The organism is Streptococcus oralis (genome assembly GCF_001578705.1).
Classification (GTDB): Bacteria; Bacillota; Bacilli; order Lactobacillales; family Streptococcaceae; genus Streptococcus; species Streptococcus oralis_J.
The window spans coordinates 725,908-781,154 of sequence record NZ_KQ969037.1 but is presented as its reverse complement, the minus strand read 5'-3'; the positions used below and the strand labels follow the sequence as shown (position 1 = coordinate 781,154).

63 protein-coding genes and 2 pseudogenes (1 of these 65 running past the window's edge) are annotated in these 55,247 nt (G+C 41.9%); 56 read left to right on the top strand and 9 right to left on the bottom strand.

Features of this window, described 5'->3' with window-relative positions; genetic code table 11:
- Both SORDD05_RS03945 and SORDD05_RS03940 read left to right on the top strand, forming a co-directional pair.
- Positions 1-467, top strand: partial view of an ABC transporter substrate-binding protein gene (locus SORDD05_RS03945; RefSeq protein ID WP_061417172.1) — the final stretch only. It extends 544 nt beyond the left edge of the window; 467 of the gene's 1,011 nt are visible here — the last part of the coding sequence; the start codon falls outside the window, past its left edge; the stop codon is at positions 465-467.
- Positions 448-1,141: pseudogene (locus SORDD05_RS03940) on the top strand (alpha/beta hydrolase-fold protein). The gene SORDD05_RS03945 and the pseudogene SORDD05_RS03940 overlap by 20 nt, the downstream one beginning before the upstream one ends.
- A gap of 521 nt (positions 1,142-1,662) precedes the next feature.
- Here SORDD05_RS03940 and SORDD05_RS03935 read toward each other — a convergent pair.
- Together SORDD05_RS03935 and SORDD05_RS03930 are read right to left on the bottom strand one after the other, a co-directional pair.
- Entirely contained in the window at positions 1,663-3,027 is a 1,365-nt protein-coding gene (locus SORDD05_RS03935; protein ID WP_061417171.1) for a VWA domain-containing protein, read from the bottom strand.
- Between the two features lie 224 nt (positions 3,028-3,251).
- Positions 3,252-4,001, bottom strand: coding sequence for a lysophospholipid acyltransferase family protein (locus tag SORDD05_RS03930; protein WP_061417170.1), 750 nt, complete (start codon positions 3,999-4,001; stop codon positions 3,252-3,254).
- Positions 4,002-4,130: 129 nt separating this feature from the next.
- Between SORDD05_RS03930 and SORDD05_RS03925 the strand changes: the two genes are divergently transcribed.
- From SORDD05_RS03925 to SORDD05_RS03900, 6 genes are all read left to right on the top strand, one after another.
- Entirely contained in the window at positions 4,131-6,467 is a 2,337-nt protein-coding gene (locus SORDD05_RS03925) for a cation-translocating P-type ATPase (RefSeq protein WP_061417821.1), read from the top strand.
- A 102-nt stretch (positions 6,468-6,569) separates the two neighbouring features.
- Positions 6,570-7,247: a tRNA (adenine(22)-N(1))-methyltransferase gene (locus SORDD05_RS03920; protein ID WP_061417169.1), complete on the top strand. Its 678-nt coding sequence runs from the start codon at positions 6,570-6,572 to the stop codon at positions 7,245-7,247.
- Positions 7,234-8,031 carry a Nif3-like dinuclear metal center hexameric protein gene (locus tag SORDD05_RS03915; protein ID WP_061417168.1) on the top strand — a complete coding sequence of 266 codons (798 nt, stop codon included), beginning with the start codon at positions 7,234-7,236 and terminating at the stop codon, positions 8,029-8,031. Before SORDD05_RS03920 ends, SORDD05_RS03915 begins: the two co-directional genes overlap by 14 nt.
- Before the next feature lie 16 nt (positions 8,032-8,047).
- Positions 8,048-9,151 (top strand): NAD(P)/FAD-dependent oxidoreductase, encoded by a 1,104-nt coding sequence (locus SORDD05_RS03910; protein WP_061417167.1) that lies wholly within the window; start codon positions 8,048-8,050, stop codon positions 9,149-9,151.
- 208 nt (positions 9,152-9,359) lie between these two features.
- On the top strand, positions 9,360-10,379 hold the full coding sequence (galE, locus tag SORDD05_RS03905; RefSeq protein WP_061417166.1) for a UDP-glucose 4-epimerase GalE: 1,020 nt from the start codon (positions 9,360-9,362) through the stop codon (positions 10,377-10,379).
- Entirely contained in the window at positions 10,363-11,346 is a 984-nt protein-coding gene (locus SORDD05_RS03900; protein ID WP_081102451.1) for a glycosyltransferase family 2 protein, read from the top strand. The genes galE and SORDD05_RS03900 overlap by 17 nt, the downstream gene beginning before the upstream one ends.
- A gap of 82 nt (positions 11,347-11,428) precedes the next feature.
- Here the strand turns inward: SORDD05_RS03900 and SORDD05_RS09795 are convergent, their stop codons facing one another.
- Positions 11,429-11,632 carry a ferredoxin gene (locus tag SORDD05_RS09795; RefSeq protein ID WP_002874767.1) on the bottom strand — a complete coding sequence of 68 codons (204 nt, stop codon included), beginning with the start codon at positions 11,630-11,632 and terminating at the stop codon, positions 11,429-11,431.
- A gap of 45 nt (positions 11,633-11,677) precedes the next feature.
- Between SORDD05_RS09795 and SORDD05_RS03895 the strand changes: the two genes are divergently transcribed.
- The 13 genes from SORDD05_RS03895 to SORDD05_RS03830 all read left to right on the top strand — a co-directional run bounded on the left by SORDD05_RS03895 (position 11,678) and on the right by SORDD05_RS03830 (position 20,128).
- Positions 11,678-12,172: an SAG1386/EF1546 family surface-associated protein gene (locus SORDD05_RS03895; RefSeq protein WP_061417164.1), complete on the top strand. Its 495-nt coding sequence runs from the start codon at positions 11,678-11,680 to the stop codon at positions 12,170-12,172.
- Positions 12,173-12,181: 9 nt separating this feature from the next.
- Positions 12,182-12,856, top strand: a complete 675-nt coding sequence (gene cmk / locus SORDD05_RS03890; protein WP_000849393.1) for a (d)CMP kinase — start codon at positions 12,182-12,184, stop codon at positions 12,854-12,856.
- Positions 12,857-12,974: 118 nt separating this feature from the next.
- Complete coding sequence (locus SORDD05_RS03885) at positions 12,975-13,481, top strand: dihydrofolate reductase (RefSeq protein ID WP_061417163.1); 507 nt, start codon at positions 12,975-12,977, stop codon at positions 13,479-13,481.
- A gap of 201 nt (positions 13,482-13,682) precedes the next feature.
- The gene (clpX, locus tag SORDD05_RS03875; protein WP_004240351.1) at positions 13,683-14,915 is read left to right on the top strand and encodes an ATP-dependent Clp protease ATP-binding subunit ClpX; all 1,233 of its coding nucleotides are present in this window, start codon (positions 13,683-13,685) and stop codon (positions 14,913-14,915) included.
- Positions 14,916-14,923: 8 nt separating this feature from the next.
- A complete protein-coding gene (yihA, locus tag SORDD05_RS03870) occupies positions 14,924-15,511 on the top strand; it encodes a ribosome biogenesis GTP-binding protein YihA/YsxC (protein WP_000405203.1) in 588 nt (195 codons plus the stop codon).
- 9 nt (positions 15,512-15,520) lie between these two features.
- The gene (locus SORDD05_RS03865) at positions 15,521-15,901 is read left to right on the top strand and encodes a RidA family protein (RefSeq protein WP_001140420.1); all 381 of its coding nucleotides are present in this window, start codon (positions 15,521-15,523) and stop codon (positions 15,899-15,901) included.
- A 51-nt stretch (positions 15,902-15,952) separates the two neighbouring features.
- The gene (rapZ, locus tag SORDD05_RS03860; RefSeq protein WP_061417162.1) at positions 15,953-16,843 is read left to right on the top strand and encodes an RNase adapter RapZ; all 891 of its coding nucleotides are present in this window, start codon (positions 15,953-15,955) and stop codon (positions 16,841-16,843) included.
- Positions 16,840-17,817: a YvcK family protein gene (locus SORDD05_RS03855; RefSeq protein ID WP_061417161.1), complete on the top strand. Its 978-nt coding sequence runs from the start codon at positions 16,840-16,842 to the stop codon at positions 17,815-17,817. Before rapZ ends, SORDD05_RS03855 begins: the two co-directional genes overlap by 4 nt.
- Positions 17,814-18,725, top strand: a complete 912-nt coding sequence (whiA, locus tag SORDD05_RS03850) for a DNA-binding protein WhiA (RefSeq protein WP_061417160.1) — start codon at positions 17,814-17,816, stop codon at positions 18,723-18,725. Before SORDD05_RS03855 ends, whiA begins: the two co-directional genes overlap by 4 nt.
- Positions 18,726-18,853: 128 nt before the next feature.
- On the top strand, positions 18,854-19,249 hold the full coding sequence (locus SORDD05_RS03845; RefSeq protein WP_185774561.1) for a DUF1310 family protein: 396 nt from the start codon (positions 18,854-18,856) through the stop codon (positions 19,247-19,249).
- Positions 19,246-19,464, top strand: a complete 219-nt coding sequence (locus tag SORDD05_RS03840) for a hypothetical protein (protein ID WP_061417159.1) — start codon at positions 19,246-19,248, stop codon at positions 19,462-19,464. The genes SORDD05_RS03845 and SORDD05_RS03840 overlap by 4 nt, the downstream gene beginning before the upstream one ends.
- 47 nt (positions 19,465-19,511) lie before the next feature.
- Positions 19,512-19,907, top strand: a complete 396-nt coding sequence (locus SORDD05_RS03835; protein ID WP_061417158.1) for a DUF1310 family protein — start codon at positions 19,512-19,514, stop codon at positions 19,905-19,907.
- Positions 19,904-20,128, top strand: a complete 225-nt coding sequence (locus tag SORDD05_RS03830) for a hypothetical protein (RefSeq protein WP_061417157.1) — start codon at positions 19,904-19,906, stop codon at positions 20,126-20,128. Before SORDD05_RS03835 ends, SORDD05_RS03830 begins: the two co-directional genes overlap by 4 nt.
- 133 nt (positions 20,129-20,261) lie before the next feature.
- On the opposite strand, the pseudogene SORDD05_RS03825 reads toward SORDD05_RS03830, so the two are convergent.
- Positions 20,262-21,490, bottom strand: a pseudogene (locus SORDD05_RS03825) (IS110 family transposase).
- A 377-nt stretch (positions 21,491-21,867) separates the two neighbouring features.
- Between SORDD05_RS03825 and SORDD05_RS03820 the strand changes: the two are divergent.
- The 6 genes from SORDD05_RS03820 to SORDD05_RS03795 are packed head-to-tail and all read left to right on the top strand — an operon-like array spanning position 21,868 to position 24,823.
- Complete coding sequence (locus SORDD05_RS03820; protein ID WP_419579797.1) at positions 21,868-22,182, top strand: DUF1310 family protein; 315 nt, start codon at positions 21,868-21,870, stop codon at positions 22,180-22,182.
- 2 nt (positions 22,183-22,184) lie between these two features.
- Positions 22,185-22,418 (top strand): hypothetical protein, encoded by a 234-nt coding sequence (locus tag SORDD05_RS03815; RefSeq protein ID WP_061417155.1) that lies wholly within the window; start codon positions 22,185-22,187, stop codon positions 22,416-22,418.
- A 47-nt stretch (positions 22,419-22,465) separates the two neighbouring features.
- Complete coding sequence (locus SORDD05_RS03810) at positions 22,466-22,870, top strand: DUF1310 family protein (protein ID WP_061417154.1); 405 nt, start codon at positions 22,466-22,468, stop codon at positions 22,868-22,870.
- Between the two features lie 5 nt (positions 22,871-22,875).
- On the top strand, positions 22,876-24,129 hold the full coding sequence (locus tag SORDD05_RS03805; RefSeq protein WP_061417153.1) for an Mbeg1-like protein: 1,254 nt from the start codon (positions 22,876-22,878) through the stop codon (positions 24,127-24,129).
- Positions 24,126-24,515: a hypothetical protein gene (locus SORDD05_RS03800; RefSeq protein ID WP_155718821.1), complete on the top strand. Its 390-nt coding sequence runs from the start codon at positions 24,126-24,128 to the stop codon at positions 24,513-24,515. Before SORDD05_RS03805 ends, SORDD05_RS03800 begins: the two co-directional genes overlap by 4 nt.
- Positions 24,516-24,520: 5 nt before the next feature.
- Positions 24,521-24,823 (top strand): hypothetical protein, encoded by a 303-nt coding sequence (locus SORDD05_RS03795; RefSeq protein ID WP_061417151.1) that lies wholly within the window; start codon positions 24,521-24,523, stop codon positions 24,821-24,823.
- A 46-nt stretch (positions 24,824-24,869) separates the two neighbouring features.
- Here SORDD05_RS03795 and SORDD05_RS03790 read toward each other — a convergent pair whose 3' ends face one another.
- A complete protein-coding gene (locus SORDD05_RS03790) occupies positions 24,870-25,838 on the bottom strand; it encodes an NAD(P)/FAD-dependent oxidoreductase (protein ID WP_061417150.1) in 969 nt (322 codons plus the stop codon).
- Between the two features lie 136 nt (positions 25,839-25,974).
- On the opposite strand from SORDD05_RS03790, the gene cdaA reads away from it, so the two are divergent.
- From cdaA to SORDD05_RS03750, 8 genes are all read left to right on the top strand, one after another.
- A complete protein-coding gene (cdaA, locus tag SORDD05_RS03785) occupies positions 25,975-26,832 on the top strand; it encodes a diadenylate cyclase CdaA (RefSeq protein WP_061417149.1) in 858 nt (285 codons plus the stop codon).
- A complete protein-coding gene (locus tag SORDD05_RS03780) occupies positions 26,819-27,601 on the top strand; it encodes a CdaR family protein (RefSeq protein WP_061417148.1) in 783 nt (260 codons plus the stop codon). The genes cdaA and SORDD05_RS03780 overlap by 14 nt, the downstream gene beginning before the upstream one ends.
- A 28-nt stretch (positions 27,602-27,629) precedes the next feature.
- A complete protein-coding gene (glmM, locus tag SORDD05_RS03775; RefSeq protein WP_061417147.1) occupies positions 27,630-28,982 on the top strand; it encodes a phosphoglucosamine mutase in 1,353 nt (450 codons plus the stop codon).
- Positions 28,983-29,054: 72 nt separating this feature from the next.
- Positions 29,055-29,429 carry a DUF1149 family protein gene (locus SORDD05_RS03770; protein ID WP_061417146.1) on the top strand — a complete coding sequence of 125 codons (375 nt, stop codon included), beginning with the start codon at positions 29,055-29,057 and terminating at the stop codon, positions 29,427-29,429.
- A gap of 2 nt (positions 29,430-29,431) precedes the next feature.
- The gene (locus SORDD05_RS03765; RefSeq protein WP_061417145.1) at positions 29,432-30,280 is read left to right on the top strand and encodes a DegV family protein; all 849 of its coding nucleotides are present in this window, start codon (positions 29,432-29,434) and stop codon (positions 30,278-30,280) included.
- Between the two features lie 376 nt (positions 30,281-30,656).
- Positions 30,657-31,424 (top strand): 4-hydroxy-tetrahydrodipicolinate reductase, encoded by a 768-nt coding sequence (dapB, locus tag SORDD05_RS03760; protein ID WP_061417144.1) that lies wholly within the window; start codon positions 30,657-30,659, stop codon positions 31,422-31,424.
- Positions 31,421-32,620 carry a CCA tRNA nucleotidyltransferase gene (locus tag SORDD05_RS03755; protein ID WP_081102450.1) on the top strand — a complete coding sequence of 400 codons (1,200 nt, stop codon included), beginning with the start codon at positions 31,421-31,423 and terminating at the stop codon, positions 32,618-32,620. Before dapB ends, SORDD05_RS03755 begins: the two co-directional genes overlap by 4 nt.
- Positions 32,617-34,488, top strand: coding sequence for an ABC-F family ATP-binding cassette domain-containing protein (locus tag SORDD05_RS03750; RefSeq protein WP_061417142.1), 1,872 nt, complete (start codon positions 32,617-32,619; stop codon positions 34,486-34,488). Before SORDD05_RS03755 ends, SORDD05_RS03750 begins: the two co-directional genes overlap by 4 nt.
- A 37-nt stretch (positions 34,489-34,525) precedes the next feature.
- On the opposite strand, the gene mntE is transcribed toward SORDD05_RS03750, so the two are convergent.
- Positions 34,526-35,710 (bottom strand): CDF family manganese efflux transporter MntE, encoded by a 1,185-nt coding sequence (mntE, locus tag SORDD05_RS03745; protein ID WP_061417141.1) that lies wholly within the window; start codon positions 35,708-35,710, stop codon positions 34,526-34,528.
- Positions 35,711-36,017: 307 nt separating this feature from the next.
- On the opposite strand from mntE, the gene SORDD05_RS03740 reads away from it, so the two are divergent.
- The 4 genes from SORDD05_RS03740 to yaaA all read left to right on the top strand — a co-directional run bounded on the left by SORDD05_RS03740 (position 36,018) and on the right by yaaA (position 41,641).
- Positions 36,018-38,714 carry a cation-translocating P-type ATPase gene (locus SORDD05_RS03740; RefSeq protein WP_061417140.1) on the top strand — a complete coding sequence of 899 codons (2,697 nt, stop codon included), beginning with the start codon at positions 36,018-36,020 and terminating at the stop codon, positions 38,712-38,714.
- A 104-nt stretch (positions 38,715-38,818) separates the two neighbouring features.
- Positions 38,819-39,229 (top strand): peptide deformylase, encoded by a 411-nt coding sequence (locus tag SORDD05_RS03735; RefSeq protein ID WP_061417139.1) that lies wholly within the window; start codon positions 38,819-38,821, stop codon positions 39,227-39,229.
- A gap of 11 nt (positions 39,230-39,240) precedes the next feature.
- Positions 39,241-40,836, top strand: coding sequence for a hypothetical protein (locus tag SORDD05_RS03730; RefSeq protein ID WP_061417138.1), 1,596 nt, complete (start codon positions 39,241-39,243; stop codon positions 40,834-40,836).
- Between the two features lie 76 nt (positions 40,837-40,912).
- The gene (gene yaaA, locus SORDD05_RS03725) at positions 40,913-41,641 is read left to right on the top strand and encodes a peroxide stress protein YaaA (protein ID WP_061417137.1); all 729 of its coding nucleotides are present in this window, start codon (positions 40,913-40,915) and stop codon (positions 41,639-41,641) included.
- 31 nt (positions 41,642-41,672) lie between these two features.
- Here yaaA and SORDD05_RS03720 read toward each other — a convergent pair whose 3' ends face one another.
- Together SORDD05_RS03720 and SORDD05_RS03715 are read right to left on the bottom strand one after the other, a co-directional pair.
- On the bottom strand, positions 41,673-42,221 hold the full coding sequence (locus SORDD05_RS03720) for an NADPH-dependent FMN reductase (RefSeq protein ID WP_061417136.1): 549 nt from the start codon (positions 42,219-42,221) through the stop codon (positions 41,673-41,675).
- 91 nt (positions 42,222-42,312) lie between these two features.
- Positions 42,313-42,759, bottom strand: coding sequence for a MarR family winged helix-turn-helix transcriptional regulator (locus tag SORDD05_RS03715; RefSeq protein WP_000809184.1), 447 nt, complete (start codon positions 42,757-42,759; stop codon positions 42,313-42,315).
- Positions 42,760-42,877: 118 nt separating this feature from the next.
- Here SORDD05_RS03715 and SORDD05_RS03710 point away from each other — a divergent pair, with 118 nt between their 5' ends.
- From SORDD05_RS03710 to SORDD05_RS03630, 17 genes are all read left to right on the top strand, one after another.
- Positions 42,878-43,354, top strand: coding sequence for a cell wall elongation regulator TseB-like domain-containing protein (locus SORDD05_RS03710; protein WP_061417135.1), 477 nt, complete (start codon positions 42,878-42,880; stop codon positions 43,352-43,354).
- Positions 43,355-43,363: 9 nt separating this feature from the next.
- Positions 43,364-44,545, top strand: a complete 1,182-nt coding sequence (locus SORDD05_RS03705) for a pyridoxal phosphate-dependent aminotransferase (RefSeq protein WP_061417134.1) — start codon at positions 43,364-43,366, stop codon at positions 44,543-44,545.
- Positions 44,545-44,916: a VOC family protein gene (locus SORDD05_RS03700; protein WP_061417133.1), complete on the top strand. Its 372-nt coding sequence runs from the start codon at positions 44,545-44,547 to the stop codon at positions 44,914-44,916. The genes SORDD05_RS03705 and SORDD05_RS03700 overlap by 1 nt, the downstream gene beginning before the upstream one ends.
- 13 nt (positions 44,917-44,929) lie before the next feature.
- Positions 44,930-46,273 carry an asparagine--tRNA ligase gene (gene asnS, locus SORDD05_RS03695; protein WP_000167131.1) on the top strand — a complete coding sequence of 448 codons (1,344 nt, stop codon included), beginning with the start codon at positions 44,930-44,932 and terminating at the stop codon, positions 46,271-46,273.
- Between the two features lie 133 nt (positions 46,274-46,406).
- Entirely contained in the window at positions 46,407-47,612 is a 1,206-nt protein-coding gene (locus SORDD05_RS03690) for an MFS transporter (RefSeq protein WP_061417132.1), read from the top strand.
- Between the two features lie 135 nt (positions 47,613-47,747).
- Positions 47,748-48,038, top strand: a complete 291-nt coding sequence (rpsF, locus tag SORDD05_RS03685) for a 30S ribosomal protein S6 (RefSeq protein WP_001151782.1) — start codon at positions 47,748-47,750, stop codon at positions 48,036-48,038.
- Positions 48,039-48,049: 11 nt separating this feature from the next.
- A complete protein-coding gene (ssbA, locus tag SORDD05_RS03680; protein ID WP_000609594.1) occupies positions 48,050-48,520 on the top strand; it encodes a single-stranded DNA-binding protein SsbA in 471 nt (156 codons plus the stop codon).
- Positions 48,521-48,551: 31 nt separating this feature from the next.
- Entirely contained in the window at positions 48,552-48,791 is a 240-nt protein-coding gene (rpsR, locus tag SORDD05_RS03675) for a 30S ribosomal protein S18 (RefSeq protein WP_000068664.1), read from the top strand.
- Between the two features lie 149 nt (positions 48,792-48,940).
- The gene (locus SORDD05_RS03670; protein WP_061417131.1) at positions 48,941-49,450 is read left to right on the top strand and encodes a GNAT family N-acetyltransferase; all 510 of its coding nucleotides are present in this window, start codon (positions 48,941-48,943) and stop codon (positions 49,448-49,450) included.
- An 81-nt stretch (positions 49,451-49,531) separates the two neighbouring features.
- Positions 49,532-50,932 (top strand): bifunctional Cof-type HAD-IIB family hydrolase/peptidylprolyl isomerase, encoded by a 1,401-nt coding sequence (locus SORDD05_RS03665; RefSeq protein ID WP_061417130.1) that lies wholly within the window; start codon positions 49,532-49,534, stop codon positions 50,930-50,932.
- Between the two features lies 1 nt (position 50,933).
- Positions 50,934-51,293 (top strand): S1 RNA-binding domain-containing protein, encoded by a 360-nt coding sequence (locus tag SORDD05_RS03660; RefSeq protein ID WP_061417129.1) that lies wholly within the window; start codon positions 50,934-50,936, stop codon positions 51,291-51,293.
- Between the two features lie 32 nt (positions 51,294-51,325).
- Positions 51,326-52,072, top strand: coding sequence for a tRNA1(Val) (adenine(37)-N6)-methyltransferase (locus SORDD05_RS03655; protein WP_061417128.1), 747 nt, complete (start codon positions 51,326-51,328; stop codon positions 52,070-52,072).
- Positions 52,062-52,346, top strand: a complete 285-nt coding sequence (locus SORDD05_RS03650) for a GIY-YIG nuclease family protein (protein ID WP_061417127.1) — start codon at positions 52,062-52,064, stop codon at positions 52,344-52,346. The genes SORDD05_RS03655 and SORDD05_RS03650 overlap by 11 nt, the downstream gene beginning before the upstream one ends.
- Positions 52,347-52,431: 85 nt before the next feature.
- On the top strand, positions 52,432-53,367 hold the full coding sequence (locus SORDD05_RS03645; RefSeq protein ID WP_061417126.1) for a manganese-dependent inorganic pyrophosphatase: 936 nt from the start codon (positions 52,432-52,434) through the stop codon (positions 53,365-53,367).
- A gap of 85 nt (positions 53,368-53,452) precedes the next feature.
- Entirely contained in the window at positions 53,453-53,965 is a 513-nt protein-coding gene (locus SORDD05_RS03640; RefSeq protein ID WP_061417125.1) for a YiiX/YebB-like N1pC/P60 family cysteine hydrolase, read from the top strand.
- Positions 53,949-54,599 carry a DUF1803 domain-containing protein gene (locus tag SORDD05_RS03635; RefSeq protein WP_061417124.1) on the top strand — a complete coding sequence of 217 codons (651 nt, stop codon included), beginning with the start codon at positions 53,949-53,951 and terminating at the stop codon, positions 54,597-54,599. Before SORDD05_RS03640 ends, SORDD05_RS03635 begins: the two co-directional genes overlap by 17 nt.
- A gap of 102 nt (positions 54,600-54,701) precedes the next feature.
- Positions 54,702-54,902, top strand: coding sequence for a CsbD family protein (locus SORDD05_RS03630; RefSeq protein ID WP_000051185.1), 201 nt, complete (start codon positions 54,702-54,704; stop codon positions 54,900-54,902).
- A 37-nt stretch (positions 54,903-54,939) separates the two neighbouring features.
- Here SORDD05_RS03630 and SORDD05_RS10230 read toward each other — a convergent pair.
- Positions 54,940-55,247: glutamate ligase domain-containing protein (locus SORDD05_RS10230; protein WP_419579796.1), on the bottom strand; the 308-nt coding region annotated here is incomplete at its 5' end.

Below are 55,247 nucleotides of genomic sequence, written 5' to 3'. Positions count from 1 at the left end.
ATCTTGGAATGATTTTTAATGTCCAGGACAAGGCCAATGAATATGCAGCTCAATTACAAGCTAAAATTGATGCTGTTAAGAAAGCAAACCCAGCAAGCCAAGGTGAAAAGAAAAAGGCTTTGATAATGGTTGCTTATAATGATGAAACCTTTGGTGCATACAAGTCTGCTTTGCAAGAAAGCTTGTTGAATCAACTTGGTTATACCAACGTTGCAACGGGAACATCAGGCTTGACCTTGGAAAATCTCGTGTCAATGGATCCTGAGTTGATTATCTATGTGACCAGCGACCGCAATAAAAAATTGGATGCCAACGCTGTAGAGTTGATGAAGGCAAATGAGGTATTGGAAAACGTTCCTGCAATTAAGAATCAAAAAATCATGACCATCTCTTACGATGAGTTGATGGACTATGGTCCAGCAGTGATTGATTCCCTTGAGAAAATCAATGACTTTATCAATAAATAATGAGTTTGATTGGGAAGGAATCCAAGTCAAAATCAGCCTTCCTTCGACCTATGATCCTAATCAAACCTATCCAGCTATTCTCTTAAATGATGGAAGCTTGGATTTCCTATCATCTCTTTCCGAATCTGTGATTTTAGTGGGTTTGACTTCTAAAAATCGCCTAGACGATTACACTCCCTGGAAGGCATCTGCTCTGAGAGATGGAGCTCCAGATTTTTGGCGGTCAGGCCAACGTCTATCATGGTCATTTATTTGGTAGTCTTTTAGAAAAGTTGCAGTCGCTTTATAGACTGGACAAAAATCGCCTTGCCTATGGAGGGTACTCACTAGGTGGTTTGGCGGCCGTCTACAGTCTTTTCAGCTTTGACAAGGTCTCCTGTGTTTTCTCCATCTGCGGATCCTTTTGGTATCCTGAATTTACAACTTACTGCAAGGAAGAAAAAGTGAAAAATTTGGACTGCTTGCTGTATTTACAAAATGGTCAAACAGAAGGAACCCATCATACCAATCGCTTGGCTCAAGCACCAGCCTATGCTGAGCAGATCCATACCAGTCTTCAGAAACACTATCCGACTGGTCAGTTTGTCTTTGATCCTCATGGACATCATGAGCAAGTGGCTGAGCGATTTCTGGCCTTTTCCAGCTGGTTGGCAAAGAAATGGGAGATTGAATAAAGTAAGAGAAGAGACAAGGTAAAAATTAAATTTGAGGAGAAAATCCAGTAAAACTTTCCATAATAAAACGCATAATATTGAACTCTTTGAATTTCTTATATTATGCGTTTTTATGATTTTAGAGTTTCTTTGAATGCAGAAAAATACAAGTTCTATAAGGAGCAGACGAGACTTATTAAGAATATCATAGGATTGATGAAATGATAGATATTTGTAGAAAATCACACACTTTAATCTCAATCGTTTTCATATTACTAACACTAGGAATATGTATTTTTGAAGACTGATATTTTCATCATGAATTTATTTGATAAAAGAGAATACTCCTTTATTTCTAAAGAAAGAGGGACAAAATCTTTTTGAGATGATAGAGTAGGATATGAAATTTGCTCTGAATATATTAAAAGAGAGGACCAAGAGGCCCTCTCTCATTGTTAACTATTTTTCTCTTATTATAGTTGGTAAAGAATCTAAATGGTGCAAAACTCCTTTCCTCTACCTTCTATATGAAAAGAATCTCTTTAATCTTTTTTCTTAACACCAACAGTCAGACTAGAGGCTACTGCAATTAAGGCAACTCCAAGTACGGATAAATTAGAAGATGCCTTTTCACCAGTTTTGGGTAATTCAGATACCTTATTAGAAAGTGCAGAAGTATGATAAACTGCCTTTGTGCTTCCGATAGGTTTTGGTTTAAGTACGACATGCGCCTCTGTTAAGAAGTCATATTTCTCTGTTACGATGCGGTAAACACGTCCTTCTTGGACAGTCTTAACAACATGATTTGTAAAATCACGATTTAAAAGACTAGAAAATTCTTGATTAATATTAAGATAAAGCCCTTTTGTCCCCTCAACTAAAGGTTTGAAGGTCGATTCTTCGTATCTCATCCCTACAACTGATAGAGAAATATCTGCTGCTTTAAGAGCTTTCAGAGTCTCTTCTACTGTTGGAATGCCTGGAGTACGGAAATCAATACTTTCATCAGTAATTAAGAATGCAAAACGACGATTATTAGAAGCTGTAGACCAATCATAATCTTTTGAGGTTGCAATATGATGTAGAGGGACTGTAGGCTCTTCTGTTCCGCCGTATGTTCGAATAGATCTAAGCGCCTTAATATACTCCTCTACATTCTTAGTGAATTTAGATCCATTAAAATCGAAATATTGAACATTGTCAGCAGCCTCATACGCGATTAAGCCAAGACGAGCATCAACTTTTTTATTAGCCAAATCACGGACAAAGTTCTCGATATTCTGTACAACATTTTGAATAGAAGAATCCATTGAACCTGACTTATCAATAGTAAAGACGATATCTGCAGAACCAGCCGCTTGTTTAGTAATTATTACATCTGCTTCTTTCAAAACTTTTTCAAATGTAGTTTTCTTGATAGTTTGAGTAACATTAGCTACATAGTCATCTGTATTAACGTGATCTGTAACAGTCTTTGTTGTTGTAACAGGTGTCTTTTCTCCAACGGCAGTTCCCTTAGCAGCTAAATGAGTTGTTTCAACACTTACAGAAGTCTCTGCTTTGGCAGTTGCTTCTGTACCAGCTGTGTTTTCTTTAGTATCTACCTTGGCGTCCGTTGAAGTAGTAGTTACTTTAACTATATCACCAGGTTGAGCTTTATTAAGTGGTACTACAGAGACATTAACTTTATCTTGAATCTCCTTAACTGTTTCGGAAATTTGTTGATTAGTTTGAGTAGTTTTAGTGGAAAGTTCATTTGAACCCACTTGAGCAAGATCATTAGCAACTTGACTTGGATTTTTTACCTCATCAGCATCAACTTGCCCCACTGCTGTAAAGGCAGACGCTAGAGCAACCGTCAATAAAACAGACTTGCACTTCCCAAATAAAGAATGTTTATGATTCATTATAAAAATCCCTCCTTTTTTAATAATATAATATCAAAATCAAAGTAATTCGTCAAAAAATTTCTGTATAGAATGTAGAGTTTTCTTCTGGTTATACAGGGATAAAGATCATAAGAAATGCATAGCATCAAGTGTCCAAAAACATTGATACTATGCATTTTTGATGGAAAGGCTTGCTGGATTTTCTCTTAAAATCGAGTTTTTGTCCAGCGGTTCTCATTGTCTTAACCAAGAGCCTCTCTCTTCTTATCTGGATTCCAGATAAAGCTTGCGATGAAGGTAAAGATAATCGTTAGGATACCAACAAGCACTGCAAGGATAAGGGCAGGGATGCGGACAAACCACCATAGTGGGTTTGGTTTTTTATCGTTGTGCCATTGTTTGGTTTCTTCATCCAAACGTTGGAATTCTGCTTGGATACGATCTGCAACCATTTCGATTCCTTCATCATTCATTTTCTTGATGTCTGAGATATCGATTGGATTTCCAAAGTTCATATCGACGCGCTCACGGCTAACCAAGCCTTTCAAGGTCATGGGACCGGTGTAGGTGACAGGCATGATACGGACCTTGGCCATTTTGGCAATCAAGGCTACGCCACCCTTGACATCGTTTGAGTGGCGGCTCCCACTTGGGAACATGATGAGAGAACGGTCGCTTTTTTTGAGGACATTGATAGGAAACTTGATGGCAGAAGCGCTAGGATTTTCTCGGTCGATAGGAAAGGCGCCACACATACGGATCCACCAGCCAAAGATGCGGTTGCTAAAAAGCTCTTTTTTGGCCATAAAGATGAACTGTTTTGGCTTGGTCGCAAAGGCCATATATACAGGATCCCACCAAGTACGATGAGGAGCGACAAGGATATAGTTTTCGTCTCGATTAGGGATTTTATCAGTATTGTGATAGTGGGCATTGCCATTGATGGACCACAAGATCAGCATGACTAGTCCACGCAAATAAGTATAAAACATGAGACCTCCTTCGATTGTATTACTTTTATTATACCTTATCAAAAGACTACTGGCAAACTTTTTCAGTTATCAGCCAACAGTTTTAGATGGGATTAGAATTCTTTTAAAAAAAATGATATGATAGAATTTATGGATAAAAATAAGATAATGGGATTAACCCAAAGAGAAGTCAAGGAAAGACAGGCTCAAGGTTTGGTCAATGACTTTACCGCATCAGCGAGTACCAGTACTTGGCAAATCATCAAACGAAATGTTTTTACACTTTTTAACGCATTAAACTTTGTTATTTCCCTAGCGCTGGCCTTTGTGCAGGCTTGGAGCAATCTGGTCTTCTTTGCTGTCATCTGCTTTAACGCTTTTTCTGGGATTGTGACCGAGCTGCGAGCCAAACACATGGTGGACAAGCTCAATCTCATGACTAAGGAAAAGGTTAAAACGATTCGTGATGGTCAAGAAGTCGCTCTCAATCCTGAAGAATTGGTTCTAGGAGATGTCATTCGTTTATCTGCGGGAGAGCAGATTCCTAGTGATGCGCGGGTTTTGGAAGGCTTTGCGGAAGTCAATGAAGCCATGTTGACGGGGGAGAGTGATTTGGTGCAAAAGGAAGTTGATGCCTTGCTCTTGTCAGGGAGTTTCCTAGCCAGTGGCGCAGTTTTGGCTCAAGTTCACCATGTTGGGGCAGACAACTATGCTTCCAAACTCATGCTTGAAGCTAAGACAGTAAAACCGATCAACTCCCGTATCATGAAATCGCTGGACAAGTTAGCTGGTTTTACTGGGAAGATTATCATTCCCTTTGGTCTAGCTCTCCTGCTAGAAGCCTTGATGTTAAAAGGCCTACCCCTCAAGTCATCCGTTGTAAATTCGTCAACAGCCCTTTTAGGGATGTTACCCAAAGGAATCGCCCTTTTGACCATTACTTCTCTCTTGACTGCAGTGATTAAGCTGGGCTTGAAAAAGGTCTTGGTTCAAGAGATGTACTCTGTTGAGACCTTGGCGCGCGTGGATATGCTCTGTCTGGACAAGACGGGCACCATAACCCAAGGAAAGATGCAAGTGGAGGCTGTTCTTCCACTGACGGAAACTTATGGTGACGAGGCTATTGCCAGTATTCTAACCAGCTACATCGCTCATAGTGAGGATAAAAATCCAACAGCCCAAGCCATTCGTCAGCGTTTCCAAGGACAGGTAGCCTATCCCATGCTTTCGAATCTTCCCTTCTCAAGCGACCGCAAGTGGGGTGCTATGGAATTGGAAGGTCTAGGAACGGTTTTCTTAGGGGCGCCTGAGATGTTGTTGGACTCTGAAGTCCCAGAAGCTAGAGAGGCCTTGGAGAGAGGGTCTCGTGTCTTGGTCTTAGCCCTCAGTCAGGAAGAACTAGACCATCACAAACCACAGAAACCATCTGATATCCAGGCTCTAGCCTTGCTGGAGATTTTGGACCCCATTCGAGAAGGAGCAGCTGAGACACTAGACTATCTTCGTTCCCAGGAAGTGGGACTCAAGATTATCTCTGGTGACAATCCCGTTACGGTTTCCAGCATTGCCCAGAAGGCTGGCTTTGCAGACTATCACAGCTATGTAGATTGTTCGAAAATCACGGATGAGGAATTGATTGCCATAGCTGAGGAAACAGCAATTTTTGGTCGTGTTTCCCCTCATCAAAAGAAACTCATCATCCAAACTCTGAAAAAAGCAGGGCATACAACAGCTATGACAGGGGATGGTGTCAATGATATCCTGGCTCTTCGTGAGGCAGATTGTTCGATCGTGATGGCTGAGGGAGATCCGGCGACTCGTCAGATTGCCAATCTGGTTCTTTTGAACTCAGACTTTAATGATGTTCCTGAGATTCTCTTTGAAGGTCGTCGTGTGGTCAATAACATCGCCCACATTGCACCGATTTTCTTGATAAAGACCATCTATTCCTTCTTGCTCGCAGTTATCTGTATTGCCAGTGCTCTTCTGGGACGGTCTGAATGGATTTTGATTTTCCCTTTCATTCCGATTCAGATTACCATGATCGACCAGTTCGTGGAAGGTTTCCCACCATTCGTTCTGACTTTTGAGCGAAATATCAAACCTGTCGAGCCAAACTTCCTCAGAAGATCCATGCTTCGTGCTCTACCAAGTGCACTCATGGTCGTGTTTAGCGTTCTTTTTGTGAAAATATTTGGAGCGAGCCAAGGTTGGTCTGAGATAGAAATATCAACCCTCCTCTATTATCTCTTGGGGTCAATTGGTTTCTTATCTGTATTTAGAGCCTGCATGCCATTCACCCTTTGGCGTGTACTCTTGGTTATTTGGTCAGTAGGAGGTTTCCTAGCTACAGCTCTCTTCCCAATGATTCAAAAGCTACTTGAAATTTCGACCTTAACAGGACATACACTACCTGTTTATGGGGCCATGATGCTGGTATTTACCTTAATTTTCATTCTAACTAGTCGTTACCAAGCCAGAAAATAAAGAAAGACTGCAATCTGTGGATTGTGGTCTTTTTTAAGGGCAAGATTGCTAGCTAAAATGTGGTATAATAAGAGGCAATAGAGTTTTGGAAAGTGAGAGAAGATGATTTCAAAGAGATTAGAATTGGTAGCTTCCTTTGTGCCACAGGGGGCCGTTTTACTAGATGTGGGAAGTGACCATGCTTATCTACCGATCGATTTGGTAGAGAAAGGCCATATAGAGCATGCTATTGCAGGTGAGGTTGTGGAAGGACCCTACCAGTCCGCGGTCAAGAATGTTGAAGCTCATGGTTTAAAGGAGAAAATCCAAGTCCGTTTAGCCAATGGCTTGGCAGCCTTTGAAGAGGAAGACCAAGTGTCGGTTATCACCATTGCTGGTATGGGAGGGCGTTTGATTGCGACCATATTAGAAGAAGGATTGGATAAACTTGCGAGTGTAGAACGTTTAATCCTCCAGCCCAATAATCGTGAAGACGACTTGCGCATCTGGTTACAAGAGCACGGATTTCAGATTGTAGCAGAAAGCATCCTAGAAGAAGCTGGCAAGTTTTATGAAATTCTAGTGGTGGAAGCGGGACAAATGAAGTTATCAACCAGTGATGTTCGCTTTGGCCCTTTCTTGTCCAAAGAAGTTAGTCCGGTTTTTGTACAAAAGTGGCAAAAAGAAGCAGCTAAGTTAGAGTTTGCTCTTGACCAAATCCCAGAAAAAAATCTGGAGGAACGTCAAGTTCTAGCTCATAAAATTCAAGCCATCAAGGAGGTGCTCCATGTTAGCAAGTGAAGTGATTAAACGCTATGAAGCCTTTTGCCCTCAGGAATTTTCTATGGAGGGAGACAGTCGTGGCCTGCAAATCGGCACTTTGGACAAGGATATCCAAAGGGTCATGGTTGCCCTTGATATACGCGAAGAGACGGTGGCAGAGGCCATTGAAAAGGGGGTGGATTTGATTATCGTCAAGCACGCACCGATCTTTCGTCCTATCAAGAATCTGGTAGCTAGTCGTCCTCAAAATCAGATTTACATTGATTTGATTAAGCATGATATCGCAGTTTATGTCAGTCATACCAATATTGATATTGTTGAGAACGGGCTAAATGACTGGTTTTGCCAGATGCTAGGCATTGAGGGGACGACTTATCTTCAGGAGACAGGTCCTGAACGGGGAATTGGTCGGATTGGAAATATTCAAACTCAGACATTTGGGGAATTGGCCCAGCATGTCAAACAAGTCTTTGGTCTAGATAGTCTTCGAATGGTGCATTATCAAGAGAGTGATTTGCAGAAGCCTATTTCAAGAGTGGCCATCTGTGGTGGCAGTGGGCAGTCTTTCTACTCTGATGCTTTGGCAAAAGGGGCAGATGTCTATATCACTGGGGATATTTACTACCACACTGCTCAGGATATGCTGTCGGATGGCTTGCTGGCACTGGATCCTGGACATTATATCGAAGTGCTTTTTGTGGAAAGAGTCGCAGCACTTCTTACTCAATGGAAGGAAGAGAAAGGCTGGACCATTGATATCATACCTAGCCAAGCATCGACCAATCCTTTCCACCATATCTAGTTAGAAGGTGAAGACAATGAAAAAAGTTGCCATTATTGGAGCAGGGATTGTAGGGGCGACAGCTGCCCACTACCTATCTAAAGAAAGTGAGCTAGAGGTAACCGTTTTTGACCATGGTCAGGGTCAGGCAACCAAGGCAGCAGCAGGAATTATCAGTCCTTGGTTTTCCAAACGCCGTAATAAAGCCTGGTACAAGATGGCGCGCTTGGGGGCTGACTTTTATGTGGATTTGTTGGCTGATTTAGAAAAGTCTGGTCAGAAAAACGACTTTTACCAGCGCTCGGGAGTTTTTCTCTTGAAAAAGGACGAATCCAAGCTAGAAGAACTCTATGAACTAGCCCTCCAGCGCAGAGAAGATTCTCCCTTGATAGGCCAGTTAGCTATTTTGGATCAAGCATCAGCTAATGAATTATTCCCTGGCTTGCAGGGATTTGACCGCCTGCTCTATGCTTCTGGTGGAGCGAGAGTAGATGGTCAACTATTAGTGAATCGTTTGCTAGAAGCCAGTCAAGTCAAGCTGGTCAAAGAAAAAGTGAGTCTGACACCTTTATCATCAGGCTACCAGATTGGCGAAGAGGTGTTTGATCAGGTTATTTTGGCGACGGGAGCTTGGTTGAAGGACATTTTGGAGCCTTTAGGATATGAGGTAGATGTTCGTCCTCAAAAGGGGCAACTCCGAGACTATCAGATTTCTCAAGACATGGAATCATACCCTGTTGTCATGCCAGAAGGGGAATGGGATTTGATTCCTTTTGCAGATGGGAAATTGTCCTTAGGTGCTACCCATGAAAATGACATGGGATTTGACTTGACAGTGGATGAAAGCTTGCTCCAACAAATGGAGGAAGCAGCCTTGCCTCACTATCCAGCCTTAGCTAAAGCGACTTCAAGAGCTGAACGTGTGGGAATCCGCGCCTATACTCGTGATTTCTCACCTTTCTTTGGACAGGTACCTGGTTTAGCAGGTGTCTATGCGGCTAGTGGACTAGGTTCATCGGGCCTCACAACGGGTCCGATCATTGGTTACCATCTAGCCCAGCTGGTCCAAGACAAGGAGTTGACTTTGGACCCAGTAAACTATCCCATTGCAAACTATGTCAAACGAGTAAAAAGTGAATAATACTCAATGAAAATCAAAGAACAAACTAGGAAGCTAGCCGAAGGCTGTACTTGAGTACGGCAAGGCGAAGCTGACGTTGTTTGAATTGGATTTTCGAAGAGTATAAGCATTTTACTGAAATTTTAGCAGGTGGTTTAGGATGGCAAATGACATTCCCTATCAAAAATGATAAAATAAGAAAAAATAATCCGAGAATCGAGGAAAAAAGATGCAAGAAAAGATTTTGGTAACTGGTGGAGCTGGTTTTATCGGAACCCACACTGTGATTGAGTTGATCCAAGCAGGTCATCAAGTTGTTGTGGTGGATAATCTTGTCAACAGCAATCGTAAAAGTATAGAAGTTGTTGAAAGAATCACAGGAGTTGAGGTGCCTTTCTATGAGGCAGATATCCGTGATACAGATACCCTCAGAGATATTTTCAAGCAGGAAGAACCCACTGGTGTCATTCACTTCGCTGGTTTGAAGGCTGTAGGTGAATCAACACGTATCCCTCTTGCCTACTATGACAACAATATCGCAGGAACTGTCAGCCTTCTAAAAGCCATGGAAGAAAATAACTGTAAGAACATCATCTTCAGTTCTTCTGCGACAGTTTACGGTGATCCCCATACTGTACCAATTCTAGAAGATTTCCCACTTTCAGTGACCAATCCATACGGTCGTACCAAACTCATGCTAGAGGAAATTTTGACCGATATCTACAAAGCAGACTCAGAATGGAATGTGGTCTTGCTTCGTTACTTTAATCCAATCGGAGCGCATGAAAGTGGAGACTTGGGAGAAAATCCTAACGGCATTCCAAACAATCTCTTGCCTTATGTTTCACAGGTAGCAGTGGGCAAACTAGAACAAGTACAAGTTTTTGGAGATGATTACGATACAGAAGATGGAACCGGGGTTCGTGACTATATCCACGTTGTAGACCTAGCCAAAGGTCACGTTGCAGCTTTGAAAAAACTCCAAAAAGGTTCAGGCCTTAATGTTTATAACCTTGGAACTGGTAAAGGTTACTCAGTTCTTGAAATAATCCAAAACATGGAAAAAGCAGTGGGACGCCCAATTCCTTACCGCATCGTAGAACGCCGCCCAGGTGATATCGCTGCCTGCTACTCAGACCCAGCAAAAGCTAAAGCAGAACTCGGTTGGGAAGCGGAACTCGACATCACCCAAATGTGTGAAGACGCCTGGCGTTGGCAAAGCAAGCATCCAAATGGATTTGAAGACTAAGATGATGATTTCAATCATTGTCCCTTGTTTAAACGAAGAGGAAGTACTTCCTCTTTTTTATCAGTCTGTTGAAGCACTGCTTCCAGAATTAGGAGCAGAGATCGAGTATGTCTTTGTGGATGATGGTTCAAGCGATGGCACTTTGGAGCTTTTGAAGGCCTATCGGGTACAAAATCCTGCGGTACATTATATCTCTTTCTCGAGAAATTTTGGGAAAGAAGCGGCTCTGTATGCAGGCTTGCAGCATGCGACTGGAGACCTAGTGGTCGTGATGGATGCAGACCTCCAGGATCCTCCTAGTATGTTGCTTGAAATGAAAGCCTTACTAGACCAGAATGCAGATTTAGACTGTATTGGGACACGGAGAACCAGTCGGGAGGGAGAACCCTTCTTTCGCAGTTTCTGCGCTGACATCTTTTACCGCCTCATGCAAAAAATCAGCCCAGTAGCCCTGCCATCAGGTGTTCGTGATTTTCGGATGATGAGAAGATCTGTGGTGGATGCTATTTTAGCCTTGACCGAGTCCAATCGTTTTTCTAAGGGCCTATTTGCTTGGGTGGGCTTTAAAACGCACTATCTCGACTATCCAAATGTCGAAAGACAGGCTGGCAAGACCAGTTGGAGTTTTAGGCAGCTCTTTTTCTACTCGATTGAAGGGATTCTCAACTTTTCAGATTTTCCCTTGAGTATAGCCTTTGTAGCGGGACTTCTATCTTGTTTTATTTCTTTTATGATGACTGTTTTTGTGGTGTTTCGGACCCTTATTTTGGGGAATCCGACATCTGGCTGGACCTCTCTGATGGCTGTTATTCTCTTTCTTGGAGGGATTCAACTCCTGACTATTGGGATTCTCGGTAAGTATATCAGTAAGATCTATATGGAAACCAAAAAAAGACCACTCTATCTCATCAAAGAAAAAAGTGATCTTTCTATTTTCGAAGGGAAAAATAACCAGAAAAGACTATAATTTTACCTAGAAATATGCTAAACTAGTAGATGAAGGGATTAAAGCGATAAAAAGAATCTACAGTATCAATTTCCCTTTTAAACTATGACGGATCTTTGAGAAGTGCACGTGTAGGACAATTTTTGATGGCCTCCAGAACATCGCTGGTCTCAGCGATTTCTCTTTGCAATTCAACTGGATCATCGTAAAATCGAACGATTCCATTATCATGGTAATCAAAGAGTTCAGAATAGGTCTGGCAAAGCCCGCAGGCGATGCACCGTTCGGGTATAAGTGTGACTTTCATATTTATATTGTAATAAGAAAATGCAAAAAAAACAAGGAGTAAGGTATGGAAAAAGAACCGTGGCAAGAAGATATTTATGACAACAGAGAAGAAGAAACAAGATTAGAGCGTCGTCACCGTAAACAAAAAGGAAAAGGTGTTGTTGCCAATCGTGTCTTGACCATTCTAGCTAGCCTCTTCTTTGTAATCGTTGTAGCGATGGTTGTCGTATTGATTTACCTTTCTACTGGAGGAAGTAACCGCACGGCAGCTTTGAAGGATTTTTATGATTCTTCAGCTCCATCGTCAACCTCTAAAGTGGAAGAGTCTTCTTCCTCTACTAGTAAAGCTCAAGAAACGAAAGAATCAACATCTTCAGAGAGCAGTTCAGAAGAACACACAGAGGGTGAAGGAACGCTTACTGTGCAACCTGGAGAAGGAGAAGCAGCTCTCGCTCAGCGTGCAGGGATTTCCATTGCCCAGCTAGAAGCTCTGAATCCTTCTCATATGTCATCAGGAACTTGGTTTGCCAACCCTGGTGATGTCATCAAGACTAGATAGGAGTCGGAAATGAAGACAATTCAAATTGCTATTGATGGTCCTGCTTCCAGTGGTAAGAGTACGGTCGCAAAGATTATTGCTAAGGATTTTGGTTACACTTATCTCGATACAGGCGCTATGTACCGTGCTGCGACTTATATAGCACTCAAGCACCAGTTGGATGCAGGAAATGTAGACCAACTTCTTGAGCTTCTTAACCAACACCCTATTAGTTTTGGACGTTCGGAAACAGGTGAGCAACTTGTCTTTGTTGGCGATGTTGATATTACTCATCCGATTCGTGAAAATGAAGTGACCAACAAGGTTTCAAGCATTGCTGCCATTCCTGAGGTGCGTGAGAAACTGGTTTCGCTCCAGCAAGAGATTGCTCAGCAAGGTGGTATTGTCATGGATGGGCGTGATATCGGGACAGTTGTATTACCACAAGCTGAACTCAAGATTTTCCTAGTTGCTTCTGTTGAAGAAAGAGCAGAGCGTCGTTACAAGGAAAATATTGCTAAAGGGATTGAGACTGACTTGGAAACGCTGAAAGAAGAGATTGCTGCGCGTGACTACAAGGATAGTCATCGTGAAACCTCACCTCTCAAACAGGCTGAGGATGCAGTTTACCTTGACACAACTGGACTAAGTATCCAAGAAGTGGTCGAAAAAATTGAATCTGAAGCAAAAAAATATATGTCCTAGGGACGAGAGGAGCAGGCTAAATGAAGCCTGCTCCTTTTCTCTCTTTTGAGCGCGTTTCAAAACAGTCTTTTTGGGAGAATTTTGATAAAATAGTAATATCAATAAAAAGGACGGAAGCATGACAAAGAAAATCATAGCCATTTGGGCCCAAGATGAAAAAGGGGTGATTGGGAAGGAAGATCGTCTCCCTTGGCATTTGCCAGCTGAGTTGCAACATTTTAAGGAAACAACTTTAAATCACGCCATCTTGATGGGACGAGTGACCTTTGATGGAATGGGGCGTCGTCTGCTTCCCAAACGCCAAACCTTGATTTTGACACGAAACAGTGATGAAGTCGTGGATGGAGCGCTCGTGTTTCAAGATGTGAAGTCTGTTTTAACTTGGTATCAGAGTCAGGAAAAAAATCTCTATATCATTGGCGGAAAGCAGATTTTTCAGGCTTTTGAGCCCTATTTAGATGAAATCATCGTGACACAGATTCATGCTCAGGTGGAGGGAGATACCTATTTCCCTGAGGAGTTTGACTTGTCTCGTTTTGAGACAGTCGCAAGCAAATCTTATACCCGAGATGAGAAAAACGACTATGATTTTACCATCGAATACCGAGATAGAAAGGAAGTCTAATGGAGCGCAGTATATTTGGATTTTTTACAGCTTTTTTGTGTGTAATCTGTATTTTGACTGGAGCACAGGCTTTTCGTAAGAAGCGCTATGGACTATCCGCCTTACTCTGGTTGAATGCTTTTACCAATCTGGTAAACAGTGTCCATGCTTTTTATATGACCTTATTTTAGATAGAATGAAAATATAGAATGGAAGGAAATCATGCCTACAAATAGGAAAAATGATATGATGGTTTATTGCTCATTTTGTGGCAAAAGCCAAGAAGAAGTAAAGAAAATAATCGCTGGGAACAACGCCTTTATCTGTAATGAATGTGTGGAGTTAGCTCAAGAAATCATTCGGGAGGAGTTGGCCGAGGAAGTTTTGGCAGACTTGTCTGAAGTACCAAAACCAATCGAGCTCCTCAATATCTTGAACCATTATGTGATCGGTCAAGATCGTGCCAAACGTGCCTTGGCAGTAGCAGTTTACAACCACTACAAACGTATCAATTTCCACGATACACGTGAAGAGTCAGAAGATGTGGATTTGCAGAAGTCAAATATCCTGATGATTGGCCCAACTGGTTCTGGGAAAACCTTCCTTGCTCAGACTTTAGCTAAGAGCTTGAACGTGCCTTTCGCTATTGCAGATGCAACAGCTCTGACTGAGGCTGGGTATGTGGGTGAGGACGTGGAAAATATTCTCCTCAAACTCTTGCAAGCTGCTGACTTTAACATCGAACGTGCAGAACGTGGTATTATCTATGTGGATGAAATTGACAAAATTGCCAAGAAGAGCGAGAATGTGTCTATCACACGTGACGTTTCGGGTGAAGGTGTGCAACAAGCCCTTCTCAAGATTATCGAGGGAACTGTCGCTAGCGTGCCGCCTCAAGGTGGACGCAAACATCCACAACAAGAGATGATTCAGGTGGATACTAAAAATATCCTCTTTATCGTGGGTGGTGCTTTTGATGGCATCGAAGAGATCGTTAAACAACGTCTGGGAGAAAAAGTCATCGGTTTTGGCCAAAATAACAAGGCGATTGACGAAAACAGCTCATACATGCAAGAAATCATCGCAGAAGATATTCAAAAATTCGGTATTATTCCAGAGTTGATTGGACGCTTGCCTGTCTTTGCTGCTCTTGAGCAATTGACGGTCGATGACTTGGTTCGCATCTTGAAAGAGCCAAGAAATGCTTTGGTCAAACAATACCAAACCTTGCTTTCTTATGACGATGTCGAGTTGGAGTTTGACGACGAAGCCCTTCAGGAAATCGCCAATAAGGCTATCGAACGCAAGACAGGGGCGCGTGGTCTTCGCTCGATTATCGAAGAAACCATGCTGGATGTCATGTTTGAAGTACCGAGTCAGGAAAATGTGAAACTGGTTCGCATCACGAAAGAAGCTGTCGATGGAACGGATAAACCAATCCTAGAAACAGCCTAGAGGTGATTATGGAAATCAATACACATAATGCTGAAATCCTGCTCAGTGCGGCAAACAAGTCCCACTATCCGCAGGATGAACTGCCAGAGATTGCCCTAGCAGGGCGTTCAAATGTTGGCAAGTCTAGCTTTATCAACACCATGCTGAACCGCAAGAATCTGGCCCGTACATCAGGAAAACCTGGGAAAACCCAGTTGCTCAACTTCTTCAACATTGATGACAAGATGCGTTTTGTGGATGTACCAGGTTATGGCTATGCCCGCGTTTCCAAAAAGGAGCGTGAAAAGTGGGGGCGCATGATTGAGGAGTACCTAACGACTCGTGAAAATCTCCGTGCAGTGGTTAGTCTAGTGGATCTCCGTCATGACCCGTCAGCAGATGATGTGCAGATGTACGAATTTCTTAAGTATTATGAGATTCCGGTTATCATCGTTGCGACCAAGGCGGACAAGATTCCTCGTGGTAAGTGGAACAAGCACGAATCAGCAATCAAAAAGAAATTAAACTTTGACCCAAGTGACGACTTCATCCTCTTTTCATCTGTCAGCAAGGCAGGGATGGATCAGGCTTGGGATGCAATATTAGAAAAATTGTGAGAGAAAGAAATGGCAAAAACAATTCATACAGACAAGGCTCCAAAAGCAATCGGCCCCTATGTTCAAGGGAAAATCGTTGGCAATCTTTTGTTTGCTAGCGGTCAAGTTCCTCTTTCGCCTGAAACTGGGGAAATTGTAGGAGAAACTATACAAGAACAGACAGAACAAGTCTTGAAAAATATCGGTGCTATTTTGGCAGAAGCAGGAACAGACTTTGACCATGTTGTCAAAACAACTTGCTTCTTGAGCGATATGAATGACTTTGTTCCTTTTAACGAGGTTTACCAAACGGCCTTTAAAGAGGAATTTCCAGCTCGTTCAGCTGTAGAGGTTGCACGTCTTCCTCGTGATGTAAAAGTCGAAATTGAAGTAATCGCAGAGATTGGATAAGCTAGTTGAAGTTTGGCTCTGCCAAACTTTTTTTGATATAAGGAGAGATAGATGACAAAAAAACAACTTCACCTTGTGATTGTGACAGGGATGAGTGGTGCAGGGAAAACGGTAGCCATTCAGTCTTTCGAGGATTTGGGATATTTCACTATTGACAATATGCCGCCAGCCCTCTTGCCAAAGTTTTTGCAGTTGGTAGAGACCAAGGATGATGACCACAAACTGGCCTTGGTTGTGGACATGCGGAGCCGTTCTTTCTTTTCTGAGATTCAGGCTGTTTTGGATGAATTGGAAAACCAGGATGATTTGGATTTCAAAATTCTCTTTTTGGACGCAGCAGATAAGGAATTGGTTGCTCGCTATAAAGAAACCAGACGGAGTCACCCTCTAGCAGCGGATGGTCGGATTTTAGATGGCATCAAGTTGGAACGTGAACTTTTGGCACCTTTGAAAAACATGAGCCAAAATGTGGTGGATACGACAGAACTCACTCCGCGTGAACTTCGTAAAACCATTGCTGAGCAATTTTCGGATCAAGAACAAGCCCAGTCTTTCCGTGTAGAGGTCATGTCTTTTGGATTCAAGTATGGTATCCCGATTGATGCGGACTTGGTATTTGATGTCCGTTTTTTGCCAAATCCCTATTACCTACCAGAACTCCGTAATCAAACGGGGCTGGATGAGCCTGTCTACAACTATGTAATGAAACATGCAGAATCGGAAAGTTTCTATCAGCACTTGCTCGCCTTGATTGAGCCGATCTTGCCAAGTTACAAAAAAGAAGGCAAGTCCGTTTTGACCATTGCAGTGGGATGTACAGGTGGACAGCACCGTAGTGTAGCCTTTGCCAAGCGAATCGCTGAGGACCTTGCTAAAAACTGGCCTGTCAACGAAAGCCATCGTGACAAAGACCGAAGAAAGGAAACGGTAAACCGTTCATGAGAAAACCAAAAATAACGGTGATTGGTGGAGGAACTGGTATCCCCGTCATTTTGAAAAGCTTGCGAGAAAAGGATGTTGATATCGCAGCCATCGTAACGGTAGCTGATGATGGTGGCTCTTCGGGTGAGCTACGAAAAAATATTCACCAGTTGACCCCGCCTGGTGACCTCCGTAATGTCCTTGTGGCCATGTCAGATATGCCTAAATTTTATGAGAAGGTTTTTCAGTACCGATTTTCAGAAGATGCTGGAGCTTTTGCTGGCCATCCACTAGGAAATATCGTTATAGCAGGACTCTCTGAAATGCAAGGATCTACCTATAATGCTATGCAATTACTCAGTAAGTTTTTTCATACAACAGGAAAGATTTACCCCTCAAGTGATCACCCTTTGACGCTGCATGCAGTTTTTAAAGATGGTTCGGAAGTAGCTGGTGAGAGCCATATTGCGGATCATCCTGGCATGATCGACCACGTCTATGTGACCAACACCTTGGATGATGAAACACCGCAAGCCAGCCGTCGAGTAGTCAATACTATTCTCGAGAGTGATATGATCGTCTTGGGACCTGGCTCCCTCTTTACATCGATTTTGCCCAATATTGTCATTGAGGAGATTGGGCAGGCTCTTTTGGAGACCAAGGCGGAGATAGCTTACGTCTGCAATATCATGACCCAGCGTGGGGAAACAGAGCACTTTTCAGACAGTGACCACGTGGAAGTCCTCCATCGACACTTAGGTCGGCCTTTTATTGATACGGTCTTGGTTAATATCGAGCAAGTTCCTAGAGAATACATGAATACCAACCGTTTTGATGAGTATTTGGTTCAGGTGGAGCATGACTTTGCTGGTCTTTGCAAGCAGGTCCCTCGTGTGATTTCATCCAACTTCCTTCGTTTGGAAAATGGAGGAGCCTTCCACGATGGCGATTTGATTGTGGATGAATTGATGCGAATTATACAGGTGCGAAAATGAGTTTCACAGTCGCAGTAAAAGAGGAAATTCTTGGTCAACACCATCTCAGTCGTTATGAACTATCGGCCATTATCAAGATGTCTGGTAGCATCGGTCTCTCGACTTCTGGCCTGACCTTGTCTGTTGTGACTGAAAATGCCAAGTTGGCTCGGCATCTCTATGAGTCCTTTCTCCATTTTTATGAGATTAAGTCTGAGATTCGACACCATCAGAGAAGCAATCTTCGCAAGAATCGTGTCTACACGGTCTATACCGATGAGAGGGTGCAGGAGCTTTTGGCTGATTTGCGGCTTGCGGATTCTTTCTTTGGTTTGGAGACAGGCATTGACCCTGATATTTTAGCAGATGAAGAAGCTGGACGTGCTTACTTATGTGGAGCCTTTCTGGCAAATGGTAGCATCCGAGATCCGGAGTCTGGCAAGTACCAGTTGGAGATTAGTTCTGTTTATCTGGACCATGCACAAGGATTGGCCTCTCTCCTCCAGCAGTTTTTGCTGGACGCCAAGGTCATTGAGCGCAGGAAAGGTGCAGTTACTTATCTCCAACGTGCAGAAGACATCATGGATTTCTTAATCGTGATTGGGGCCATGCAGGCGCGTGATAATTTTGAGAGCGTCAAGATTTTGCGTGAAACCCGTAATGATCTCAATCGAGCCAATAACGCTGAAACAGCCAATATCGCTCGAACGGTTTCTGCTAGTATGAAGACTATCAACAATATCAGTAAAATCAAAGATAGAATGGGTTTGGAAAATTTACCAGTGGATTTGCAGGAGGTAGCTCAGTTGCGAATCCAGCACCCAGACTATTCTATCCAGCAGTTGGCAGATAGCTTGAGCAATCCCTTGACCAAAAGTGGCGTCAACCACAGACTCAGAAAAATAAACAAGATTGCAGATGAATTATAAAACCACGAATCGGTTGATCCGTGGTTCTTTTCTTGAGGTTATTAAATTGAGAAGAATTTTAAAGGAAGCCAACTCCATAATCTATGGTATACTATAGATGAGTTATACTGTAGCACAAAGGAGGAAACATGAAAATATCTAAAAAAAGTATGATTATTTTATTCAGCATTTTAGCAGTGATTGGAATAGCAGTAGGAGGTTGTAGCATGCACCAATACCAAAAGAAACAAGAAATGATTGCCATTGCGACAAGCGACGAGGCAAAGAAGGTTTATGAAAATCATATGAGGGTAAATGATCCTAAAGCATTAACAGAAGATGGAATCATTAAATCATATGATATTGATACAGAAACTTTAGAGTATAATCCAATGGGAGGACTAATGGTAAGGATATATTTTAATAATGATAAGGAATTAGATTTTCACTTTGGATTAATAAAAGATAATTCAGGGAATTATGAATCTTATGGATATACTGTATCACCTAAATTATCATCTATGTTAAAGGAATCTAAAAAATGAGAAAATATGTCGATGATTCACATCTTCAGATAGCAATGACTGAATATAACGATAACTCAATTAATCATGAGGTTAAGGACCAATATGAAAGAGAACTTGGCACGGTCACCCAAGTCTACAACAATACCACAGGAGCTGGTGAGCAGGTTTATGCAGTTGTAAAAAATTCTGACGAAGAAGCTGAGGATGTAGAGGAAAATTATGCTATACTATGAGTAAGTTAGTCCCTAATTTATTGATAGGATAGCATAAAGGAGGCGCCATGAAAAAACCTAAAAAAAGTATGATTATTTTAATCAGTATTTTAGCAGTGATTGGAATCGTAGTAGGAGGATGTAGCATGTACCAATACCAAAAGAAACAAGAAATGATAGCTATCGCGACCAGCGATGAGGCGAAGAAGGTTTATGAACATTTTATGAAATCGAAAGATCCTAATGCATTTACTAATGCAGGTGTTATCCAGGATTATGTTGTTGATGAAAGTAGCTTAGATTATAATCCAATGGGGGGCTTGATGGTTTCAGTGGTTATCAACAAAGATAATGAATTAAATATAAATTATAATTTGATTGAAAACAAAGATGGCTCATACCATTCAGCATATTATTCTACTTCACCAAAATTATCCAAACTTTTGAAAGGAAATAATGAATGACACAAAATTATGTTAAAGAAAATAACCTTCAAACCGCAATGGCAGAGTATCAGGATAATATGGGCGAGGAAAGAACTTTATATGACCAATATGAAAGAGAACTTGGCACTGTCACCCAAGTCTACAACAATACCACAGGAGCTGGCGAGCAGGTTTATGCAGTTGTCAAAAATCCCAATGAAAAAGCTGATGAGGTACAGGAAAATTATGCTATACTATGAGTAAGTTCGTTCCTAATTTATTGATAGGATAGCATAAAGGAGGAAGTTTGAAAAAAAATAGAAACTAGTTGATTTATTGTTTATCCTGATTTTGGGCGCACTAAAAAGAGGTGTTGAAACCTGATTTTCAAAATTAGATTACGTTGAATCCGTGTTGTTGCGCAAAGCGAATAGCGTCTTGTAGGGACATTGTTTTGTCAGGATTTCGGACTTCAGTAAGACCTTGTAAGATTGGATTGTAGCACTCTTGTTTTAGGAGTACGTGGTAGATAGCGACGAGCAATCTCCGACAAATAGCGATAATAGCCTTTCGATGCCCACGGCGTTTCTTGAGTTTGAGATACTTGTTTCTCAATTCTGGATGCTTATCAGATTTGACAACAGCGTTAGCGACTTGTCCGAGAAAAGGTTTAAGATATTTTCCACCTTTGGAAATGCGAGTGGAATACTTTTTCCCAGCACTTTCGTTGTTGGCAGGAACTAATCCAGCCCAGGAACAGAGTTTACCAGCTGTATCAAAGACAGTCATATCCGCACCAATTTCAGAGATGATTCTGAGGGCAGATAGTTCCTCTTTGAAACCAGGCACGGTTTGAATCAGTTTAACTTGTTCTTGGTACTCTTGTCCGAGTTCTAGAATCATGGTTTCTAAATCCTCTTTACAGATGGCTAGAGCGTCATAATGAGCTTTGATGACTCTGATTTTCTCAGCTTGTTCAGGTGTCAGCTCACCTTCTACAGCGATTTCCAAGTCTTGGACTTTATTCTTCATTCTCTGGTGAACCAGCTGTTCAATGTTTGGTTTTTCCTCAGGATTGTCAAGGATGCTATGAATAATAGCTTGAGCACTTTTTCCGAAAACATCGGAAACGACACTTGCAATCTGAAGATTAGACCAAGTCAGACAGTTCTGGTAACGATTTTTCTCGCTGACTTGAAGCTGGGTTAACTTCATACGATAGCGAAAAAGGTCACGGAGTTGTCTGATTTTAAGAGGTGGGATAAAGCTAGAAGCAACCAAATCATGCTTGAAGAGATCGGCTATCCATTGCGCATCTTTCTTATGGTCTTCTTTCCTCTAATAGCCTTGACATACTTGGGGTGAGCCAAGCAAATGTTGCAGGATTTTTCAAGGATATTGAAGACAGGAATCCAATATTTACCGGTGGATTCCATACAGATATCAAAGCAAGAATAGTATTCTAGCCAATCTCGCAGTTGCACCAAACCATTTGTAAAAGTTGAGAAACGTTTACGATGATACTCAGTAATTCCTTGATTATTGGTGATGGCAATAACCGCTACAACAAAGGTCTTATGCACATCAATGCCACAACAATTAGGATAAATGATTTTTAACATGAGGGGTCTCCCTTCACCAAATTTGAGTCTGCCTATCCCTTGACTGTTCTTTCCTTTCACAAACGAGTCGCTTATTCAATTATAAGTTTACGTGCTCCTAGTCACAGTTAGTTGTGCTTGATGGAAAGAACTACACCTATAAACATGCGAGGTAGTGGCTAACCCACTCACTTATTCACCTCCCCGTGATTTGTAGTGGTGATAGGCTTTCTCACTATTATTATAAAACAAAATAAAGAGCACAACACTTTTTCATGCAGTGTTGTGCCTTGAGTGAAACGAAAGGAATGAATTATAAACATGAAAAAACCTAAAAAAGTATGATTATTTTAATCAGTATTTTAGCAGTAATTGGAATAGCAGTAGGAGGATGTAGCATGTACCAATACCAAAAGAAACAAGAAATGATAGCCATCGCGACCAGCGATGAGGCGAGAAAAATTTATGAAAACCACATGAAGCATAGAGATTCAGAAGCTCTGACAGAAAAAGGTCTAATTAAATCTTATAAAATTGATACGGATTCATTAGAGTATAATCCAATGGGAGGAATGGAAGTAAGAGTCTATGTTAATGACGAAAAAGATTTATGTTTTCAATTTGGTATTGTAAGAAGCAGAGAGGGGAATTTAGAATCCAGTGGCTATGTTACATATCCAAAACTCGCAGAACTTCTTAGGAGCAGTAATTAATTATGGAGAAAGAATACATTAATGATTACCATTTACAAATAGCAATGACGGAATACAGAGATTTGTTTAAAGATGGAGAAGCTGTTACACCTAACAATGACATTCTTGGCACTGTCACCCAAGTCTACAACAATACCACAGGAGCTGGCGAGCAGGTTTATGCAGTTGTCAAAAATCCCAATGAAAAAGCTGATGAGGTACAGGGAGTAAAAGTCTGTTTTTATGTTATACTATGAGTAAGTTAGTCCCTAATTCATTGATAGGATGGCATAAAGGAGGCACCATGAAAAAACCTAAAAAAAGTATGATAGTATTATTCAGTATTTTAGCAGTGATCGGAATAGCAGTAGGAGGATGTAGCATGTACCAATACCAAAAGAAACAAGAAATGATTGCCATTGCAACAAGCGATAAAGCAAAGAAGGTTTATGAAGAATATTTGAATAAAGAAGACCCTTATGCTTTTACTGAGAAAGGATTCGTACATTCCTATCAAGTGAAACTAGATTCATTAAGTTATAATCCAATGGGTGGGTTGATGGTTTCTTTAATAATCAATGATGATGATGAAATGCTTGTGGATTATAATTTAATTGGAGGAGCTGATGGAGATTATACTTCAGCATTTTATGGAAGTACGCCTAAATTTTGGCAGACTCGTGATGAATATTATAAAAAAGAGGAATAATAGTAATGGTGAAAAAATATATTAATGAGCCTCATCTCCAGATAGCTATGACAGAGTATCAACCTAACATGAAAAAAGATAAATATGAGGTCAATACTCAGTACAATCATAATGTAGGGTATGTCACCCAAGTCTACAACAATACTACAGGAGCGGGTGAGCAGGTTTATGCAGTTGTCAAAAATCCCAATGAAAAAGCTGATGAGGTACAGGAAGTTACGGTCCTCTTTCGTGGATCTACGGGCCCAGATCACTTTTTCGAAGAAACAGCAGATTTCTGGAATGATTGGGCAGAAAATGATGCAGTTATAGCCAAGAGAATTATGTTGCAAAAAGACCCTAGCTATCAAGACAAGTCTACCGAACAGCTAAAGGCTTCTGCCAGAGCTTTAAAAGACATCATGGAAAAATATCCCAATGCCAAGATTAACGTCTATGGGCATTCACTCGGTTCCATGGATGCTCAGTATTCTATGGCTGCCTTACAGGCAGATCAAGTCAAACGCATCCAAAAGGCTTTTATCTATAACGGCCCAGATATCTATAGGATACTAAGCCCCGAACAAAGGAAAGTGGTAGACTCCATTAAGACGAGGATCCATAACTATGCTGATCCAGATGATCCTATCAGTATGGTTGGTAGGGATATGGTCAAAGGAAGTATCGGATCGGTTGGCTTAGTTTATTATGTGGACAGTACCAAAGAAGACTTTGTGAACCAACACATGACTTATGGCTACCAGCTGGATAAAAATGGGAAGATCAAAATACTGTCAAACACCAGTACGGTCATTTATAATGACTATTTACTCCAGATGGATAACTATACACTACTCAAGGAGAAACTATCAGAAGGTGGTTATACAAAGGAAGAGCAATTGTTCCTGGATTCGGAGCAAGCAGGTATTGCAGCAGCAAGCATCAGTCTCATGTCTACAGAAGGGGCAAGCATCATTAAAAGTATAAGAGATGAAGCGGTAGAAGATGCAAGAAAAGTACTTGCTTCCTGTAGACAAGTTCCTTGGGGCTTTATCCTTAGTCCGTCAGAGATGGAAAATGCATATATTGAAGGAGGAGCTACCTATGAAACGACTATTGGAGTTATTGAGAAGCTATTAGATCCAGTTGTTGATAAGATATCTCAATTGGAAAAAGATTGTATAGATTTAGAAACTCAGACCAAGAAAGGCATTCAAAAGAAATTAGAAACAGATAAGGAGTTGGCTGAAAAATTTAGACAATGGAAAAAATTGACATGATAGATCAAGAAATTTGGAAAAAGAGACGGCAATTAGAAGAATTGGAGGAAGACTATTATCGCTCACGCAAAAAAATAGAGAATGAAAAAGAAGAGTGTGATTATAGATTGAATGATTTGCATCGGATGCTTGAGGGAAAGCATACAGTAGCAAGTCATATGCTGAGTCAGATAGAAGGGGACACTTCTATGCTACACTATCGGCTGAATCAACTGGCTACAGACTTTAGTCAGCAAATGGATTTAGCATATAGAAAAAGACTTGATCAGCTAGAAACAGAAGAAATAAAAGCAAAACAAAAATATAGCCGAGAATACCGTGAGCTTGATGAGGAACTTACTCGAATTCTGGCTAAACAAAGACATATACAAGATAAAAGAGAGTAACGCAGATGGATTTATTTAATTATATATTTGATTTTGTTTCTGGTGTGGATGATGGTTTTCGTGAAATAGAAAAAGAAATCGAGCGTTTATTTGTTAGGCAGATATTGGCTCCTGCTAAAAAGTATGAAATTAATCAAATCGAGCAAGAAGCTAAGAAAAATACTCGTTTAACCATTAATAGTATCCAAGAAAGTCTAAGTGCGGTAAATAATAAAATAGATGTATCTATGAAGGGCAAGTTTGCCTCAAAAGTTATTGAAACCATAGACAACAAAAAGAAAGAATATGAGAAAGTGTTGGAGGAGTAAAGATAGGAAATTAAAGAACCACGGAGTATTCAATCCGTGGTTTTTTTTATAAACTTGTCGAGTGTTTGGGTTGAACTTTTTGTTCTGGGTCAATGTAGTTAATAGCATTGTTAACAGCTGTTGGAGCTTCACCTAGTCCTGTAGCGATCAAATCAATCTTACCTTCATAGTAACAGCAGTCGCCGATAGCATAGATACCTGCTTGGCTGGATTCTTGCTTGCTATTGACGATAATCTTGTGACGGTTGAGGTCCAGACCCCAATTTTTAAGGTTACCGACAGATGATTTGAAACCATAGTTGACAAAGAGATGGTCTACTTCGATAGTTTCGGTTTCATCTGATTTGACTTTGGTAATTTCTAGTTTGTCGAGTGTTTTACCATCTCCGAGGAGTTGGCTAGGAACGAACGGTGTCTTGATGGTTACAGATGATTCTTGTAGAGCTTGCACACTATGTTCCAAGGCGCGGAAATTATCTCGACGGTGAACGAGAGTAGTTGGGGAAATCTTTTCAAAAGCCAGAGCCCAGTCCACTGCTGAGTCCCCACCACCAAGGATGGTCACCTTCTTGCCTGCGTATTGTTGAATGTTGGATACGTGGTAGTGGATATTTTCATAGTTTTCAACGCCATCTAGTTCGAGCGGACGCGGTTTAAAGGCGCCACCACCCATGGCAATGATGACTGTTTTGGTCAGGTGGCTTCCCTTGTTGGTTGTGATGGTAAAACCTTGATCTTGTTTCTCGATTTCAAGAACGGTTTCGTTGAGATGAACAGGTGTTTCAAAGCCGTTTAGCTGTTCAATCAGGCGATTGGTCAACTCTTCTCCAGTTAAGTTTGGAAAACCTGGCACATCAAGGATTTGCTTCTCAGGGTAGAGGATAGCTGGTTGACCACCGAGCTGGGGAAGGGAGTCGATGATTTGGACTTTGGCTTGACGTAGGTGGGCGTAGAAGGCAGCAAAGAGGCCGACTGGACCACCACCTACAATGGTAATATCATAGAGTTGAGACATGATTTCTCCTTCGTTTTTTCTAATCAGTTTATTTTATCATATTTTTAATCAAATTAAAATGAAGTAGGATAGGGAAAAAATTGTTAGAAAATGGTATAATAGGACGGAACGTGTTTTGATAGGGAGGGAACTAGGGATGAATTTTCAGCAATTTTCCAACTTGCAATACTGGACGAGTTTATTTTCAAGCCCTTGGAGTATCGTCATCAATCTGATTGATATTCTGATTGTGACTTATATTTTGTATCATTTTACAAAGGCCATTGCAGGTACCAAAATCATGATCTTGGTTCGGGGAGTTTTGGTCTTCATTCTAGCCCAGATTCTCTCTAATATGATTGGTTTAACGACCATTTCTTGGTTGATCAATCAAATCATCACCTACGGGGTCATTGCAGCGGTGGTCATCTTTTCACCAGAGATTCGGACTGGTTTGGAGCGATTGGGTCGGGCTACTGATTTCTTCTCCAATGCCCCTATTAGTGCGGAAGAGCAGATGGTTCGTGCATTTGTGAAATCAGTTGAATACATGAGTCCTCGTAAGATTGGGGCGCTTGTAGTGGTTCAGCGAGTAAGAACCTTGCAGGAATACATCTCGACGGGGATTCCCCTAGATGCCAAGATTTCAGCTGAATTGCTCATCAACATTTTTATTCCTAACACTCCCTTGCACGATGGAGCGGTCATTATACGAGAAGATCGGATTGCCGTCACCTCAGCTTACTTGCCACTAACTGAAAATACAGAGATTTCCAAAGAGTTTGGAACGCGTCACAGGGCGGCGATTGGTTTGTCGGAAGTGTCAGATGCTCTTACCTTTGTGGTTTCGGAAGAAACGGGTGGAATCTCAATCACCTATAATGGAGTCTTTAAGCACGATTTGACCTTGGAAGAGTTTGAATCTGAACTGAGAAGAATTCTGCTTCCAACATCAGAGGAAAAACATGGTCTGAAAGAGCGCTTGTTAGGAGGATTGAAACATGAGAAAAAATAGTCTTTATATTATTTCTTCCTTCTTTTTCGCCTGCATCCTCTTTATCTATGCGACTTCTACAAACTATCAGAATAATAATAGTGCCAGACAGGTGCGGACGGAAACCTATACTAATACAGTACTCAATGTACCAATTGATATCCACTATGACAGTGAACAGTACTTTATTAGTGGCTTCACGTCAGAAGTAACGGTTTTCTTGACAGGTTCCAATCGAGTTGCTTTGGCAAGCGAAATGCAGGAAAGTACGCGCAAATTCAAGGTGACAGCTGACTTGACAAATGCTGGTGTTGGAACAATAGAAGTTCCTCTAAACATAGAAAATCTACCAAGTGGTTTGACCGCTGTTGCAACACCGCAAAAGATAACAGTGAAGGTCGGTAAAAAAGCAAAACGAGGCAATGTAATCGTTGTTCCAGAGATTGATCCTAGCCAGATTGATTCTCGTGTGAAAATCGATACAGTCACTGTGTCAGATGAAAAAGTAACGGTTATTAGTGATGAGGAAACCCTCTCCAAAGTAGATCGTGTCATTGCCATCTTACCGACGAGTGAACGGATAACTGGAAACTACTCGGCTTCTGTTCCTCTTCAAGCAGTTGATAAAAATGGAAATGTCTTGCCAAGTGTCATTATGCCGTTTGACACAACTATGAAAATTACAACAAAAACAACAGCGTCTAGTTCGAGTAACTCGTCAACAAGTTCCTCAGAGGGCGGTTCGTCTTCAACGAGTTCAGAAACGAAATCAGATTCGTCTAAACAATAATAAATAATAGAAAAGGATGATAAATAAAATGGGTAAATATTTTGGGACCGATGGAGTCCGTGGAGAAGCAAACGTAGAACTGACACCAGAATTGGCCTTTAAATTGGGACGTTTTGGTGGTTATGTTCTTAGCCAACACGAAACGGAAGCCCCTAAAGTTTTTGTAGGACGTGATACACGTATCTCAGGAGAAATGCTAGAATCTGCCTTGGTGGCAGGTCTTCTCTCTGTAGGAATTCACGTCTACAAACTCGGTGTCCTTGCAACACCAGCAGTAGCATACTTGGTAAAAACTGAGGGAGCCAGTGCAGGTGTCATGATTTCCGCGAGCCACAACCCAGCCCTTGATAATGGAATTAAATTCTTTGGTGGGGATGGCTTCAAACTAGATGATGAAAAAGAAGCAGAAATTGAAGCCTTGCTGGATGCTGCTGAAGATACTCTTCCTCGTCCAAGTGCAGAAGGCTTGGGAACATTGGTGGATTACCCAGAAGGTTTGCGTAAGTATGAAGGCTACCTTGTTTCAACTGGAGCTCCTCTTGAGGGAATGAAAGTGGCCTTGGACACAGCAAACGGTGCAGCATCTACAAGCGCCCGTCAAATCTTTGCAGACCTTGGGGCTCAAATAACTGTTATCGGTGAGACACCAGATGGTCTGAATATCAACTTGAATGTTGGTTCAACACACCCAGAAGCTCTTCAAGAAGTGGTCAAAGAAAGCCAATCAGCTATTGGTTTGGCCTTTGACGGAGACAGTGACCGCTTGATTGCTGTTGATGAAAATGGCGACATCGTCGATGGTGATAAGATCATGTACATCATCGGGAAATACCTTTCTGAAAAAGGCCAGTTGGCTCAAAACACTATTGTGACAACGGTTATGTCTAATCTTGGATTCCATAAGGCCTTGGATCGCGAAGGCATCAATAAGGCAGTCACTGCGGTTGGTGACCGCTATGTTGTCGAAGAAATGAGAAAATCAGGCTACAATCTTGGTGGTGAACAGTCTGGTCATGTTATCTTGATGGATTATAATACAACAGGTGATGGTCAATTATCAGCTGTCCAATTGACCAAAATCATGAAAGAAACAGGCAAGAGCTTGTCTCAACTAGCATCAGAAGTGACGATTTACCCACAAAAACTGGTCAATATCCGAGTGGAAAATGCCATGAAAGAAAAAGCTATGGAAGTACCAGCCATCAAGACAATTATCGAAAAGATGGAAGAAGAGATGGCAGGGAATGGTCGTATCCTTGTCCGCCCAAGTGGTACCGAACCCCTCTTGCGTGTCATGGCAGAGGCCCCTACGACAGAAGAAGTCAACTACTACGTAGATACGATTGCTGCTGTTGTTAAAGATGAAATCGGAATTGACTAAAGCCTAGAAAACTAGATGAAATGATAAAAATGTGGTACAATTGCATAGTAATTGTAGCAATGGGAGAGAAAAATGGATCTTAAACGAGAACAAGAATTTGTTAGCCAGTATCACTTTGATGCTCGTAACTTTGAATGGGAAAATGAAAATGGAGCTCCTGAAACCAAGGTAGATGTGAACTTTCAGTTACTCCAACATGACCAAGAAAACCAAGTGACTTCGCTTGTCGTTATCTTGAGTTTCATGATTGTCTTTGACAAATTTGTCATCAGCGGAACGATTTCCCAAGTTAACCATGTGGAAGGTCGTATTGTCAACGAACCAAGCGAATTTAACCAAGAAGAAGTTGAAACCTTGGCACGTCCATGTTTGAACATGCTCAATCGTTTGACGTATGAAGTAACAGAAATCGCCTTGGATCTTCCAGGGATCAATTTGGAGTTTTAGTCATGAAATTAGCTGTCATTACAGATTCTTCAGCCTATTTAGAGGAGAAGACGCTGCAAAGAGAGAATCTATTTATCTTGGATATTCCTGTCAATATTGATGGAGAGGAGTATGTAGAAGGTGTCAATCTGACTGCTGAGGAATTTTATCAAAAAATGGCTCAGTCTGCAGAATTGCCTAAAACTAGTCAACCAAGTATTGCCAAATTGGATGAGATTCTAAGTTCCTTGAAAGATGAGGGCTATACCCATGTCCTGGGACTCTTTCTTTCGTCAGGAATCTCAGGTTTTTATCAGAATATCCAATACATGTTGGACGAGTATGATGGCTTGACCATCGCCTTTCCGGATACCCATATCACAAGCTCCCCTCTAGGATTTATGGTAGAGAGTGTCTTTGAATGGGCAGAACAAGGCGATGATTTTGCTCAGATTCAGGAGAAGTTGGCTATCCAAATTGCTGATAATTCAGCTTTTATCATAGTAGATGACCTCGACCACTTGGTTAAGGGAGGACGTTTGTCAAATGGGGCTGCCATCTTAGGAAATCTCCTCAGTATCAAGCCTATCCTCTACTTTAACGACCAAGGAGTGATTGAAGTTTACGAAAAAGTTCGTACAGAAAAGAAAGCAATCAAACGTTTGGTGGAAATCATCAAGGAGTTGACAAAAGATGGGGACTACCGTATAACAGTCATTCATGGGAACGCTCCTCAAAAGGCGGCAGATTTACGTCAGCTTTTGAAGGAGAGTGGTGTGACTTCTGAGATTCCAATTGTTAGCTTTGGTAGTGCCATTGGAACCCACCTTGGAGAAGGCAGTATTGCCTTGAGCTATACACCAATCGTCTAGATTGTTCTTAAAAGCTTTATATCTTAGAAATTGAACACGGCCTACCTGCCTCTTGAAAAAAGATGCCTGTCTTTCCTTTCGTAGAAAGTCAGCGCCATTCCCTATTTTTCATGGGCAGCTAACGTCCTTTGTATCTTGATAATTGAACACGCCTGGAACCCTATGTGAAAAAGATAGTTCTTCCAAGGAGTAGGCACTCCTTGATCAGAACTCCTATTTTCACTTTGTGTTCTTACAGGCTTTGTATCTTAGCAATTGAACACGGCCTACCTGCCTCTTGAAAAAAGATGCCTGTCTTGTCTTTCATGGAAAGTCAGTGCCATTCCCTATTTTTCATGGGCAGCTAACGTCCTTTGTATCTTAGACAGGAGTAGAGATGAGTATTCGAGTAATTATTGCCGGTTTTAAGGGAAAGATGGGCCAAGCTGCTTGTCAGATGGTCTTGGCTGATCCAGACTTGGACTTGGTTGCAGTTTTGGATCCTTTTGAGTCTGAGTCAGAATGGCAGGGAATTCCTGTCTTCAATGATAAGGCTGACTTGGTTGGTTTTGAAGCGGATGTTTGGGTAGATTTTACCACACCAGCCGTTGCCTACGAAAATACACGCTCTGCTCTTGAAAATGGCTTTGCTCCAGTAGTTGGAACAACAGGCTTTACTAGTGAAGAAATTGCTGAGCTAAAAGCATTTTCCCGTGAACAAGATTTGGGTGGCTTGATTGCTCCTAACTTTGCCTTGGGAGCTGTCTTGCTCATGCAATTTGCGGCGCAGGCTGCCAAATATTTCCCCAATGTGGAGATTATCGAGCTCCATCATGACAAGAAAAAAGATGCTCCGAGCGGAACAGCCATTAAAACGGCTGAGTTGATGGCGGAAGTGCGAGAGTCTATCCAACAAGGTGCGCCTGATGAGGAAGAATTGATTGCAGGTGCTCGCGGTGCTGACTTTGATGGCATGCGTATCCACTCAGTTCGTCTACCAGGCTTGGTAGCTCATCAGGAAGTCATCTTTGGCAATCAGGGAGAAGGATTGACCCTTCGTCATGACTCCTATGATCGCAGCTCCTTCATGACAGGGGTCAATTTGGGAATCAAAGAAGTTGTCAAGCGTCATGAGCTTGTCTATGGATTAGAACACTTATTATGAGATTAACGCAAATGCCTTCTGAATTTCAGAAGGCTTTACCAGTATTGGAAAAAATTAAAGAAGCAGGCTTTGAAGCCTATTTTGTTGGGGGCTCTGTTCGAGATGCCCTCCTCAATCGTCCCATCCACGATGTGGATATCGCGACTTCTTCTTATCCAGAGGAGACCAAGCAGATTTTTCCGCGAACAGCTGATATCGGAATCGAGCACGGAACCGTCTTAGTTTTAGATGGGGACGAGGAGTATGAGGTAACCACCTTTCGGACTGAAGATGTCTATGTGGACTATCGCAGACCCAGTGCGGTTTCCTTTGTGCGTTCGCTAGAAGAAGACCTCAAGCGTCGTGATTTCACAGTTAACGCCTTTGCCTTGGATGAGACGGGAGAAATCATTGATTTGTTCGATGGTCTCAAAGATTTGAAAAACCAAGTCTTGCGAGCAGTTGGAGTGGCTAGTGAGCGTTTCAATGAAGATGCTTTGCGGATTATGCGTGGTTTCCGTTTTCAGGCCAGTCTTGGCTTTGAACTTGAGACAGAAACATTTAAAGCGATGAAGACTTTGACGCCGCTCTTGGAGAAGATTTCTGTGGAGCGTATCTTCGTTGAGTTTGATAAACTCTTGCTGGCACCTTTTTGGCGAGTTGGCCTGTCTTCCATGATTGAGAGTCAAGCTTATAATTATCTTCCAGATATGGCAGACAGTCGAGACAAACTTCAAAAATTGTTTGATTTAGAGGCGGATTTCACCTTTGAGTCTTCTGAGCAAGCCTGGGCTGCTCTCTTGTGGATTTTGGAGATTAAAGATTCGCAACCGTTTTTGAAAGATTGGAAGACATCACGCCAATTTGCAAAGCAAGTTCAGAATTTGCTGACCATTTTGGCTTTGCGAGAAGAAGGAGAGCTGAGCAAGCGCGATTGTTACCGCTTTGATTTGGATTCCCTTCTACAGGCTGAAAGCCTTCGTCAGGCTCAAGGAAAAGCAGTCAACCCACAAGCAATCACAAAAACCTATCAGAGCTTAACTATTCATGATAAGAAAGAAATCCAGATCAACGGTGGTGTTTTAATCAAGGAATATGGTTATCAGCCAGGTCCAGCCTTGGGAGAGGTTTTAACAGAGATTGAGTTTGCCATTGTTGATGGAGAATTGGAAAATGACCGTCAAGCCATCCATGCTTACCTGAGGGAGAAAAAATGAGTGATTTTATTGTTGAAAAACTAAGCAAATCCGTTGGTGACAAGACAGTTTTTAAGGATATTTCTTTTATCATCCATGACTTGGACAGAATCGGTCTAATTGGTGTCAATGGAACGGGTAAGACTACCCTTTTAGATGTTCTTTCTGGAGTTTCAGGCTTTGATGGGGACGTTAGCCCTTTTTCCGCTAAGAATGACTACAAGATTGGCTACTTGACCCAGAATCCAGATTTTGATGATAGCAAGACGGTCTTGGATACGGTTCTGTCCAGCGACCTCAAGGAAATCCAGTTGATTCGTGAGTATGAGTTAATCATGCTCAACTACAGTGAGGATAAGCAAGCTCGTTTGGAACGGGTTATGGCAGAGATGGACTCTCTCCAAGCTTGGGAAATTGAAAGCCAGGTCAAGACGGTTCTCAGCAAGTTGGGTATTCAGGACTTATCAACTCCTGTCGGGGAACTGTCAGGTGGTCTAAGAAGACGAGTCCAGTTGGCGCAAGTTCTCCTAGGAAACCACGACCTCTTGCTGCTGGACGAGCCAACTAACCACCTGGACATTGCGACCATTGAGTGGCTGACCCTCTTTTTGAAAAATTCCAAGAAGACCGTTCTCTTTATCACACATGATCGTTATTTCCTAGACGCTTTGTCAACGCGGATTTTCGAGTTGGACCGAGCAGGCTTGACCGAGTATCAGGGAAATTATCAGGACTATGTTCGTCTCAAGGCGGAACAAGATGAGCGTGACGCGGCACTTCTCCACAAAAAGGAACAACTCTATAAGCAAGAATTAGCCTGGATGCGCAGACAACCGCAGGCACGTGCGACCAAGCAACAAGCCCGTATCAATCGTTTCCACGACTTGAAAAAAGAAGTTTCAGGTGGCGTTGCTGAAACAGACTTGACCATGAACTTTGAAACAAGTCGGATTGGGAAAAAAGTCATCGAGTTTCAGAATGTTTCCTTTGCTTATGAGAACAAGCCCATTTTGCAAGATTTTAATCTCTTAGTGCAAGCTAAAGACCGTATCGGAATCGTTGGGGACAATGGTGTTGGGAAGTCAACTCTGCTTAATCTCATCGCAGGAAGTCTTGAGCCGACTAAAGGTCAAGTTATCATCGGTGAGACGGTTCGCATTGCCTATTTCTCTCAACAAATCGAAGGTTTGGATGAAAGCAAACGGGTTATCAATTACCTGCAGGAAGTAGCAGAAGAGGTTAAGACCAGTGGTGGTTCTACGACTTCCATTGCTGAGCTGCTGGAGCAGTTCCTCTTCCCACGTTCGACGCATGGAACCTTGATTGAGAAATTGTCTGGTGGCGAGAAAAAACGTCTTTATCTCCTCAAATTACTCTTGGAAAAACCAAATGTTCTTCTTTTGGACGAGCCGACAAATGACCTAGACATTGCAACTTTGACAGTTTTGGAGAATTTCTTGCAAGGATTTGCAGGCCCTGTCTTGACAGTTAGCCACGACCGTTATTTCCTTGATAAGGTAGCTACCAAGATTCTTGCCTTTGAGAATGGAAGCATCCGTCCTTTCTTTGGTCATTATACTGACTACCTTGATGAAAAAGCCTTTGAAACAGAGATGGCCAATCAAGTGCAAAAGGCAGAAAAAGAGAAAGTGGTCAAGGTCCGTGAAGACAAGAAACGCATGACCTACCAAGAAAAGCAGGAGTGGGCAAGCATTGAAGGTGATATTGAAGCCTTGGAAAATCGTATCGTAGCCATTGAAGAAGAAATGCAGGCAAATGGCTCTGATTTTGGCAAACTAGCGACTCTTCAAAAAGAGCTAGACGAGAAGAACGAAGAACTCCTTGAAAAATACGAACGCTATGAATACCTAAGTGACTTTGATAGTTAGAAGAATAGAAAAATCCCATCGCAATGACAGGATTTTTCTATTCTTTTTTTGTTTCCTGGTGGAAGATATTTTGCCAAGTCTCATGGCGACGCCAGATACTAGTGTGGACGATACCATCTAGCTCATAGCAAATAAGCTTGGTTTTCTGACTGATGGAAGTGATCTGAATGTCCTTAATCGCAGCACTAAGTTCTTTTTCAGACTTATAAGCCTCTTTATCCATCTGCTCTCCATCTTGACGGATATAGAGAAAGTCCTCAGCAAGGAGTTCTTCTAGCTGATTTCCTTGGTCAATCAATTGCTCACGCATGAGCAGTTTTTTGTAGACATTGTCTAAAATCTCGTCCTCAGGTATGGGAGCTGGCTCGATATGGACATCGGTATCAAAGACTCCAAAGCGCTCTTCCAGCATGGATTCGACCTGGTCTGCAATTTCGTGACTTTCATAGACTGATAAATCAGGATTCATCTCCAGGGTGATATCAAGGTAGATATTGCTACCGTAGGTACGCCCTCTTTGGGACTTGACCTTACTAATCTTTGGAATCTCCATAATAGCCTTTTGGTAGTCTTCCAGTAGCCGGTCATCAAAACCATCTGAAAGACTGAAGGAAGATTCGATAAAGATATCATAGGCTGTCTTTAAGATAAAGAAAGTGATGATGATAGCGACCAATTTATCTACGATCGGATAATTGAAACTGCTGGCTAGGATAGCAATGGAAGTCCCAAGCGAAGTCACAGCATCGGAAAGATTGTCCTTGGCAGCTGCCTTGAGAGCCTTGGATTTGGATTTCTTACTGAGGCGAGTATTATAGAGATAAACTGCGAACATGACTGCCGCAGATAAGACTCCTAGACTTGCGCCCAGAGGGTCAATGGGTGTTTGTTCCCGACTGAGAATTTTTTGAATGGTGTCCCGAAGCACATCAAAACCAACATAGAACATGATGATGGAAGTAATCAAACTAGCCAAATCTTCAATCTTCCAGTGACCAAAGCGATGGTCACGGTCTGCAGGTTGGCGAGCCATCCGAATCCCGATCAAGAGGGCTACATTTCCGATAATATCAGATACGTTGTTGAAACCATCCGCTACCAAACTGGAAGAATGTAGGAGGTGGCCAGTCGCTAATTTAGCTGCTGATAAGAGGAGGTAGGTCGAAATGCTGATAATGGCACCACGTTCCGCCAACTTAAGATTTGACATGGATTGATTCATCGGACTTCCTTTCTAGTGCTGAGATTCTGTTTTCATTATACTGGTTTTCATGGGAAAATTCAAATTTAGTCTTGTTTCATCGGATTATAATTCTTGAAAATTGTTCAAATTTTGATATAATAGTACTACTCAAGGGAGTAGCTGGCAGAAACCTGTGATAGTGTCGTCATTCCGAATTGTATACTGTAAAGTATGTTTTCCGGCGCTATCTTAAACAGCGAGACTTGTTATGATTAACAGGTCTCTTTTTGTTTGTCATAAAACTAAAAGAGAACTTATTTTGAACACAATGTCAAGGAGGAGACACATGTCAAAAGAACAAAAACGCCAAGCGTTTTATACTCAGAGTCCCGAAGAGGTCTTGAAGTCGGTTGAAGCAACTGAGCAAGGTCTTTCGTCAAGCGAAGCGCAGAAACGCCTAGCTGAATATGGGCGCAATGAACTTGAAGAGGGTGAGAAAAAATCTCTCTTGGTCAAATTCATCGAGCAATTTAAGGATCTGATGATTATCATCCTAGTTGCAGCGGCTATCTTGTCTGTCATAACTTCTGGTGGGGAAGACATTGCAGATGCTATCATTATTCTAGCTGTGGTTATCATCAACGCAGCCTTCGGTGTTTACCAAGAAGGAAAAGCAGAAGAAGCCATCGAAGCCCTCAAGTCTATGTCTAGTCCAGCTGCTCGCGTTATTCGTGATGGGCACATGGCAGAGATTGATTCCAAAGAATTGGTGCCAGGAGATATCGTTGCCCTTGAAGCTGGTGATGTAGTGCCAGCAGACCTACGTTTGCTAGAAGCCAATTCTCTTAAAATCGAAGAAGCAGCCTTGACAGGTGAGTCAGTTCCAGTTGAAAAAGACTTGACCGTAGAACTCGCTGCAGATGCTGGTATTGGTGACCGTGTCAATATGGCCTTCCAAAACTCAAACGTGACCTATGGTCGTGGTCTTGGTGTTGTTGTCAATACTGGTATGTACACGGAAGTGGGTCATATCGCTGGCATGCTCCAAGATGCTGATGAGACGGATACACCACTCAAACAAAACTTGAATAATCTTTCTAAGGTCTTGACTTATGCTATTTTAGTCATTGCTCTTGTTACTTTTGTAGTTGGAGTCTTCATTCAAGGAAAAGATCCACTTGGTGAGTTGATGACCTCTGTTGCGCTTGCTGTTGCAGCCATCCCAGAAGGACTTCCTGCTATCGTGACCATCGTTCTTGCCCTTGGTACTCAAGTTTTGGCCAAACGAAACTCTATCGTTCGTAAGTTGCCAGCAGTTGAAACGCTTGGTTCAACTGAGATCATCGCTTCTGATAAGACTGGTACGCTGACCATGAACAAGATGACAGTCGAGAAAGTCTTCTATGACGCAGTCCTACATGACTCAGCTGATGATATTGAACTCGGCTTGGACATGCCGCTTCTTCGTTCAGTTGTTTTGGCCAATGATACCAAGATTGATGCAGAAGGAAACCTGATCGGGGATCCAACGGAAACAGCCTTCATCCAGTATGCCTTGGATAAGGGCTATGATGTTAAAGGGTTCTTAGAGAAATATCCTCGTGTAGCTGAATTGCCGTTTGACTCAGATCGTAAACTCATGTCCACGGTTCATCCATTGCCAGATGGTAAATTCCTCGTGGCAGTTAAGGGGGCTCCAGATCAACTTTTGAAACGTTGTGTTGCTCGTGATAAGGCTGGAGATGTTGCTCCGATTGATGAGAAAGTCACTGAATTAATCCATACAAACAACTCTGAAATGGCTCACCAAGCCTTGCGTGTCCTTGCAGGTGCTTATAAGATTATCGATAGTATTCCAGAAAATCTTACTTCTGAAGAGCTTGAAAACAACTTGATCTTTACTGGATTGATTGGGATGATTGACCCTGAACGTGCCGAAGCGGCAGAAGCTGTTCGTGTGGCTAAAGAAGCGGGAATCCGTCCAATCATGATCACTGGTGACCACCAAGACACAGCAGAAGCCATTGCCAAACGTTTGGGAATTATCGACGAAAATGACTCAGAGGACCATGTCTTGACAGGTGCTGAGCTCAATGAACTTTCTGATGAAGAATTTGAAAAAGTAGTTGGTCAATACTCTGTTTACGCGCGTGTATCTCCAGAACACAAGGTTCGTATCGTGAAAGCTTGGCAAAAACAAGGTAAGGTTGTTGCCATGACAGGTGACGGTGTTAATGATGCGCCAGCTCTGAAAACAGCCGACATTGGTATCGGTATGGGAATCACTGGTACAGAGGTTTCTAAGGGTGCTTCTGATATGATTCTTGCGGATGATAACTTTGCGACTATCATTGTCGCAGTTGAAGAAGGACGTAAGGTCTTCTCAAACATTCAAAAGACCATTCAGTACCTGCTTTCTGCCAATACGGCTGAAGTATTAACTATCTTCCTATCAACCTTGTTTGGTTGGGATGTCCTACAGCCAGTTCATCTCTTGTGGATTAACCTGGTAACAGATACCTTCCCAGCTATCGCTCTTGGTGTTGAGCCAGCTGAGCCAGGTGTTATGACCCACAAACCACGTGGACGCAAATCAAGCTTCTTCTCAGGTGGGGTCATGAGTTCTATCATCTATCAAGGTCTCCTTCAAGGTGCCCTCGTCTTGACTGTTTATGGTCTTGCTCTTGCTTATCCGGTCCATGTAGGAGATAATCAAGCAATTCACGCGGATGCCCTCACCATGGCCTTTGCAACACTTGGTTTGATTCAGCTCTTCCATGCCTACAACGTCAAGTCTGTTTACCAATCTATCTTGACAGTCGGACCATTCAAGTCTAAGACGTTCAACTGGTCTATCTTGGTATCCTTCATCCTCTTGATGGCAACAATCGTTGTAGAACCGCTTGAAGGTATCTTCCACGTAACCAAACTAGACTTGTCACAATGGGCCATTGTTCTGGCTGGAAGCTTCTCAATGATACTTATCGTCGAAATCGTCAAGTTTGTTCAACGTAAACTTGGTCTTGATAAGAATGCGATTTAAAAAGAAAGTCATCTTCGGATGGCTTTTTTTGCATTTGAGGAGAATGGTTAGAAGTTATCCTCTTTTGTGCTATAATAAAGTAAAGTAGCAAGGAGTGAAAGAGAATGGAAAAGAAAATTGTCCGAGATGTCTTATTCTTGTCGCAGGTCTCGAAACCTGCAAGTCAGGAAGACCTTTATCTAGCTAGAGATCTACAGGATACTCTGCTAGCCAATCGCGAGACCTGTGTCGGTCTGGCGGCCAATATGATTGGGGTGCAGAAGCGTGTCATTATCTTTAATCTTGGTTTGGTTCCCATGGTCATGTTTAATCCCATTCTCCTTTCCTACAAAGGAACTTACGAGACAGAGGAAGGGTGTTTGTCCTTGACTGGGGTACGGCCAACGACTCGTTATGAAACGATTACGGTTTCCTATCGCGATAGCAAGTGGCAGGAGCAGACCATTACACTGACAGGTTTTCCAGCTCAGATCTGCCAGCATGAACTGGATCATTTGGAAGGACGAATTATTTAGGAGGAACTCAGATGAAACGCATACTTTTTGAACTTGTTTTTATCGCAACGACTTGGTATATCTTTTTACCACCACTGAATCTCACCAGTTGGGAATTTATCTTTTTCCTATGTGGGCATCTGGTGGTGATGGGTATTTTGTTTAGTTTCCGAAAGGATACCAATCTCGTCAAGACTGTTCACGTACGTCATGGCAAGGTTGCCAACGAACTCAATCTAGAAGGGCTTCATTTTAATAAATTAGGTGGAGGATTGTTGCTGGCTGCAGGACTCATCTTTGCCCTTGCTGGTCTGGTAAGTCTAGTGACCTCTAGCTTTTTCCAAGCAAAAAACTATGCTAATGTGGTGTCTATCACAGAAAAAGATTTTAAAGATTTTCCTAAGAGTGATACCAGTAAGGTTCCAATCCTAGATCGGAGCACTGCAGAAAAGATTGGAGACCGTTATCTAGGCTCTCTGACGGATAAGGTCTCCCAGTATGTGGCGGCAGATACTTATACCCAGCTGACGGTTGATGGCAAACCTTATCGGGTGACTCCTTTGGAGTATGCCGACCCGATCAAATGGTTTAATAATCAGTCCAAGGGAATTGGTGAGTATATCAAGGTTGATATGGTGACAGGGAACGCTGAATTGGTAGACTTGAAAACACCGATGAAGTATTCGGACTCCGAGTATTTTAACCGCGACGTCAAACGCCATCTTCGGATCAAGTACCCAACCAAGATTTTTAAAACGCCATCCTTTGAGGTGGATGATGAAGGCAATCCCTTCTATGTAGCAACCGTTTATCAAAAGCAGTTTGGTCTAGGAGTCCCTCTTCCTTCATCTGTTATTATCTTAGACGCCACCAATGGAGAAACCAAGGAATATAGCTTGGATGAAGTGCCAGAATGGGTGGACCGTGTCTATCCAGCTGAAGAAACCATTGAGCAAATCAACTACAACGGCAAGTATAAAGACGGCTTCTGGAATGCCCTGATTTCTAAGAAAAATGTTACCCAAACGACAGAGGGCTATAACTATCTTTCTATCGGGAATGACATTTATCTCTACACAGGGGTGACTTCAGCAAATGCTGATGAAAGTAATCTAGGATTTATCCTTGAAAATATGCGCACTGGTGAAATCACCAAGTACAATTTAGCTTCAGCAACCGAAGAATCTGCCCGTGCTTCCGCAGAAGGAGCCGTTCAAGAGAAGGCCTACAAGGCTACCTTCCCTATTCTTGTCAATCTCAATGACAAACCGCTCTATATCATGGGCTTGAAGGACAATGCAGGCTTGGTAAAGGAGTATGCATTGGTCGATGCCGTGGAGTACCAAAACGTCATCGTAGCAACTACGGTAGATGAACTCCTCAGCAAGTATGCCAATAAAAACGACCTCGAGCTGGATAATGAAACGGTAGAAAACATCAAGGGAGTGATTTCAGACCTTAAATCAGCTGTCATCAAGGGTGATACCGTCTACTTCTTTAAAGTTGATGGCAAGATTTATAAGGTCAAGGCTTCAGTGTCAGACGACCTTCCTTACCTCGAAAATGGCCAATCCTTCGAAGGTCAAGTTGGAAAAGATAACTATCTCAAGACCTTTAAAGTGAAGTAAAAGAAACCTCGGTGTGAACCGAGGTTTTTAAGATGAAATTCTTGGTCGTGGTTGAAAAATATGCTACACTAACAATATGAAAATTTTAATCCCAACAGCCAAAGAAATGAACACAAACCTTCCTTGTACCGAACCGCTCCCCTTGAGGAAAGAAAGTCAGTCGGTTCTTGACTCACTGGCGCACTACTCAGCTAGTGAATTAGAGACCTTTTATAAGGTATCTGCCGAGAAAGCAGAGGAAGAGTACGCTCATATTCAAGCTTTAAAAGATCACAGGGCTAAAAACTATCCAGCCTTGAAACTCTTCGATGGTCTCATGTATCGCCACATCAAACGAGATGGCTTAACCGAGGCTGAACAAACCTATCTTGAAAATCATGTCCTGATTACCTCGGCTTTATATGGTGTTGTCCCTGCCTTGTCGCCCATGGCTCCTCATCGTTTGGACTTTTTGATGAAGTTAAAAGTTGCTGGTAAGACTTTAAAGAGTCATTGGAAGTCAGCCTATGATGAGGCACTTCAGGATGAGGACTTGATATTCTCCCTCCTATCATCAGAGTTTGAAACCGTATTTTCGAAGGAAATTAGAGAAAAGATGGTGACCTTCAAATTTATGGAGGATAAGGCAGGTCAGTTGAAAATCCACTCAACCATTTCAAAAAAAGCCCGTGGCGCCTTTTTGACCGTCTTGATAGAAGAGCAAGTCCAAACAGTCGAACAAGCTCGCAAGCTCCGCTTTGCTGGCTTTGACTACCGACCTGATTTATCAAGTGAATTAGAACTCGTCTTTGTGAAACAAGCATAAAACCAGCTCATTCGAGCTGGTTTTTGCTGGATTAGTTGATGGCTGCAAGAAGGTTGTCAGCTTGTTTGGCAAGTGATGAAGCAGTTGTTTCTTCTAACACCAATTTTCCGTCAGCCCAAGCAGAGTCATTGACACGAGCAGCTGTAAAGTCACCAACGACTTGTGTACGGATAAATGGCAAGAGGTCTTTGTAAATAGCAAAGAGTTGATCGTGACCGGCATTGGCTACAGATGAGACAGTAACAAACTTGTCTTGGAGGGCAGAAGCACCACGTGTATCAGACAAGTCAATGGCGCGAGAGAGCCAGTCAAGCAAGTTTTTCACTGTTCCAGGGATAGAGAAGTTGTATACTGGAGAGAAGATCCAGATGGCATCAGCAGCAAGAACTGCTTCACGAGCAGCAGCTACAGCTGGATGAGTTGGAACTTCCAAATCTTGGCTGAAGAGAGGAACAGCTGAGTAATCAAGATAGCTAACTTCTACTTTACCAGCAAGTACTTTTTCAGCTTCGAGGGCCATTTGGTGGTTGAAAGAACCTTGGCGTAGTGAACCGACGATAAATAATACTTTTTTAGACATGATGTGTCTCCTTTTGTTTAAAATTTAAAGAGCGAACTCTTTTGTTACCATCTATGTTACAACAAATGATACTAATTAGCAATAATTTTGCTCACAAATGTTTAAATTTTTTTAAAATCCGGATTAAGTCTTCCTTTTCGCCATCTTCCAAGATGCTGAGTGCTTCTACGATAGAATCGATATGATCAGGAAGAACCTCTTCGATTTTTCTGCGTCCTGCAGGTGTTAATTTCAGGAAAAAGGAGCGACGATCTTTTGGGTCACAAGTTCTAGAAATCCACCCATCTCGAACCATATTTCGAATGACAACAGTCATGTTTCCAGAAGTGGCTAGCATTTTTTCAATCAAATCCTGAATGCGTAGTTCCCCCTTGCTGTAGAGGGTTTCCAAAACTGAAAATTGAGTGGGTGTTAGCCCGTGTTCTTTGGCAGCCTTGGCTTCATATGGTTTAAAAGTTCGTATGGCCTTATTGAGGACGATAGCTGTTTTTAAATCTAATTGATTATCGGAAATTTTCTCTTTTAAATGTTGTTTCATAAGGCTATTTTATCAATAATGAGAGAGAAAAACAAGAACTTCTATTTTATAGGAAAAGAATCTTAGAATGTTCCTGTCTTCACTTGTAATAAAGGAGGAGAGATGGTAAAATAGACGAGTGAAACTAAGACAGAAAAAAGCAAAAAACAAGCTACTTTTACAGTATGGAATCGGCATTGCTCTGGTAGTACTAGTCATGACGACTTCCTTCCTTTATCTGATATCACTCAGCATGAAACCCTATCAAGATGCTAGAGTTGAGGGAGAAAAACTAGCCAAGCAGTATGCAGAATTGGAAAAGGCAGATCAGGTTGATTTTTATAATGGACTAGAAGGTTATTACAGCGTTCTGGGGCATAATAAAAAGCAAGAGGCCGTTGCCGTACTGATTGAAAAGAATGACCACAAGATTTATGTTTATCAGCTAGATAAGGGGATTTCTCAAGACAAGGCGGCGACGATTTCGAGGGAAAAAGGAGCTAGCGACATTGACAAGATTACTTTTGGTCGTTATCAGGATAAGCCGATTTGGGAAGTTAAGTCTGGAAACCAGTACTATCTGGTGGACTTTGAAACAGGAGCAGTGATCCAATAAGGAGGACATATGAAACTATCCAAACGTGTACTAGAAATGGAAGAAAGCGTCACTCTAGCTAGTGATGCAAGAGCCAAAGCATTAAAGGCTCAAGGAAAGGATGTTCTTTTCTTAACCTTGGGACAGCCTGATTTCCATACTCCTGAAAATATTCAGGATGCAGCGATAGAAGCGATTCGAGATGGACGTGCTTCCTTTTATACAGTTGCTTCAGGCCTACCAGAGTTAAAAGCAGCGGTTAATACCTATTTTGAACGCCATTATGGGTATTCTGTAGCAGCTAACGAGGTCACTTTTGCCACAGGTGCTAAGTTTTCTCTCTACATCTTCTTTATGGCTGTGGTCAATCCAGGTGATGAGGTCATCATTCCTACACCTTACTGGGTCAGCTATGGAGACCAAGTCAAGATGGCAGAAGGTGTGCCAGTCTTTGTTCAGGCCAAGGAAGACAATCACTTTAAAGTAACAGTAGAGCAGCTAGAAGCGGCCCGAACAGCTAAGACCAAGGTCTTGGTTCTCAATTCACCATCGAATCCGACCGGTATGATCTACTCTCGTGAGGAACTCTTGGCCATCGGAAATTGGGCTGTTGAACATGATGTCCTTATCCTAGCAGATGATATTTATGGTCGTTTGGTTTATAACGGGAACGAATTTGTTCCAATCTCTAGTCTGTCAGAAGCCATTCGCAAGCAAACCATCGTGATTAACGGTGTATCTAAGGCCTATGCCATGACTGGTTGGCGGGTAGGTTATGCTGTGGGAAATCCTGAGATTATTGCTGCCATGAGCAAACTAACAGGACAAACAACCTCTAACTTGACTGCCGTATCGCAATATGCTACCATTGAAGCCCTGACTGGACCGCAAGACTCTGTTGAAACCATGCGCCAAGCCTTTGAAGAGCGTTTGAATACCATTTATCCACTCTTGTGCCAAGTACCAGGATTTGAAGTTGTCAAGCCCCAAGGAGCCTTCTATCTTTTCCCAAATGTTAAAAAAGCGATGGAGATGAAGGGTTATACCGATGTGACAGAGTTTACAACAGCTATTCTCGAAGAAGTTGGCCTTGCCTTGATTACAGGAGCTGGATTTGGAGCACCAGAAAATGTTCGTCTCAGCTATGCCACAGACTTGGATACCTTGAAAGAAGCTATTCGTCGCTTGCATCAGTTTATGGAGGAATTATAATGATAGATCATTTTACCCTTAAGGTAAAGAATTTAGAAGTTTCTAAAGCTTTCTATCAAGCTACTTTAGCTGCTTTAAATTATCACCTTCAATTTGATACGGGGCAGGTCGTTAGTTTCACAGAACCGCGAAATGTGGATCCAGGTGGTGATTTTTGGCTAAGTGTTGGTCAACAAGAGCCGATGCATTTTGCCTTTAGTGCTCAAACTTGTCAAGAAGTAGATGCTTTCTATCAAGCGGCTTTGGCTGCTGGAGGAAAGGATAATGGTGCACCTGGCGAACGTAAAAATTACCATGTGGGATACTATGCGGCCTTTGTGATAGACCCAGATGGAAATAACATAGAGGCAGTTTGCCATAAAGAAGAATAGAAAAGGAAAAATAATGACAAAACGTGTAACAATTATCGATGTAAAAGACTACGTTGGTCAAGAAGTGACCATCGGAGCCTGGGTTGCCAACAAATCTGGAAAAGGGAAAATTGCCTTCTTGCAATTGCGCGATGGAACAGCCTTTTTCCAAGGTGTAGCCTTCAAACCAAACTTTATTGAAAAGTTCGGTGAGGAAGTGGGGCTAGAGAAGTTTGATACGATTAAACGCCTAAGCCAAGAAACGTCTGTTTATGTGACAGGGATTGTCAAAGAAGATGAGCGTTCTAAGTTTGGTTATGAGCTCGATATCACCGACATCGAAGTGATCGGTGAATCACAAGATTACCCAATCACTCCAAAAGAACACGGAACAGACTTCTTGATGGACAACCGTCACTTGTGGCTCCGTTCTCGTAAGCAAGTAGCAGTGATGCAAATCCGTAACGCTATCATTTATGCAACCTATGAGTTCTTTGACAAGAACGGCTTCATGAAGTTTGATAGCCCAATTCTTTCAGGAAATGCGGCAGAAGACTCAACAGAACTCTTTGAAACAGATTACTTCGGAACGCCAGCCTACTTGAGTCAATCAGGTCAGCTTTATCTAGAAGCAGGGGCTATGGCTCTTGGCCGTGTCTTTGACTTTGGTCCAGTATTCCGTGCTGAAAAATCAAAAACACGTCGTCACTTGACTGAGTTCTGGATGATGGATGCGGAGTACTCCTACTTGACACACGATGAGTCACTTGACTTGCAAGAAGCTTATGTGAAAGCTCTTCTTCAAGGCGTTTTGGATCGTGCGCCTCAAGCCTTGGAAACCTTGGAACGTGATACAGAACTCTTGAAACGCTACATTGCTGAGCCATTTAAACGCATCACTTACGATCAAGCCATTGACCTTTTGCAAGAGCATGAAAATGATGAAGATGCTGACTACGAGCATTTGGAGCATGGTGATGACTTTGGTTCACCACACGAAACCTGGATTTCGAACCACTTTGGTGTGCCAACATTTGTCATGAACTACCCAGCAGCTATCAAGGCCTTCTACATGAAACCAGTTCCTGGAAATCCAGAACGTGTGCTTTGTGCAGACTTGCTTGCACCAGAAGGGTATGGAGAAATCATCGGTGGCTCTATGCGTGAGGAAGACTACGATGCCCTTGTCGCTAAGATGGAAGAACTTGGAATGGATCGTACAGAGTATGAATTCTACCTTGACCTTCGTAAATATGGTACAGTACCACATGGTGGATTTGGTATCGGTATCGAGCGTATGGTAACCTTCGCAGCAGGAACAAAACACATCCGTGAAGCTATTCCATTCCCACGTATGTTGCATCGTATTAAACCATAAAAAAACTAAAACGCCGTAATAGGCGTTTTTTCAAAACACCATAATACTTGAAGGAAGAGGTGAGGGACATGTAAAGTAAAGCTTAACAAGTGACAAACACCAAGATACAAATACACTTGTTAAAGGAGAAACTATGTTTAAACGAAATTATCGGAAGAATATCGGTCTCATGGCTGGTGTGGAATTTTTTGCCTTTTTGGGCATTACCAGCTTTTGGATTCTATTTCTCAGTCAAAACGGGATGTCGCTTTGGCAGATTGGCTTATTGGAAAGTATTTTTCATGCCACCAGTGTCATCTGTGAAATTCCCTCTGGAATGTTAGCTGACCGCTATTCCTATAAAACCAATCTATATTTAAGTCGAATAGCTGGGATTGCGTCGTCTATTCTCATGTTACTAGGACAAGGTAATTTTTGGATTTATGCACTTGCTATGGTGGTGAGTGCCTTGTCTTATAATTTCGATTCGGGGACGAGTGCAGCCATGGTTTATGATTCGGCCGTGGAAGCTGGATTAAAAGAGCGCTACTTGTCTATCTCCAGTTTTATGTCAGGAGTAGCAGAAGGAACTCGGTCTTTGGGGACTGTTTTAGCGGGATTTTTTGTCCATGGTCAATTGCACTTGACCTACTATATCATGATTGTTACTTCGATAATCGTTCTTTTCCTAACTTGGATGCTAAAAGAGCCTAGTGTTAAAGCACAAAAATCTGAGCGTCTGACAATGAAAAAAATAATCTGGACTGTCAAAGAGGAGTTGCGGAGAAACCCCAGTCTTTTTAGTTGGATGATTCTTTCCCAAATCATCGGGACACTGATGTGCATGTTTTATTTTTACTATCAAAATCAACTGCCTGACTTAGAAGGGTGGCAGATTTCGATAATCATGCTGATGGGCAGTGTTTTGGATATCTGGGCAGTTTATCTAGCAAGTAAGATTGGAAAGAGGTATTCAGCCTTAAAACTCTTTCCAATTCTTGTACTCTTGACGGGAGGAACTTATTTGCTTTCCTATTTTGGTACGCCACTGATTTACATTTTGATTTATTGGCTCAGTAACGCCTTATATGCCCTCTTTCAGCCGATTTTTGATAATGATTTACAAAAGCGACTCCCAAGCGAGGTACGGGCAACCATGCTAAGTGTCTACTCTATGATGTTCAGCCTAAGTATGATCATCATTTTTCCTCTGACGGGATGGTTGATTGACTATCTAGGATTTGTAGTAGCCTTCCTTTGCTTAGGGCTTGTTTTAGTGCTAGCCAGCTTTTTGCTATTTTTCATTTTGAAAGAGATGGCCAGAGCTTTGGAACTCAAAGAGGACGTTATTTCTAAGTAATAAAGTTATTTTTTCACTTTTATCTTTTTTACTTGCTATCTGTCAGTTTTTCTAGTATAATAGTTAATTGTGAGCAAACCTCACTTACCCCTTGCAAAGACTTGGGGTCATTAGACCAAAAGGAGGAACATATCAATGGCTAAATACGAAATTCTTTATATCATTCGTCCAAACATTGAAGAAGAAGCGAAAAACGCTTTGGTAGCACGTTTTGACTCTATCTTGACTGACAACGGTGCAACTGTTGTTGAATCAAAATCATGGGAAAAACGTCGTCTTGCATACGAAATCCAAGATTTCCGTGAAGGACTTTACCACATCGTTAACGTTGAAGCAAACGATGACGCAGCTCTTAAAGAGTTTGACCGTCTTTCAAAAATCAACGCTGACATTCTTCGTCACATGATCGTCAAACTTGACGCGTAAGAAGGTAAACTATGATTAACAATGTTGTACTTGTAGGGCGTATGACACGTGACGCTGAGTTGCGTTATACCCCATCAAATGTAGCAGTTGCGACTTTTACTCTTGCAGTAAACCGTACATTCAAGAGTCAAAATGGCGAACGTGAGGCTGATTTCATCAATGTCGTTATGTGGCGCCAACAGGCTGAAAATCTTGCTAACTGGGCTAAAAAAGGCTCTCTTATCGGGATCACAGGTCGTATCCAGACTCGTAGTTACGATAACCAGCAAGGACAACGTGTCTACGTAACAGAAGTCGTGGCTGACAATTTCCAAATGTTGGAAAGCCGTAGCGTGCGTGAAGGACATACAGGTGGGGCTTATTCTGCACCAACTGCTAGTTATACAGCACCTACACAATCAGTACCTGACTTTTCACGTGATGAAAATCCATTTGGAGCAACCAATCCATTGGATATTTCGGATGATGATTTACCATTCTAATGGACAATTAAAACTATAAAGGAGAAAAAACATGGCTCAACAACGTCGTGGCGGATTCAAACGCCGTAAAAAAGTTGATTACATTGCAGCAAACAAAATTGAATATGTTGATTACAAAGATACTGAGCTTCTTAGCCGTTTCGTTTCAGAACGTGGGAAAATCCTTCCACGTCGTGTAACAGGAACTTCAGCTAAAAACCAACGTAAAGTAACAACAGCTATCAAACGCGCTCGCGTAATGGCTTTGATGCCTTTCGTAAACGAAGATTAAAGAAAAGACCCGGGTGGGTCTTTTTTTAGGTCCAGTGGACCTCTTTTTCATGAGCTTGAAAACAAGAAAGCGAATTAAGACCCCAACGGGTCTTTTTTCTTTCTATAAACGTGCTATAATGATAGTAGGAATTTTTAAAGGAGCAGCTTATGAAGGGAAACGCTATCATTAGAAAAATGATTGAATCGGATATCCAACACCTGTCTCAAGGTTTTATCAATCAGGGTTGGCCAAGTAGAGAGGAGATTTTAACTCGATATTTTAAGGAGCAGGAAAGTGGAGAGAGGGAAGTGTTAATTGCTGACCTTACTGGTGTAGTAGCGGGCTACATTACTATTTTACCAATTGCCAAGCAAGGGCCGTTCACAGGAATCTATCCAGAACTTTCAGATTTCAATGTCTTTGAACCCTTTCAAAACCAAGGTGTTGGCAATCTCTTGATAGAAGAAGCAGAAAAACGAGTAAAGCTTATATCCGATAAAGTGACGCTTGGTGTTGGGCTCCATTCAGGCTATGGACCTGCCCAGAGATTGTACATCAAACGCGGCTATATTCCAGATGGTACGGGTGTTTGGTATCGAAATCAACCTTTGGAAATGAATGCCACTATTCAAAATAATGATGATTTAGTTCTGTACTTATCCAAGGAATTAGAATAAGAGATAGCGAATTTTTTGGAGATGTGGGATTTCTCTACTTTATGGTATAATGGAAAGAGTTGGATTGAAAGAGGTAGAGAGATGGATGCAAAATTAAAATACAAGGCAAAGAAAATTAAGATTGTCTTTTTTGATATTGATGATACTCTGCGCACATCAAAGACAGGTTTTATTCCGGATACAATTCCTACTGTCTTTAAGCAGTTGCGTGAAAAAGGGATTTTGACAGGAATTGCTTCTGGACGTGGGATTTTTGGTGTTGTTCCAGAGATTCGTGAACTCAAGCCTGACTTTTTTGTGACCTTGAATGGGGCTTATATAGAAGATAAAAAAGGTCAGGTCATTTATCAGCATCAGATTGAGAAGTCAGATGTTGAGGAGTATATCTCTTGGGCCAAGCAAGAAGGAATTGAGTATGGCTTGGTTGGGAGTCATGATGCTAAGTTGTCGACTCGCACAGATATGATTAGTGAAGCTATCAATCCAATTTACCCTGATTTAGATGTGGATCCTGACTTTCATGAAAAAGTAGATATTTACCAGATGTGGACCTTTGAAGATAAAGGAGATGCTTTGCGCTTGCCAGAGTCTTTATCGGATAAACTTCGCATGGTGCGTTGGCATGAACATTCATCTGATATCGTGCCTATTTCAGGCTCAAAAGCCACAGGTGTAGCCAAGGTGGTGGAACATTTAGGCTTGAAACCAGAGAATGTTATGGTCTTTGGAGACGGTCTGAATGACTTGGAACTCTTTGATTATGCAGGAATTAGCATTGCCATGGGGGTTTCCCATGAAAAAATCAAAGAAAAAGCAGATTATATTACAAAAACAGTAGAAGAAGATGGCATTTTTGATGCCTTAGAAGGATTTGGTATGGTAGAAAAAGAATTGCATTTCCCACAAGTAGACATTGAAACAGTAGAAGGTCCGTTGGCGACTATTAAGACAAATCACGGAGACTTGCGTATCAAGCTTTTCCCTGAACAGGCTCCCAAAACAGTTGCAAACTTTGTCGCTCTTTCAAAAGATGGATATTATGATGGTGTGATTTTCCACCGCATCATCAAGGACTTTATGATCCAAGGTGGAGACCCAACTGGTACTGGTATGGGCGGAGAGTCAATTTATGGCCAAGCTTTTGAAGATGAATTTTCTGAAGAACTTTATAATATTCGTGGCGCTCTTTCTATGGCCAATGCTGGTCCAAATACCAATGGAAGCCAGTTCTTTATCGTGCAAAACCAACATCTGCCTTATTCTAAGAAAGAGATTGCGCGTGGTGGTTGGCCAGAACCAATCGCTGAGATTTATGCAGAGCAAGGCGGAACCCCTCACCTTGACCGTCGACACACTGTCTTTGGTCAGTTAGCTGATGAAGCTTCTTACGCTGTTTTGGATGCCATTGCTGCTGTTGAGACTGGTGCAATGGACAAACCAGTTGAAGATGTCGTGATTCAAACGATTGAAATCGAGGATTAAGATGAAAATTGGTGATAAGCTAAAGGGGCGTATTACTGGAATTCAGCCCTATGGTGCCTTTGTCGAATTAGAGACAGGGGTGATTGGGTTGATTCATATTTCAGAGATTCGGACAGGATTTATCGAAAATATCTATGAAGTTTTGAAAATTGGTGAAGAAGTGCAAGTTCAGGTTGTTGATTTAGACGAATTTTCAGGTAAAGCTAGTCTATCTATTCGCACTCTGGAGGAAGAAAAACACCAACTACCAAGACGGAGACGTTTTTCAAATGATCGTATCAAGCACGGTTTTGCACCACTTGGACGAATGATGCCAATCTGGACGCGTGAAGCCCTTAACAATCTGAGAGAGAAAAACTAGTCTATTAGATTTCGTATTTTTAAAATCAATATATGGAAGAACAATTATTAAAATCAGGAGAGCGAATCAATCAGCTCTTTTCGACAGATATCAAGATCATTCAAAACAAAGAGGTGTTTAGCTATTCGGTAGATAGTGTTCTCTTGTCGCGCTTTCCTCGCTTCCCTAAACGGGGCTTAATTGTGGACTTTTGTGCAGGAAATGGGGCAGTAGGGCTTTTTGCCAGCACTAGTACTCAGGCACAGATATTATCTGTAGAGATTCAGGAACGCTTGGCGGATATGGCAGAGCGTTCGGTTCGGTTGAATGGCTTGGAAGAGCAGATGCAGGTTATTTGCGATGATTTGAAAAATATGCCTGCACGCATTCAGGGAAGTAAGGTGGATATGATCTTGTGTAATCCGCCTTATTTCAAGGTGGATCCGCATTCCAATCTGAACGAGAGTGAACACTACCTCCTAGCAAGACACGAAATCGCGACTAACCTAGAAGAAATCTGCCGAAGTGCCCAGAGTATTCTCAAGTCTAATGGTCGCTTGGTCATGGTTCACCGTCCAGATCGACTTTTGGATATTCTAGACATGCTTCAACGCCACAATTTAGCACCCAAGCGCCTGCAATTTGTCTATCCTAAACGAGAAAAGGAAGCCAATATGCTCTTAATCGAAGCTATCAAAGATGGGTCTATTAGTGGCTTCAAGGTCTTGCCGCCACTCATTGTTCACAATGATGATGGTTCCTATACGCCAGAAATTCAAGAGATTTACTATGGATCATAAGGCATATATGTACGTGGTGGAGTGCCGTGACGGTTCTTACTATACTGGTTACACGACAGACGTGAAGAAACGCCTTGCCGTTCATAATAGTGGTAAGGGAGCCAAGTATACCCGAGCTCGATTGCCAGTCAAACTCATCTATGTAGAGGGCTTTGCTAGTAAGGAAGAAGCCATGTCTGCAGAGGCTCTCCTCAAACGTAAGAAAAGACCACAGAAAGAACGATTTCTATCTGAAAATCAAGAGAAAAATCTAGTTAACGATATTAATATCTAATGAGGAGTCCTTTGACTCCTCTTATTTTTGTCAAAAGAGGAAAAAAGTGCTAAAATAAGATGAATAAATTTAAAGAGGTATTATCATGTCTAAGATTCTAGTATTTGGTCACCAAAATCCCGACTCAGATGCCATCGGGTCATCTGTAGCCTTTGCTTATCTTGCAAAAGAGGCTTATGGATTGGACACAGAAGCAGTAGCGCTTGGAACACCAAACGAAGAAACAGCCTATGTATTGAACTATTTTGGTGTTGAAGCACCACGTGTCATCACATCTGCTAAAGCTGAAGGTGCAGAGCAAGTTATCTTGACTGACCACAATGAATTCCAACAGTCTGTATCAGATATTGCTGAAGTAGAAGTTTATGGTGTTGTAGACCACCACCGTGTAGCTAACTTTGAAACTGCAAGCCCACTCTACATGCGTTTGGAACCAGTTGGATCTGCGTCTTCAATCGTTTACCGCATGTTCAAAGAACACGGTGTAGCAGTTCCTAAAGAAATTGCAGGTTTGATGCTATCAGGTTTGATTTCAGATACCCTTCTTTTGAAATCACCAACAACTCATCCATCTGATAAAGTCATTGCTCCTGAATTGGCAGAATTGGCAGGTGTGAACTTGGAAGAGTACGGTCTTGCTATGCTCAAGGCTGGTACAAACTTGGCTAGCAAATCTGCTGAAGAATTGATTGATATCGATGCTAAGACCTTTGAACTCAACGGAAATAAGGTCCGTGTTGCCCAAGTCAACACAGTTGATATTGCTGAAGTCTTGGAACGCCAAGCTGAAATTGAAGCTGCAATGCAAGCTGCCAACACTGAAAACGGCTACTCTGACTTTGTCTTGATGATTACAGATATCGTCAACTCAAACTCAGAAATCCTTGCTCTTGGATCAAACATGGACAAGGTGGAAGCAGCCTTTAACTTCAAACTTGAAAACAACCATGCTTTCCTTCCAGGTGCCGTTTCACGTAAGAAACAAGTGGTGCCTCAGTTGACAGAAAGCTTTAATGGGTAATAGTCTGAGTGATAATTGAAATGAGGAAACGTTAGTTTCCTTATAGCTAAAGGGGTTTCGGCTCCTTTTTTTCTAGGAGAGAAAGATGTTAGAAAATGGTGATTTGATTTTTGTGAAGGATCTTTCAGATATGGGACGGGCTATCCAGGCTTCGACTGGAAACTATAGTCATGTCGCCATCTTTTTGGATGGTTTGATCTATCATGCTAGTGGGCAAGCAGGTGTTATTTGTCAAGAACCAGTAGAATTTTTTGAACCGACTCATCTGTATGATCTTTATGTCTATCTAGAGCTGGAAGCTGACTTAGTAAAGGAAAGAGCTAGCAAACATTTAGGTGCACCCTATAATACCTCTTTTTATCCAGATGGGTCTGGCTTTTACTGCTCCCAGTACATTGCTGAAATCCTCCCTATTTTTGAGACCATTCCGATGAAATTTGGGGATGGGGAACAAGAGATTAGTGATTTTTGGAGGGAGTATTACCAGAAACTCGAACTTCCTGTGCCTCTGAACCAGCCGGGGACCAATCCCAGTCAGTTGGCAGGATCTCCTCTTTTAGAATGTAAAGAAAGGAATCTTCATGATTCAGATTTTTAATCCCTCTCGTTTGACTCGACAGCCGTTTTTTATAGATTTGGTGGACTATCTGGACCAGCATGATGAAGTAATCCTCCGGGAAATCAAGGCTCAGTTTCCAGATGTAGCAGTTGATAAACTCATGGAAGAATATATAAAGGCTGGCTTGATTCTACGGGAAAACAAGCGTTATTACCTCAATCTTCCTATGCTTGAGTCCCTTGATAATCTTGAACTGGATCAAGAAATTTTTGTCAGAGAGGATAGTCCAATCTATCATGCTTTACTGGAGAAGACTTTTGAGACAGAATTGCGCAACCAAACCAATGCAGCCATTTTAGTCGAATCTACGGATTTTGCAAGAGAAAAGATGACCCTGTCGAATTATTTCTATAAGGTCAAAAATCAATATCCTTTGACAGAAAAACAGCAGAAACTCTATGCCGTTTTAGGAGATGTCAATCCTGAGTATGCTCTCAAGTATATGACGACGTTTTTGCTCAAGTTTCTCAAAAAGGACCAGCTCATGCAGAAACGGCGTGATATCTTCGTTGAGAGTTTAGTTGTCTTGGGTTATATTGTTCAAAACGAAGAAGGGAAGTATGAGTTGGCTGTTGATTTTGACAAGGAACGCTTGTCTTTCTATTTGCCTTAATTGTTTGCTTTTGAGCAGATTGTTTGACTTTGCTAAAGAATAAGCATAAACTGAATGTAAGCGATAACCATTGTCGTATTAAAACAAAAAGGAGACAGAGCTATGTCACTTGAAAATAAATTGGAACAAGCAACTGGTGCTATCAAAGAAGGATTTGGTAAAGTTACTGGCGATAGCAAAACAGAAGCAGAAGGTGCTGTAGAAAAAACAGTTGCCAAAGCAAAAGAAGTTGTTGAAGATGCTAAAGGTGCTGTAGAAGGTGCCGTTGAAGGTCTTAAAAACTCATTTAAGAAAGAAGACTAAAAAAAATCAAGGGAAAACTTCCCTTGATTTTTTGATTTTATAGATAACGTTCTGCGACAGCTGAGTCACCAGGGTAGGATTCTTTCACTCCATTGACGATCTGGTAGCAATCGGCTCCCTTACCTGCAATAATCACAGCATCGAGTTCTTGGTCTGTGATGGCCATTGCCGCTTGGATGGCTTGTTCGCGATCGGCAATCTTTTCAACAGGATGGTTGATATAGCTACTGATTTCCTCTGCAATCGCCGTTGGATCTTCATAGTTGGGGTCGTCAGCAGTGAGAAAGACTTGAATCTCAGGATGTTGATTGAGGAGGAGACCAAAGTCTTTGCGACGACTTTCCC

Bases quoted from the DNA above. Each gene is read 5' to 3' on its own strand.
- SORDD05_RS03790 (WP_061417150.1), bottom strand. From the start codon at position 25,838: ATGTCTCAACTCTATGATATTACCATTGTAGGTGGTGGTCCAGTCGGC.
- SORDD05_RS03810 (WP_061417154.1), top strand. From the start codon at position 22,466: ATGAAAAAACCTAAAAAAAGTATGATAGTATTATTCAGTATTTTAGCA.
- SORDD05_RS03730 (WP_061417138.1), top strand. From the start codon at position 39,241: ATGAAACGCATACTTTTTGAACTTGTTTTTATCGCAACGACTTGGTAT.
- dapB (WP_061417144.1), top strand. From the start codon at position 30,657: ATGAGTATTCGAGTAATTATTGCCGGTTTTAAGGGAAAGATGGGCCAA.
- yihA (WP_000405203.1), top strand. From the start codon at position 14,924: ATGGAAATCAATACACATAATGCTGAAATCCTGCTCAGTGCGGCAAAC.
- clpX (WP_004240351.1), top strand. From the start codon at position 13,683: ATGCCTACAAATAGGAAAAATGATATGATGGTTTATTGCTCATTTTGT.
- galE (WP_061417166.1), top strand. From the start codon at position 9,360: ATGCAAGAAAAGATTTTGGTAACTGGTGGAGCTGGTTTTATCGGAACC.
- SORDD05_RS03780 (WP_061417148.1), top strand. From the start codon at position 26,819: ATGAGAAAAAATAGTCTTTATATTATTTCTTCCTTCTTTTTCGCCTGC.
- SORDD05_RS03705 (WP_061417134.1), top strand. From the start codon at position 43,364: ATGAAACTATCCAAACGTGTACTAGAAATGGAAGAAAGCGTCACTCTA.
- rpsR (WP_000068664.1), top strand. From the start codon at position 48,552: ATGGCTCAACAACGTCGTGGCGGATTCAAACGCCGTAAAAAAGTTGAT.
- SORDD05_RS03935 (WP_061417171.1), bottom strand. From the start codon at position 3,027: ATGAATCATAAACATTCTTTATTTGGGAAGTGCAAGTCTGTTTTATTG.
- cmk (WP_000849393.1), top strand. From the start codon at position 12,182: ATGAAGACAATTCAAATTGCTATTGATGGTCCTGCTTCCAGTGGTAAG.
- SORDD05_RS03630 (WP_000051185.1), top strand. From the start codon at position 54,702: ATGTCACTTGAAAATAAATTGGAACAAGCAACTGGTGCTATCAAAGAA.
- SORDD05_RS03925 (WP_061417821.1), top strand. From the start codon at position 4,131: ATGGATAAAAATAAGATAATGGGATTAACCCAAAGAGAAGTCAAGGAA.
- SORDD05_RS03915 (WP_061417168.1), top strand. From the start codon at position 7,234: ATGTTAGCAAGTGAAGTGATTAAACGCTATGAAGCCTTTTGCCCTCAG.
- SORDD05_RS03635 (WP_061417124.1), top strand. From the start codon at position 53,949: ATGATTCAGATTTTTAATCCCTCTCGTTTGACTCGACAGCCGTTTTTT.
- SORDD05_RS03855 (WP_061417161.1), top strand. From the start codon at position 16,840: ATGAGAAAACCAAAAATAACGGTGATTGGTGGAGGAACTGGTATCCCC.
- cdaA (WP_061417149.1), top strand. From the start codon at position 25,975: ATGAATTTTCAGCAATTTTCCAACTTGCAATACTGGACGAGTTTATTT.
- SORDD05_RS03865 (WP_001140420.1), top strand. From the start codon at position 15,521: ATGGCAAAAACAATTCATACAGACAAGGCTCCAAAAGCAATCGGCCCC.
- SORDD05_RS03720 (WP_061417136.1), bottom strand. From the start codon at position 42,221: ATGTCTAAAAAAGTATTATTTATCGTCGGTTCACTACGCCAAGGTTCT.
- SORDD05_RS03815 (WP_061417155.1), top strand. From the start codon at position 22,185: ATGGAGAAAGAATACATTAATGATTACCATTTACAAATAGCAATGACG.
- SORDD05_RS09795 (WP_002874767.1), bottom strand. From the start codon at position 11,632: ATGAAAGTCACACTTATACCCGAACGGTGCATCGCCTGCGGGCTTTGC.
- SORDD05_RS03820 (WP_419579797.1), top strand. From the start codon at position 21,868: ATGTACCAATACCAAAAGAAACAAGAAATGATAGCCATCGCGACCAGC.
- rpsF (WP_001151782.1), top strand. From the start codon at position 47,748: ATGGCTAAATACGAAATTCTTTATATCATTCGTCCAAACATTGAAGAA.
- SORDD05_RS03830 (WP_061417157.1), top strand. From the start codon at position 19,904: ATGACACAAAATTATGTTAAAGAAAATAACCTTCAAACCGCAATGGCA.
- SORDD05_RS03750 (WP_061417142.1), top strand. From the start codon at position 32,617: ATGAGTGATTTTATTGTTGAAAAACTAAGCAAATCCGTTGGTGACAAG.
- SORDD05_RS03930 (WP_061417170.1), bottom strand. From the start codon at position 4,001: ATGTTTTATACTTATTTGCGTGGACTAGTCATGCTGATCTTGTGGTCC.
- SORDD05_RS03795 (WP_061417151.1), top strand. From the start codon at position 24,521: ATGGATTTATTTAATTATATATTTGATTTTGTTTCTGGTGTGGATGAT.
- SORDD05_RS03700 (WP_061417133.1), top strand. From the start codon at position 44,545: ATGATAGATCATTTTACCCTTAAGGTAAAGAATTTAGAAGTTTCTAAA.
- SORDD05_RS03755 (WP_081102450.1), top strand. From the start codon at position 31,421: ATGAGATTAACGCAAATGCCTTCTGAATTTCAGAAGGCTTTACCAGTA.
- mntE (WP_061417141.1), bottom strand. From the start codon at position 35,710: ATGAATCAATCCATGTCAAATCTTAAGTTGGCGGAACGTGGTGCCATT.
- SORDD05_RS03910 (WP_061417167.1), top strand. From the start codon at position 8,048: ATGAAAAAAGTTGCCATTATTGGAGCAGGGATTGTAGGGGCGACAGCT.
- SORDD05_RS03770 (WP_061417146.1), top strand. From the start codon at position 29,055: ATGGATCTTAAACGAGAACAAGAATTTGTTAGCCAGTATCACTTTGAT.
- SORDD05_RS03670 (WP_061417131.1), top strand. From the start codon at position 48,941: ATGAAGGGAAACGCTATCATTAGAAAAATGATTGAATCGGATATCCAA.
- SORDD05_RS03835 (WP_061417158.1), top strand. From the start codon at position 19,512: ATGAAAAAACCTAAAAAAAGTATGATTATTTTAATCAGTATTTTAGCA.
- glmM (WP_061417147.1), top strand. From the start codon at position 27,630: ATGGGTAAATATTTTGGGACCGATGGAGTCCGTGGAGAAGCAAACGTA.
- ssbA (WP_000609594.1), top strand. From the start codon at position 48,050: ATGATTAACAATGTTGTACTTGTAGGGCGTATGACACGTGACGCTGAG.
- SORDD05_RS03920 (WP_061417169.1), top strand. From the start codon at position 6,570: ATGATTTCAAAGAGATTAGAATTGGTAGCTTCCTTTGTGCCACAGGGG.
- SORDD05_RS03740 (WP_061417140.1), top strand. From the start codon at position 36,018: ATGTCAAAAGAACAAAAACGCCAAGCGTTTTATACTCAGAGTCCCGAA.
- SORDD05_RS03645 (WP_061417126.1), top strand. From the start codon at position 52,432: ATGTCTAAGATTCTAGTATTTGGTCACCAAAATCCCGACTCAGATGCC.
- rapZ (WP_061417162.1), top strand. From the start codon at position 15,953: ATGACAAAAAAACAACTTCACCTTGTGATTGTGACAGGGATGAGTGGT.
- SORDD05_RS03845 (WP_185774561.1), top strand. From the start codon at position 18,854: ATGAAAATATCTAAAAAAAGTATGATTATTTTATTCAGCATTTTAGCA.
- SORDD05_RS03765 (WP_061417145.1), top strand. From the start codon at position 29,432: ATGAAATTAGCTGTCATTACAGATTCTTCAGCCTATTTAGAGGAGAAG.
- SORDD05_RS03640 (WP_061417125.1), top strand. From the start codon at position 53,453: ATGTTAGAAAATGGTGATTTGATTTTTGTGAAGGATCTTTCAGATATG.
- SORDD05_RS03840 (WP_061417159.1), top strand. From the start codon at position 19,246: ATGAGAAAATATGTCGATGATTCACATCTTCAGATAGCAATGACTGAA.
- SORDD05_RS03655 (WP_061417128.1), top strand. From the start codon at position 51,326: ATGGAAGAACAATTATTAAAATCAGGAGAGCGAATCAATCAGCTCTTT.
- SORDD05_RS03715 (WP_000809184.1), bottom strand. From the start codon at position 42,759: ATGAAACAACATTTAAAAGAGAAAATTTCCGATAATCAATTAGATTTA.
- SORDD05_RS03895 (WP_061417164.1), top strand. From the start codon at position 11,678: ATGGAAAAAGAACCGTGGCAAGAAGATATTTATGACAACAGAGAAGAA.
- SORDD05_RS03665 (WP_061417130.1), top strand. From the start codon at position 49,532: ATGGATGCAAAATTAAAATACAAGGCAAAGAAAATTAAGATTGTCTTT.
- whiA (WP_061417160.1), top strand. From the start codon at position 17,814: ATGAGTTTCACAGTCGCAGTAAAAGAGGAAATTCTTGGTCAACACCAT.
- asnS (WP_000167131.1), top strand. From the start codon at position 44,930: ATGACAAAACGTGTAACAATTATCGATGTAAAAGACTACGTTGGTCAA.
- SORDD05_RS03805 (WP_061417153.1), top strand. From the start codon at position 22,876: ATGGTGAAAAAATATATTAATGAGCCTCATCTCCAGATAGCTATGACA.
- SORDD05_RS03660 (WP_061417129.1), top strand. From the start codon at position 50,934: ATGAAAATTGGTGATAAGCTAAAGGGGCGTATTACTGGAATTCAGCCC.
- SORDD05_RS03650 (WP_061417127.1), top strand. From the start codon at position 52,062: ATGGATCATAAGGCATATATGTACGTGGTGGAGTGCCGTGACGGTTCT.
- SORDD05_RS03735 (WP_061417139.1), top strand. From the start codon at position 38,819: ATGGAAAAGAAAATTGTCCGAGATGTCTTATTCTTGTCGCAGGTCTCG.
- SORDD05_RS03885 (WP_061417163.1), top strand. From the start codon at position 12,975: ATGACAAAGAAAATCATAGCCATTTGGGCCCAAGATGAAAAAGGGGTG.
- SORDD05_RS03690 (WP_061417132.1), top strand. From the start codon at position 46,407: ATGTTTAAACGAAATTATCGGAAGAATATCGGTCTCATGGCTGGTGTG.
- SORDD05_RS03900 (WP_081102451.1), top strand. From the start codon at position 10,363: ATGGATTTGAAGACTAAGATGATGATTTCAATCATTGTCCCTTGTTTA.
- SORDD05_RS03800 (WP_155718821.1), top strand. From the start codon at position 24,126: ATGATAGATCAAGAAATTTGGAAAAAGAGACGGCAATTAGAAGAATTG.
- yaaA (WP_061417137.1), top strand. From the start codon at position 40,913: ATGAAAATTTTAATCCCAACAGCCAAAGAAATGAACACAAACCTTCCT.